The sequence below is a fragment of the Micromonospora sp. NPDC049529 genome (genome assembly GCF_055586685.1).
Genome location: NZ_JBVJHT010000014.1, coordinates 102,563 through 158,931, shown reverse-complemented (window position 1 = coordinate 158,931; position 56,369 = coordinate 102,563). Strand labels below are relative to the sequence as shown.

The following is a 56,369-nucleotide window of genomic DNA, read 5'->3' as shown; positions in this document are numbered from 1 at the left end:
CCGGTGGCGGCGGCTGTGCCCTGCACGCTCAGGCGCTGCGCGACGGGGTGCACCCGCTGGAGTACAAGCCGGACGTCTGCTGGCAACTGCCGGTCCGCCGGGAACAGGACTGGACCAAGCGGCCGGACGGCAGCAAGCTGCTGGTCTCGACGCTGAGCGAGTTCGACCGGCGCGGCTGGGGCGCTGGCGGCCACGATCTCGACTGGTGGTGCACCTCGTCACCGGAGGCGCACGTCGGCCAGGAGCCGATGTACCTGTCGTACGAGGCAGAGCTGACCGCGCTGATCGGCGCCGCGGCGTACGCGAAGCTGGCCGAGCTGTGCGCGGCGCGGGCGAAACGGGGTCTGGTCGCCCCGCACCCGGCGACCCCGGAACCGGCGCCGACCCGGCGGGTGACGGTCGGTCGCAAGCCGGCGACCCCGACGGTGGCCCCCTGACCTGCACGTGGTGTTGATGACACTGGTTTGCCACTGACAGACAGACCTGTCTAGTCTGGCCGAGCTAGACAAACCTGTCTGTTTGTGCGCCTGTCCACTTCCGGGAAGTCGCGCCCGTCCGCGAGAGAAGCCCGATGACCTCTGTGACCACCGCCGCGCCCGCCACCCGTACGCCGTCGGAGTCCCGCCGGCTCCCCACCCCGGTCGGCTTCTGGCTGCTCGCCTCGATCGTGGTGGCGTTCCTCGCCGGCTCCAGTGCCCCGACCCCGCTCTACGCCATCTACCAGGCCGAATGGGGCTTCTCGCCGATCACCGTGACCCTCGTCTTCGGGGTGTACGCGCTGGCCGTACTGGTCTCGCTGCTGACCGTCGGGTCGCTCTCCGACCACGTCGGGCGCCGACCCGTACTGATCGCGGCGATCCTCGTCCAGGCCGCGACCATGCTGGTGTTCGCCGCCGCCGACGGCGTACCCGAACTGATGGCCGCCCGGGTGCTCCAGGGCCTGTCCACCGGCGCCGCCGCCGGAGCCGTGGGCGCCGGAATGCTCGACCTGAACCAGGCTCGGGGCGCCATCACCAACGCGGTCGGCCCCCTGCTCGGCACGGCCACCGGCGCCCTCGGCTCCGGACTGCTGGTCCAGTACCTGCCGGCCCCGGCCCACCTGGTCTACCTGGTGCTCTTCGGGATCTTCCTGCTCCAGGGCGTCGGCGTGCTCCTGATGCGGGAATCGTCCTCCCCCCGCCCCGGCGCGCTCGCCTCGCTGCGACTCCAGTTCGCCCTGCCCCCCATCGCCCGCCGGCCGCTGCTGCTGGCCGTACCGGCCCTGGTGGCGGCCTGGTCCCTGGCCGGTTTCTACGGGTCGCTCGGCCCGAGTGTGGTCCGCCTGGTCGCCGGTTCGAACTCGTTCGTCCTCGGCGGGCTCGCCCTGTTCACCCTCGCCGCCAGCGGCGGTGTGATGGTGCTGCTCCTGCGGGCCAGCGCACCCCGTACGTTGATGTTCATCGGCACCGCCGGCCTGTTCGTCGGTGTGGGCATCACCCTGCTGGCCATCAACAGCACCTCGGAAGCCCTCTTCTTCGTCGGCACAGTGGTGGCCGGGGCGGGCTTCGGCGCCGGTTTCCAGGGCGCGATCCGGACCGTGATCCCGCTGGCCAACCCGCACGAACGAGCCGGCGTGCTCTCCGTCGTCTACGTGGTGTCGTACCTGGCCATGGGCCTGCCCGCGGTGGTCGCCGGCTTCCTGGTCGTGCACGCGGGCGGAGTGCTGACCACCGCCCGCGAGTACAGCGTCGCCGTCATGGCGCTCGCCGCACTGGCCCTGCTGGGCCTGACCCTGGCCCGCCCCGCCCGCCAACCCCGCCTGGCCGGCTAGCCCCATCAGTGGTGAAGGGCCCGTTCCTGTGGCAGTTCGCGCGGGAAGGGGCCCTTCACGCTGTCCGTTCTTGACCCGTCGATAACTGTTAGGTTTACTAACTGATCGAGCGCGGTCGCTCAAATCCGGGAGCGTTCCGCCCATCGTTCGATCGACGGAAGGCTCTGCCCGTGACAATCACCCCGGTCGGCCGTACGGCCCTCGGCGCATCCATCGCCGCCCTCGCCGCGGCCACCCTCGCCGCCACGCTCGTCTCGGCACCCAGCGCGTACGCCGCCGCCCCGGCCCTGACCGCCACCTTCACCCCGTCCTCGACCTGGAGCAGCGGTTACGCCGCCGGGTACACGATCCGCAACGGCGGGGACGCCACCGCCAACGGTTGGGTGGTCGAGTTCGACCTGCCGTCCGGTTCCACCGTCAGCACCTCCTGGGACTCCGTACGCAGCCAGTCCGGGCAGCGTTACCGCTTCGCCAACGCCGGCTGGAACGGCACCGTCGCCCCCGGCGGAGGCCAGAGCTTCGGCTTCAACGTCAGCGGCCTCGGTACGCCGACCAACTGCACCCTGAACGGCGCCCCCTGCACCGGCGGCCCACCCCCGACGACACCCCCGCCCACCACGCCCCCACCGACGACACCTCCACCCACCACGCCCCCGCCCACGACATCCCCGCCGACCACACCCCCACCGGGTGGGCCGACCGTGAACGTCAGCACCGCCGCCGAACTCAGATCCGCCCTGGCCGCCGCCCAGCCCGGCCAGACCATCCGACTGGCGGCAGGCACCTACCGGGGCTCCTTCGTCGCCCAGCGGGCCGGCACGGCGTCCGCCCGGATCACCCTGACCGGGCCGCGTACCGCCGTCCTGATCAACGACGGCCCGTCCGGCAGCGGCCCGTCCTGCCCGGCACCGACCGCCGGCTGGGACTCCGGGTACGGGATCTGGCTCTTCGACGCGCCGTACTGGAACCTGACCGGCTTCACGGTGGCGGAGTCGAAGAAGGGGATCATGCTCGACAACTCGCACCACGTCACGATCGACGGCGTGTACGTGCACCACACCGACGAGGAGGGCGTGCACTTCCGGCGCTCGTCGGCGGACGGGATCCTGCGCAACTCGCAGATCGAGTACACCGGTCTGGTCCAGCCCGGTTACGGCGAGGGCGTCTACCTCGGATCGGCGCAGTCGAACTTCGCCTGCCACGGCAACTCGGGCGGGATCGACCGTTCGGACCGGGTGCAGGTGCTGGACAACCGCATCGGCCCGTACGTGACCGCCGAGCACATCGACATCAAGGAGGGGACCGAGGGCGGAATGGTGCGCGGCAACACCTTCGACGGCCGGGGGATAACGGGGCAGAACTCCGGCGACTCATGGGTGGACGCCAAGGGCAACGGTTACCTCTTCGAGCGGAACACCGGCTCGTTCAGCTCACCGGGGACCTTCGCCAACGGCTACGAGACACACAACCTGCTCACCGGCTACGGCTGCGGCAACATCTGGCGCGACAACAGCTCGAACCTGGGCGGCGTGGGCCGCTGGGCGATCAACGTCACCTCGACCTCGAAGTGCCCCAACAACCTCAACATCGTCCACACCTCGAATACCGTCACCAACGCCCAAAACGGCCTCACCAACGTCCCCACCACCCCCTGAAACCCTGGTTGATCATGAAGTTAGCGCGCCCTGGGGACCAATTTCCTGCGCTAACTTCATGATCAACGCCTGAGTAGGCGGGGCGGTTTACGGTTCGAATTTGTAGCCGAGGCCGCGGACGGTGACGATGTAGCGGGGGGTGCTGGGTTCGGGTTCGACCTTGGAGCGCAGGCGCTTGACGTGTACGTCCAGGGTCTTGGTGTCTCCGACATAGTCGGCGCCCCAGACGCGGTCGATGAGCTGGCCTCGGGTGAGCACCCGGCCGGCGTTGCGCAGCAGCAGCTCCAGCAGCTCGAACTCCTTGAGCGGAAGCTGCACGGCGCTGCCGTCGACCGTCACCACGTGCCGTTCGATGTCCATCCGCACCGGGCCGGCTGCCAGGGTCGGCGCGGCCAGGTCGACCGTCTCGCTGCTCTTGCGTCGCAGCACCGCCCGGATCCGGGCGACCAGCTCACGCGGCGAGTACGGCTTGGTGACGTAGTCGTCGGCACCGATCTCCAGGCCGACCACCTTGTCGATCTCGCTGTCCCGCGCGGTGACCATGATGATCGGCACGTGTGAACGCTGGCGCAGCTCCCGGCACACCTCGGTGCCGGACATCTCGGGCAGCATCAGGTCGAGCAGCACGATGTCCGCGCCAGTGCGGTCGAATTCGGTGAGGGCCGAGAGACCGGTCGGTGCGACCGAGACCTCGAAACCCTCTTTACGCAGCATGTAGGAGAGGGCGTCGGAGAACGACTCCTCATCCTCGACCACGAGAACGCGGGCCAACGGACTTTCCTTTCCTCTGTCCAGCCTGGGGTTACTGGGCTGGACCAGTGTCGATCTCAATTGACGGGGGTAGCGGTAGGACAGCGTCCGGCGGGCGGGCGGGCAACCGCAGGGTGAACGTCGAGCCTCCACCCAGCGTGCTTGACACCTCGACCCGTCCGCCATGGTTGGTGGCGATGTGTTTCACGATCGCCAGGCCGAGGCCGGTGCCGCCGGTCGCCCGGGAACGGGCCTGGTCGGCCCGGTAGAAGCGCTCGAAGATCCGGTCCACCTCGTTCGGCGCGATGCCGATGCCCTGGTCGGCGACCGAGATCTGGACATGGTCGTCGTCCGCGACTGTGGTGACCGTCACCTTCGTCTCCTCGGCGGAGTACGCGATCGCGTTCTCCACCAGGTTGGCGACCGCGGTGGCGACCTGGCTGTCGCTGCCGTACACGGTCAGGTCGCGCTGGCCCTCGACCACGACCTCGACCTTGCGGGCACTGGCGGTGGTACGGGTCCGGTCGATGACCTCGGCCACCACCCAGTCCAGGGCGACCGGCTCCGGCTCCGGCAGCGGCTCCGCGCCCTGCAACCGGGTGAGTTCGAGCAGTTCGTTGACCAGCCGGCCGAGCCGCGTCGACTCGTGCTGGATCCGCTCGGCGAAGCGCCGGGCCGCCACCACGTCCTCGGACGGCTCGACGCCGCCGTTGTCGCTGGGCGGCTCGGTGGCGTCGAGCAGTGCCTCGGCGAGCAGCTGCAACGCGCCGATCGGGGTCTTCAGCTCGTGGCTGACGTTGGCCACGAAGTCCCGGCGTACCCGGGCCACCCGGTGTGACTCGGTCACGTCGGCGGCCTCGACCGCGACGTACCCGTTGCCGATCCCCATCGCGCGCAGGTGCACGCCGAGCGGATCGTGGACCCCGCCGTCCCGGCCGCGCGGCAGGTCGAGTTCGACCTCGCGCCGCACCCCGGTCCGGCGCACCTGTCCGGCGAGCGTACGGATGATCGGGTGCGCGGCCACCGTGCCCGGCGTGACCCCGGCGCGGAGCAGGCCCATCGCCCGCGCGGCCGGGTTGATCAGGACCGGTACGTCCTCGGTGTCCAGGACCACCACGCCGACTCGCAGGGAGTCGATGCTCTTGCGGCCGAGCCCGGAGAGTTCGGCCTTCTGGTGCTTTGCGATCGCCGGCCTCCCGTCGGCTGGGGTGAGGTCGCCCCCGCCCGGGAGTCGCCGCACGCCGTGCTCGGGCGCTCGCCGGATGGCGCGCACCAGCATGGGACCGATGATCAGTCCGATCACCAGTCCACCGGCCACGCCGGCTACGACCCCCCATTCCACCCGGCGATCGTAGGGTCATTGTTATCCGAGCGGCCCCATACAATAGGACATATCGGGCGCGGACATGGCAAAGTTCACGCTCCGGCCTCGCGTCGTTCACCTGCGTTCACCTACGGGCCGTCCGCCCGCCCTACGGTGGGCGGGTCACCTGCCCCAACCCCGTGCGGGTCCGTCGGCGGCGGTCGCCCACCGGCGAGCCCTCCGACCACAGGACGTGATCATGCGCGACGAGTTCCGGACCGATCTGCACATCGTCAGCCAGCTACTGGTGGACATGGCGGAGGCCGTCCGCGTGGCAATGAGCAAGGCCACCAAGGCGCTGCTCACCGCCGACCGGTCAGCAGCCGAAACGGTGATCGCCCGCGACGCCGAGATCGACAGCATCTACCGGCAGGTCGAGGAGCGGGTCGCCGACCTGCTCGCCCGTCAGGCACCGGTCGCCTCCGACCTACGCGCGGTCATCACCGCACTGCACGTCGCGGCCGATCTCGAACGAATGGGCGACCTCGCCGACCACGTCGCCAAGACGGCGCTGCGCCGACACCCGTCGCCGGCCGTACCGGCGGAGCTGCGGGGTGTCTTCACCCAGATGGCGGCCGTCGCCGACCGGATCGCCCACAAGATCGGTCAGGTCCTCTCCAAGCCCGACGCCCAGCTCGCCGCCGAGTTGGAGCAGGACGACGACGCCATGGACGACCTGCACCGGGACCTGTTCGCGGTGCTGCTCAGCGACGACTGGCCGTACGGGGTGGAGACCGGCATCGACGGCGCACTGCTCGGGCGGTTCTACGAGCGGTACGCCGACCACGCGGTCAACGCCGGCGAGCGGGTCGTCTACCTGGTCACCGGGGAGTTCACCGACGACCAGCCGACCGGCGAGTAGCGAGCCGGCCGCCATGCCGCAGGCGGAAGGGGCCCTTCCCGTACCGAATTGACGGGAAGGGCCCCTTCGCGTGCCTGTCTGTCGGGTGGAGCGCCGGGCTCAGCGGCCCTGGTTCGCCACCGCCGCGGCGGCCTCCTTCGCGGCCTCCGGGTCGAGGTAGGTGCCGCCGGAGGTGACCGGACGCAGCTGCGGGTCCAGGTCGTAGCGCAGCGGGATGCCGGTCGGGATGTTCAGCTTGGCGATCGCCTCGTCGGAGACCTGGTCCAGGTGCTTGACCAGGGCCCGCAGCGAGTTGCCGTGCGCCGCCACCAGCACCGTACGGCCGGCGAGCACGTCCGGCACGATCGAGTCGTACCAGTACGGCAGCATCCGCTCGACCACGTCCTTGAGGCACTCGGTACGGGGCATCAGCTCCGGCGGCACCAGGGCGTAACGCGGGTCACCGGCCGGCGACCACTCGTCGTTGTCGTCGATCGGCGGCGGCGGGGTGTCGTACGAGCGGCGCCAGAGCATGAACTGCTCCTCGCCGTACTCCGCCAGGGTCTGCTTCTTGTCCTTGCCCTGCAAGGCGCCGTAGTGCCGCTCGTTGAGCCGCCACGACCGGCGCACCGCGATCCAGTGCCGGTCGGCGGCGTTCAGCGCCAACTCGGAGGTCCGGATCGCCCGACGCAGCACGCTGGTGTGCACCACGTCGGGGAGCAGGTCGTGCTCGCGCAGCAACTCGCCGCCGCGCCGCGCCTCGCCCTCACCCTTCGCGGTCAGGTCCACGTCGACCCAGCCGGTGAAGAGGTTCTTGGCGTTCCAATCACTCTCGCCGTGCCGCAGCAGCACGAGGGTCCCAACTGTCATGACCCACATCTTCCCGCAGTCGTGGTCCCGACGTGCCGACACCCCGTCGGTGACGACCACCACGTCGAAATCAACATGACTCCGGGTGATCAGGACGACTAGGTTGTAAGGCATCGACCGAACGTCGGTCATTACGTATCCGGGGGGCGACGTGCGGTCGGTTCGAGGCTGGGTCAGAGACACCACCGGCGGGCTGCCCGCCACGTTCTGGTACCTCTGGACCGGTACGTTGATCAACCGCCTCGGTTCATTCATCCTGATCTTTCTCGCCATCTACCTGACCACGGCGCGGGGCTTCTCCGCCGTCGAGGCCGGGCTGGTGATCGGCCTCTACGGCGCCGGTGGCACGGTCGGCACCCTGACCGGCGGCATCCTCGCCGACCGCTGGGGACGGCGGCCCACGCTGCTCACCGCCCACATCGGCGCCGCCTCGATGATGGTGGCCCTCGGCTTCGCCCGTGGACTCTGGGTGATCGCGGCCGGCGCCCTGCTGCTCGGCATGTTCGCCGAGGCGGCCCGGCCGGCATTCGCCGCGATGATGGTCGACGTGGTGCCGGAACGGGACCGGCTGCGCGCCTTCTCGCTCAACTACTGGGCGATCAACCTGGGCTTCGCCTGCGCCGCGATCCTGGCCGGATTCGCCGCCCAGGTCAGCTACGAACTGCTCTTCCTGGTCGACGCGACCACCACGCTGATCACGGCGGCGGTCATCTTCCTCAGGGTCCGCGAGCCGCGCCGGGTCGTCGTCGGTCGCGTCCCGTCGACTCCGGGTACGCGTCGCGCCACGAACGGGCTGCTCAGCGTTCTCGGCGACCGGGTCTTCCTCGGCTTCGTGGTGATCAACATCTTCACCGCGCTGGTGTTCCTCCAGCACATCTCGATGCTGCCGATCGCGATGGGAGAGGACGGCCTGGCCCCGTCGACGTACGGCACCGTGATCGCCCTGAACGGGATCCTGATCGTCGCCGGTCAGCTCTTCGTCCCCCGGCTGATCCGGGGCCGCAACCGGTCGCACGTGCTCGCCCTGGCCGCCGTCATCATGGGCGTCGGCTTCGGCCTGACCGCGTTCGCCGACGAGGCCTGGTTCTACGCGCTCACCGTGCTCACCTGGACCCTCGGCGAGATGCTCAACTCGCCGTCCAACTCCACCCTGATCGCCGAGCTCTCACTGCCCGGCATGCGCGGCCGCTACCAGGGCGTCTTCTCGCTCTCCTGGTCGGTGGCCGGGTTCACCGCCCCCATCCTCGGCGGCGTCGTACGCGAACACCTCGGCGACGGCACCCTCTGGCTCGGCTGCGCCGCGATCGGCCTCGCCCTGGCCGTCGCCCACCTCCTGTCCGGCCCCGTACGTGAACGTCGCGCGGCCGAACTCCGCCAGCCCGACCCCGTCGAGGCCCCCACCCTCACCCCCCAACCCGCCTGATCCCCTGCCCGTCTTCCCCGGCAGACCGGGGTGATCTCCGGCACGTTGGTGTTCGGGAGTGGGGTTTTTAGGATCGGGCGGGACTGGAAAGAAACTTTCGAGAAGAGGTATCCGGTGCGGCGCTGGCTGCGAGAAACCGCCGGCGGGCTACCCGCCACCTACTGGTACCTCTGGACCGGACTGCTGATCAACCGGGTCGGCGCGTTCGCGATGCTCTTCCTGTCGCTCTACCTGACCGACACCCGTGGCGCGAGCGAGGGGCTCGCCGGCCTGGTGGTCGGCGCGTACGGCGCGGGCGGAGCCGTCGGCGTACTGCTCGGCGGGGTGCTGGCCGACGGTTGGGGGCGACGGGCCACCCTGCTCTGGTCGCACCTGGCCGCCGCGCTCGGCATGATCGTCCTCGCGTTCACCACGGACCTGGTGGCGATCGCCGTACTGGCCGGGCTGATCGGGGTCGTGCACTCGATGCCGGGGCCGGCGTTCGTCGCCGCGATCATCGACGTGGTGCCCGAAGACCGTCGGTCACGCGCTTTCAACCTCCAGTTCTGGGCCTTCAACCTGGGCATGGCCGCCGCCTCGTTCCTCGCCGGCCTGCTCGCCGAGACGAGTTTCCTGGCCCTCTTCCTGGTCGACGCGGGCGCCACCCTGATCACCACCGGACTGATCGCCTGGAAGGTGCCCGAGACACTCCGCCGGGACAGCCGGGGAATGCGACGACGCCTCATCGTGCCGGGGACGTGGCGCCGCAGGGCCGTAGGGCAGGCCACGCCGCCGGGGACGGGAGCGGGGAAGGCGCGCCCGCGTCGGCAGCCGGGGCTGGTCACCGCGCTCACCGACCGTACGTTCATGGTGTTCGTGGGGTTGACCTTCGTGCTGGCCGTACTCACCACCCAGACGTCGACCATCATGCCGCTGGCGATGCGGGCCGACGGGCTGAGCCCGGCGTCGTACGGCGTGGTGGTCGCGCTCGGCGGCGCGCTGATCGTGGTCGGGCAACTGTTCGTGCCCCGCCTGATCGACGGGTACCGCAAGCACCTGGTCCTGTCCGTCTCCACCGTGCTGCTCGCCGCCGGCTTCGGGGCGCTCGCCTTCGCCGACCGGTTGCCGGTCTACCTGGTCGCGGCGGTGATCTGGACGGTCGGCTCGATGCTGGCCGCGCCACCGAACGCGGAGATCAACGCGGAGTTGGCTCCGGCACTGCTGCGGGCCCGCTACCAGTCGGTCTTCTACCTGACCTTCCCGGCGGCGGCCTTCGTCGCGCCGGCCCTGGGCGGGGTGAGCCTGCAGTACCTCGGCGACTGGCACTGGATCATCGCCGGTGGTCTGGGACTGGCGGCCGCGTTGGGACACCTGCTGGCCGGCCCGCCCCGGGAACGCCGGGTCGCCGCGATCCGCTCCGGTACGCCGACCGCGTCCCCGGCCACGCTCAGCACCGCCGGAAGCGTCGGCGTCGACTGAGGACCGGCGGGCAGCAGGGACCGGCCACGACGACAGCAAGGAGCAGGACAGCAGGACGGCAGGACGGCAATGGGGAGCAGGACGGCAGCCGGCGCGGGTCGGTCGTCACGCGCCGGCTGTTCTGGTTCGGCCCGGCGGCGGCGGGCGACACTCACCCCCGTAAGCGTCGCCCGCTCACACCGCCGGTCTCAGGTGGCGCCGTCCCCCAACGGCTTCGTGCCACCCGTCCCCCGGGCGCCAACCCACTCGGTGCTCGAATCTGATCGATTCACGGTTCCCCCGAACCGTTCCGAGCGTGTCGCCCGCGATCACGGTAGTTCGCGGCTTGTAACCGGCACAAGCTGTGCTGCTGTCTCGCCGGTCACACGGTGGCCGTTACCGCACCCGTGGTGCGTCCCGGTCCACCCGCGAACCAATCCCACTGGTTCAGCCATCCTCACGGTCCGGTGATTCCGGCTTGAAGAAGTTACTTTGCTTACCGTCCGAGCGCCGCTCCTGGTAGATGAAATTCAACCGGCGCAGGTCGAACGTCTTGAACCACTGTTCCCAGGTGATTTCCCGCAGCCGGCCACCCTCGCGCCAACCCGGAAAATTGAACGTCAGTACGCCGGCCCGACCATCCCGCTCGGTTCCGGCGATCGTCGCCGGCTTCGCCTTGCGGGCCCGCGCCCAGCGTCGGATCACCTCGTGACTGGTGGTGACCAGACTCCGCCCCGGCCGTTCCGGCTGCTGGTCCGGAGAGGAGATCGGCTGGGCGTACTTCAGTGAGCGGGACATCGTGCGGCCCAACCGGATCCCGCTCGCCGCGGCGGCCTTCGCCCGCTCGGCGGTACGGGCGGCCGTACTCGGCGCCGCCTTCGACGGCGACGACCGCCGCTGCCGGGCCGAGGCGCTCACCCCGCCGGACGTGGTCCGACCCGAGGCCGAGGTGCTCCGGCGCGCAGCGGAGGTGGTCTTACGCGCGGCCGAGGTGGCCTTGCGGGCCACGCCCGAAGCGCTCTTGCGCGCCGTCGAGGCACCGGTACGCGCCGACGCGGTGCTCTTGCGCGCGGCCGGACTGGTCTTGCGCGCCGCCGTGGCGGCCCGCTTCGCCGGACCGGTGCCCGTCCGCGCCGACCCGCCCCCGCGACGCCCCTCGGCGCTGAGCGCCCGCGACAGCGCCTGCACCAGATCGCCCTTGCGCAGGGCCGAGATGCCGGTGATGCCGCGCTTGCGCAACTGGCTGCGGATCTGGTCCGCGGTCATCTGGGCGATGTCGGCGGGACTGCTGCTCCCGGCGCTGATCGTCCGTTTCCTGGTCGCGGTCGCGTTGCCGCCGCGACTCGAACTGCTTCGCTGAGCTTGAGCCATGTGATTCTCACGCTCCCTGGACAGTCTGTCATCGGCATGCGGCGCGCGTACCCGATCGTCCGTGCGCCACCGCTGCCATACCCGTCAGGGGCGGTCCAAATCCGGCTCGGCGGATTTCGACGGCTCGAAGAGATGGGCGAACGCCGCCAGGTTCGCCACTGATTCACCCCGCTTGATCCGCCAGTCCCATTCCCGGCGGATCGCCGTACCGAAACCGATCTCCAACATGGTGTCGAAGGAATCGTCGGCGTAGCTGAGCACCGACCCGAGCAGCCGGTCCAGTTCCTCCTCGGTCACCCCTGACAGGCCGATCCGGCCGGTCAGGTAGACGTCGCCGACCGTGTCGACGGAGAACGCCACCCCGTACATCCGGGCGTTGCGCCGCAGCAACCAGGCCCACAGTTCCTCGCGCCGCTCGTCCGGCTGGCGCATCACGAACGCCTCGACCCGCAGCGCGTGCTCACCCACGATCAGGTTGCAGATCGTCTTCAGCTTGTGCGTCCCGGGCAGCGTGACCGCGTACGCGAACTCACCGGTCGGCTCGCACGGCAACTCCCGCTCGGCGCAGACCGAGGAGATCAGCGCACCGACCCGCGACCGGTCGTCCCGCCCGGTCATCCGTCACTCCGTCCGGCGAGCCGGGTCACCGGACGCCCGCCGGCAGCACCTCGGCCGCCACCCCGGTCTTGCCGCCCAACTCGGACGCCAGCCTGCTCCGGTGCTCCGCCACCGCATCACCGTAGACCGTGAGCAGGCCGGCGGCGGTCCTGGTCCAGGAGAAGTTCTGCGCGTGCCGGACCGCACCGGCGGAGAGCGCCGCCCGCCGGCCGGGTGCGGCGAGCAGGCCGCTGAGCGTACGGGCCCAGTCGACCGGGTCGTGCCCGTCGACCAGGATCCCGCTCGTCCCGTCCCTTACGGCGGTGACCAGGCCGCCCACGGCGGCGGCGACGACCGGCGTACCGCAGGCCTGCGCCTCCAGCGCCACCAGCCCGAACGACTCGGTGTACGACGGCACCGCCACCAGGTCGGCCGCCCGGTACAGGGCGGGCAGGTCCTCGCCGGTGCACGGCGGCCGGAACACGACCGAGTCGCTGATGCCGAGCGAGGTGGCCAACTCGATCAGGGCGGTGGGCCGGTCCAGCCCGCTCCCGCTCGGGCCACCGGCGATCACGACGGTCAACTGGTCGGCGATGTGCGGGTCCCGGTCCCGCAGCGCGGCGACGGCGTGCAGCAGCACGTCGGGGGCCTTCAGCGGCTGGATCCGGCCGACGAACGCGACCACGTACCCGTAGTCGGGTAGGCCGAGGCGGCGGCGGGCGGCGATCCGGCCGTCGGAGCCCGAGCCGAGCGGTGCCGGCCGGAAGCGGTCCAGGTCGACACCGGGTTCGACCACCGCGACCCGGGTCGGGTCGGCCGCGTAACGGGCGATCAGGTCGCGGGCCTCGACGGCGGTGTTCGCCACCATCCGGTCCGCCTCGGCCACCAGTTGTTCCTCGCCGATCACCCGGTACTTCGGCTCCGGCCGGTCGCCCTCGGCGAGCCGCGAGTTCTTCACCTTGGCCAGGGTGTGCGCGGTGTGCACCAGCGGCACGCCCCAGCGTTCCTTGGCCAACCAGCCGACGTGCCCGGAGAGCCAGTAGTGCGAGTGGATCAGGTCGTAGAAGCCCGGCGGGTGGGCCGCCTCGGCCCGCAGCACGCCGTTGGTGAAGGCGCAGAGCTGACCGGGCAGCTCCTCCTTGGCCAGGCCCTCGAACGGGCCGGCGGTAACGTGCCGGACGTGCACCCCGGGCGCCATCTCCACCACCGGTGGCAGGCCGCTCTCGGTGGCACGGGTGAAGATCTCGACCTCGACGCCGGCCTCGGCCAGCCGCCGGGCCACCTCGACGATGTAGACGTTCATCCCGCCCGCGTCACCGGTGCCCGGCTGGTGCAGCGGTGAGGTGTGTACGGAGATGGTGGCGATCCGGGCCGGGGTCGGCCATGGCCGGGCGCCCCGCTGCCGCCCAACCCCGGTGTGCGATTCCGCCACAACTGCTCCTTCGGTCAAGGTGACGCGCAGTCCGGCATGATCCGGGCGCCCAAGACATCAACCGTCGCGTCGGATGTCATCTTCCCGATCACGCCACAACCATTCATCCCGGTACCCGTACGGGTGACCGACCTCATCCACCGCCCCCGACCCGGGCAACCCGGTCGATGGGAAACAATGCCCGGATGACTCCTGTCGCGATCGTCACCGGTGCCTCCAGCGGAATCGGCGCGGCCACCGCCCGACGGTTGGCCACCGAGGGCTTTCACGTCCTGGCCGCTGCCCGGCGCGGGGATCGGCTGACCGACCTGGTCGAGGAGATCGAAAAGAGCGGCGGTACGGCCACCGCCGTGATCTGCGACGTGACCTCGGACGAGTCGGTGGCAGCCCTGGCGGACACCGCTGCCGGGCTGCCCGGCCCGGTGACCCTGCTGGTGAACAACGCGGGCGGGGCGCTCGGCCTCGATCCGGTGGAGTCGGGCTCGGTCGCCGACTGGCAGTGGATGTACGACGTGAACGTCCTCGGCACGCTCCGGGTGACCCGGGCGGTGCTGCCCGTACTGGAGGCCTCTGGTGCCGGCACCGTGATCGTGGTCAGCTCGACCGCCGGGCTCGACGTGTACGAGGGCGGCGGTGGTTACACCGCGGCCAAGCACGCGCAGACGGCGCTCACCCGGACGCTGCGGCTGGAGTTGGTCGGCCGGCCGATCCGGGTGGTCGAGATCGATCCGGGCATGGTCCGGACGGACGAGTTCGCGCTGCACCGGTTCGGCGGCGACGCGCAGCGGGCGGCGGCGGTCTACGCCGGGGTGGCGGAGCCGCTGGTCGCCGACGACGTCGCCGACTGCATCGCCTGGTGCGCCACCCGCCCGCAGCACGTCAACGTGGACCGCTTGGTGGTCCGCCCGATCGCCCAGGCGGCCCAGCACAAGGTGCACCGGGTGCACTGATGCCGCCGCCGCACCGACGCCACCGGGTGACCTGATGCCGCCGCCGCGCCGGCCGCTGGGGGTGGTGACCCGGGGCACGACCAATCCGAACCGGCTGCGCCGGGTGGACAACTGGATCGCGTCGCGGTGTGCCGGTCCGCTGCGTGACGCGGCGGATCCGCTGGTGGTCGACCTCGGCTACGGCGCCACCCCGGTCACGGCGGTGGAGCTGCGGGCCCGGTTGGCCGCTGCGGTCCGCCCGGACGTGCGGGTGGTCGGACTGGAGATCGATCCGGTACGGGTGGCAGCCGCCGCCGTCGCGGCCGACCCGCCCCGGCTCACCTTCGCCCGTGGCGGCTTCGAACTGGCCGGGCTCCGCCCGGTGCTGGTCCGGGTCTTCAACGTGCTGCGCCAGTACGACGAGTCCGCGGTCGGCCCGGCGTGGCGGACGATGGCCGCCGGGCTCGCCCCGGACGGGCTGATCGTCGAGGGCACCTGTGACGAGTTGGGCCGGCTGGCGACCTGGGTGCTGGTGGACGCCGCCGGGCAGCCGAGGTCGCTGACCCTGGCGCCGAGGCTCGCCACACTGGAGAGTCCGGCGGCGCTGGCCGAGCGGCTGCCGAAGGCGCTGATCCACCACAATGTGCCGGGTACCGGGGTGCACGCCCTGGTCCGGGCGCTCGACGAGGGGTGGCGGGACGCGGCGGCGTACGCGACCTTCGGTCCCCGGCAACGCTGGTTGCGTACGGTCGCGGCGGTCCGGGACGCCGGGTGGCCGGTGCTCGACCGGTCGGCCCGGTGGCGGCTCGGCGAGATCACCGTCGCCTGGTCCGCCGTCGCGCCCTGATCCCGCCGGTGTTCCGGCCGTTGACCTGGCACCTCGTGGTCGCGCCTGCCCGAACGACCCGACCGGTCGGCTGCTTGTACGATTTAATGCGATTGTTCTACCAGGACCGATTGGCGTGCCGGAATCGGCAGCGGTCAAATGGGCGCTAACGTCTGGCGCGTTGTTCACCATAGGCTGGGGGCGAGCCGGGCGGCCCATTCGGTGGCCCGGTAGCGCGGGAGGATCGTGATGAGCAGATTGCACGGCACGAAGGATTTCTGGCTCGCCGCACTGCGTGCGGACGGGCCGGCCTTCCGCACGGCGGTGGCCGAGGCGCCGCCGGACGCCGAGGTGCCGTCCTGTCCGGGGTGGACCACCACTGATCTGGTGCACCACCTCGGCTCCCGCTACCGCTGGGTCCGGGGTGTGGTGACCAGCGGACGGACGGAGGCGCCCAGCGACCGGCCGGTCGAGGACGGCCTGCCGTCCGGTCAGGCCGGTCTGGACTGGTGGCAGCACGAGTACGACCAGTTGCTCGCCGCACTCGACGGGCTCGACCCGGAGGCGTCGGCCTGGAACTGGGCGCCGCAGCCGAAGAAGGTCGGCTTCTGGGCCCGCCGGATGGCACACGAGACCACGGTGCACCGCTGGGACGCCCAGCTGGCGATCACCTCGGCCGAGCCGATCGAGGCGAAGCTCGCCGCCGACGGGGTGAGCGAGGTGCTGGACACCTGGTTGCCGGCGGGCCGGCGGCGTTTCCCCGAGCCCCGGTACGGTGTGGCGCAGCTGGTTGCCGTCGACGCCGGTCAGGAGTGGTACCTGCGGATGCGCGGCACGGGCGTGGCCCTGCTGGACACGGACACGATCCTGGACAGCGACGACCACCACGCCCGAGCCCACGTCACCGGAAACGCCAGTGACCTGCTGCTGGCCCTCTGGGGCCGGATCAACTTCGACGTGCTCGAGGTTTCCGGCGACATGACCCTGCTCCAGGGTCTGCGGGCCGGCTGAGCCGCCGCCGTACCTTTCCGCGTCCCCATGGATGGCGTCCGGCCGGCGATACTGGGCCGGGCGCCGATTGGCGGTGCCCGTCACTACGCTCGGGTATATCGATGGTGCCCATTACTACGCTCGTGTATCAGGCGGAGGCACGGTGTAACTTTGTGAGAGCGCTCTCTTGACACTCGGGTAACCCGCGTTCAGGCTCGGAAGAGAAGTCTCCCCGCGCGCCCCGTGCAACGGCCGCCGCTCGGACGGCACGCGGGCCTGCGCCGGCGCCGTGACCGCCTGAGTGCCGCTGCTCGTCGAACACGTCGTCGTCGCGGGATCCTCGGCGGCATCAGGAAAGGTGCGGTAACGGTATGACCACTCTTGACACGCAGCAAGCGGTGCTCCCGGCACCGGCGGAGGCGGCGGTGCGCTTCCCCGAGGGCTTCGTCTGGGGAGCGGCGACGGCGTCGTACCAGATCGAGGGCGCGGCCCAGGACGACGGGCGCGGCCCGTCGATCTGGGACACCTTCAGCCGTACGCCGGGCAAGGTGTACGCCGGACATACCGGTGACGTGGCCTGCGACCACTACCACCGGTATCCGCAGGACGTGGCGCTGATGGCCGACCTCGGGCTGCACGCGTACCGCTTCTCGGTCGCCTGGCCCCGAATCCAGCCGGACGGCTCCGGCCCGGTCAACCCGCGCGGACTGGACTTCTACGACCGACTGGTGGACGAGCTCATCGGGCGGGGCATCGACCCGATCATCACGCTCTACCACTGGGACCTGCCACAGACGCTGGAGGACCGGGGCGGCTGGACCAACCGGGCCACCGCCGAGTACTTCGCCGACTACGCCACCGCCGTCTACGCCCGCCTCGGCGACCGGGTCCGCACCTGGACCACGCTGAACGAACCGTGGTGCTCGGCCTACCTCGGGTACGGCAACGGCATACACGCCCCCGGGCGTCAGGATCCGGCGGCCGCCTTCCAGGCCGTACACCATCTGCTGCTGGCCCACGGCCTGGGCGGCCGGGCGCTGCGCGCGGCCGGCGCGCAGACCCTGGGGATCACCCTCAACCCGACCACCGCCCTGCCGGTCGACCCGGCCAGCGCCGCCGACCAGGCGGCGGTACGGCTGGTCGACGGCCTGGCCAACCGGATCTTCCTCGACCCGATGCTGCGCGGCGAGTACCCGGCGGACGTGCTGGAGCACGTGGCCCGGTTCACCGACCTGAGCCACCTGCGCGACGGCGACGAGAAGATCATCAACGTCCCGATCGACCTGCTCGGCATCAACTACTACCAGCCGAGCTACGTCACCGCCCGCGAGGGCGCGACCGGTGGCGGCGGCGCCTACCCGGGCACCGAGGGGATCGAGTTCGTGGCCCCGGTCGGCCCGCTCACCGACATGGGCTGGATGATCGAGCCCCGTGGCCTGACCACCCTGCTGGTACGCATCTCCGAGGACTACCCGGGCGTTCCGATGATCATCACGGAGAACGGCGCCGCCTTCCCGGACAAGTTCAACCGCGACGACCCGGACGTCGACGGCCGGGTGCCGGACGCCGACCGGGTGGACTACCTCGACGGGCACCTTCGTGCCGCACACGAGGCCATTTCGAGGGGCGTGGACCTTCGTGGGTATCTCGTATGGTCATTGCTGGACAATTTCGAATGGGCCGAGGGCTACCGTAAGCGGTTCGGGATCGTCCACGTCGACTACCTGACCCAGCGTCGGGTGCTCAAGGACAGCGCGCGGTGGTACCAGGAGGTCATCCGGCGCAACGGCCTGTAACTGAAATTGGCGCGAGCGAAGTGGGGCGGGGGCATGAGCGAGCGGAGCGAGCGAATCAGCAGACTCAGTCACACACTCGGTCATGCCACCGGTGAGCGAAGCGAGGCGGGGGCATGACCATGGCACGGGAGCGACCGACGTTGGAGGCGGTGGCGCGGCGCGCCGGTGTCTCCCGGGCAACCGTGTCACGGGTGGTCAACGGCTCCACCACCGTCGCCGAGCCGATCAGGGAAGCGGTCCGTCGGGCGGTCCAGGAGCTGGGGTACGTCCCCAACCTGGCCGCCCGCAGCCTGGTCACCCAGCGGACCGACTCGATCGCGCTGATCCTGCCCGAGGCGGCCACCCGGGTCTTCTCCGACGACCACTTCTTCCCCGGCATCATCCGTGGCGTCAGTCAGGAGCTGGAGGCCGCCGACAAGCAGCTGGTGCTGATGCTCGCCGGCTCGACCGCCAGCCACGACCGGGTGGAGAGCTACGCCATGGGTCGACACGTCGACGGGGTGCTCTTCGCCTCGCTGCACGGGGCCGACCCGCTGCCCAGCGCGCTGGCCCGGATGGGCATCCCGGTCGTCTGCGGCGGCCGGCCGCTGGGCCGGGCCACCGTGCCGGTGCCGTATGTCGACGTCGACCACATCGGCGGGGTGGCCAAGGCCGTACGTCACCTGCTCGACTCGGGGCGGCGGCGGATCGCCACCATCGCCGGCCCGCAGGACATGGTCGCCGGCATCGAACGGCTGGCCGGCTACCGGACCGAGTTGCAGGACTCCCGCCGCCGGTCGATCGTGGCGGTCGGCGACTTCACCCGCGAGTCCGGGGCACTGGCCATGCGGCAGCTGCTCGACGACGACCCGACCCTGGACGCGGTCTTCGTCGCCTCCGACCTGATGGCCCACGGCGCGCTGCGTACGCTGCGCGAAGCCGGCCGCCGGGTGCCCGACGACGTGGCCGTGATCGGCTTCGACGACATCGAGTCGGCCCGCTACACCGACCCGCCGCTGAGCACGGTGCGTCAGCCGATCCTCCAGATCGGCCGGGAGATGACCCGACAACTGCTCCGGCTCGCGGCCGGCGAGGAGGTCGAGCCGGCGGTGGTGCTGCCGACCGAACTCGTCCTGCGCGACTCCGCCTGAACCGGCGCGCGCGGACGGCAGTTCAGCCGGCGTCGCGTACCCGTTGCGCGGTGGCCAGGGTGGGGGCGTCGAAGAGCACCAGGCGGGCTTCGGTGAGGTACGCCGGTCGGGCCGCCCGCAGCACGCCCAGCGCCTGCCGGACGGCGTCCTCCACCGGCCAGCGGTAGACCCCGGACGAGATCAGCGGGAAGGCGATCGAACCGGCACCGAGTTCGTCGGCGATCCGCAGACTGTTGCGGTAGCAGTCGCGCAGCAGCTCGGACCGGTCCTCGTCGGCCGACCAGACCGGGCCGACGGTGTGCACCACCCAGCGGGCCGGCAGGTTGCCTCCGGTGGTGGCGACCGCCTGCCCGGTGGGCAGGCCGCGACCGTACCGGGATGCCCGCAGGGCCCGGCACTCGGCCAGGATCGCCGGGCCGCCGCGCCGGTGGATCGCGCCGTCGACCCCACCGCCGCCGAGCAGTGAGGAGTTGGCGGCGTTGACGACGACGTCCACCCGTACGGTGGTGATGTCGCCCTCGACCAGGGTGATGTCCACTATGCCTCCGGGCTCGGGGCCGGGTGCTCGGTCCAGCGGCCCGGCTCGTCGATCGGCTCACCGAGCGAGCGGCGGGCCAGCAGGGCGGCGCCGGCCACCGCGGCCGGCATGACCAGGATCGCGCCGAGCGGGATCAGGAAGCAGCAGAAGACGGCGACGCCGAAGCCGAGTGCCACCGGCCGTTGCGCGCCCAGCATCCGCCGCCGGTCGGGTAGCCGCAGGCCGCGCCGGTAGAACGGGGCGCCGACCAGTTCCAGGGCGAGGAACCAGCCGCCGACCGCCGCGGCGACCACCGGTACGACGAACTGCCCGACCACCGGGATGAACCCGGCGAAGAACAGCGGTACGCCGAGCAGCACCGACCGGGCCACCAGCCGCGCCGAGTCGACCATGCTCCGGCGCAGGGAATGCCACCAGGGAATGTCGATCTCGCCCATCACCCCGCCGTAGCGGGCCTCCACCCGCGCGGAGATCTCCTCGTAGAACGGGTCGCCGACGACCAGGGTGACGGCCGTAAAAGTCAGTACGCCGAGCACCGCCCCCAGGGCCAGGAACGCGAACCCGGCGAGTACCCGGATCAGGTCCCGCGCCCAGCTCGCCCAGTCGTCCGCGAACGGGGTGACCAGTGCGGCGAGGTCGTCGACGAAGTAGATCAGCGTGGCGTACCCGGCGAGGAAGAGCGCCCCGGTGATCAGCGCCGGCAGGATCCCCAGCAGCACCAGTCGGGGCGTACGCGCGTACGTGCCGAGCCCGCGCACCAGCAGCCCCACCCCGCTGAGGAACTGCCCCACCACACCGACGGCCGGAGCCGTGACCTTGGCTACGCCCACAACCGGCAAGCCTACTTCCCGCCCCGTTTGCGCTGTTGATCATGAAGTTGGCGCAGAATTTCGCCTCGGACAACGCGCTAACTTCATGGTCAACGGCGATAGTCGGCGGGTGGCCGGGTGGCCGGGTGGGGGTGGGTGGCGGGTGCGGGTGGCTCGGTTGATCTCGTTGGTGTTGTTGTTGCAGGCCAGGGAGACGATGACGGCGGCCGAGCTGGCTCGGGAGTTGGAGGTGTCCGAGCGGACGGTGTACCGGGACGTACTCGCGCTGGGGGCAGCGGGCGTGCCCGTTTACGCCGACCGGGGGCGGGCCGGCGGATACCGGCTGCTCGGCGGGTACCGCACCCGGCTGACCGGGCTGAGTCGCGCCGAGGCCGAGGCGCTGTTCCTGTCCGGGCTGCCCGGACCGGTCGACGAGATGGGGCTGGCCGAGCCGGTGGCGGCCGCGCGGCTGAAGGTGCTGGCCGCGCTCCCGGCACCACTGCGGGACGCGGCGCGACGCTCCGGTCAACGGTTCCACCTGGACGTACCCGGTTGGTTCGGGACCACCGACCCGCCGCCGCTGCTCAGCGACCTCGCCCGCGCGGTCTGGCAGGACCGGGTGATCGAGCTGCGTTACCGCCGCGACCGTGAGGTGACCCGGACCGTGCAGCCCTACGGGCTCGTGCTCAAGGGCGGGGTCTGGTACCTGGTCGGGCGAGTCGGCGACGACCATCGCACCTACCGGGTGGACCGGGTAATCGGGGTCGAGGTCTCCACCGCCGGCTTCGACCGGGACGAGAGCTTCGACCTGGCCGGCTTCTGGTCGGCCGGGGTGGTCGAGTTCGTCCGGGCCATGCTCCCGGACCGGATCAGCGTACGACTGAGCCCGGCTGGACTGCGTTCCCTGCGGTACCTGGTCGAGCCACCGGCCGCCGAGGAAGCCCTGGCGTCGGCGGGCGAGCCCGACGGGCAGGGCTGGGTGGTGACCCGCCTGCCCGTCGAGTCGCTCGACGTCGCCTATTCGATGATGCTCCGGTTCGGACCGGAGGTGGAGGTGCTCGACCCACCCTCGCTGCGCGCCCGGCTCGCCGACGCGGCGACCCGGCTCGGTGCCCTCTACCGGGACCCGGGACCCGTCCAACAGCGGTGAGCCGTGGACCCCGGCGACGGTTACCAGCCGGCAGCGGCCGGACGGGCGGGCGGACTGGCAGGCAGGCGGACGGACTGGCAGGCAGGCGGACGGGCAGGCGGACGGACGGGCGGACGGACGGGCGGACGGACTGGCAGGCGGGCGGGCGGTCAGCGGTAACCGGTGGCGTCGGCGGGGTGGCCGGGGTCCTGCACCTCGACGATGTAGCGCCAGGCGTCGGGTTGGCTGCCGTCCAGGTCGGTGAAGCCGTACACCCGGGCGAGTTGGCCGCTGGAGAGCGACTGGCCGGACCAGCGGGCCCGGTCCGGGTCGGCCGCCAGCGCCGCCACCGCCCGACCGACGTACGCCGGTGACTCCGAGATGACAAAGTGCGGCTGCTTCTCGGTCGCGTCCCGCCAGTTCTCCTCGGTGACGCCGAACAGGTCGAGCATCGTCTCCGAGCGCAGCCAGCCCGGCGTGAGCGAGACCGCCGTGGCGCCGTACTGGCGCAGTTCGTGGGCCTGGCTGAAGGCCAGCCGGTTGACCGAGACCTTGGCCAGGTCGTAGAAGGCGTTGAGCCGGTAGGTGCTGTCGTTGTACTCGCGGGTGCCGTCGCCCATCTCCACCACCAGCCCACCCGGCGAGCGGATCAGCAGCGGCAACGCGTAGTGGCTGGTGATCAGGTGGGTGTCGATCGACAGCCGGAGCGTCCGCAGCCCGTCGGCCAGCGAGTGCCGCCAGACCGGCTGGTCCCAGCCGATCATCGAGTCGGCCCCCCAGATGTCGTTGACCAGCACGTCCAGCCGCCCGTGCTCCCGGTCGATCCGGTCCACCAGTGCGCTTACCCGCTCCGGCTCCAGGTGGTCGACCGGCACCGCGACACCGACCCCGCCCGCCCGGTTGACGAGTTCGGCGGTCTCCTCGATGGTCTCCGGCCGGTTCATCTCCGACCGTTGGGCACGGGTGCTGCGCCCGGTCGCGTAGACGGTGGCGCCGGCGGCACCGAGTTGCACCGCTATCTGCCGGCCGGCGCCCCGGGTGGCACCGGCGACAAGCGCGATCTTTCCGCTGAGTGGTTGGCTCGATTCGGTCATGCTGATCAGGTAACCAGCAATACCTGACAGCCGATGGCCGGATTTACCGACAAACTCGGTTCACCCGCCCGGCCCCGTACGCGATCATGTCCGGCATGCGCCTGCTGCTCGCCGGGATCGTCGGCTCGACCGCGTACGGGCTGGCCGGTCCAGGTTCGGACACCGACCGGCTCGGCCTGTTCGCCGCGCCCACGGTCGCCTTCCACGGCCTGCGCCCGCCCCGCGAGTCGATCGTGACCACCGCACCCGACGCCACCCTGCACGAGGCGGGCAAGTGGTGCCGGCTGGCGCTGGGCGGCAACCCGACCGCCACCGAACTCGTCTGGTTGCCCGACGACCTCTACGACACCCGGACCGACCTCGGCGACCGGCTGATCGGGATCCGGACGGCGTTCCTGTCCGGTCCACGGGTCCGGTCGGCCTACCTCGGCTACGCCGGCCAGCAGTTCCGCAAGTTCGAAACACGCGGCGACGGCACGTTCTCGGCCGACACCCGGCGACGCACCGCCAAACACGCCCGGCACCTGGCCCGACTGCTGCACCAGGGACGGACGCTCTACGCCACCGGCCACCTACCGATCCGGCTCGACGACCCGCAGTCCTATCTGGACTTCGGCGAGCGGGTCGCCGCCGGCTCCGTCGACCGGGCGCGGGCCCTGCTCGTCGAGGCCGAACAGGACTTCGACACCATCCGTACGCCGCTGCCGCAGCGGCCGGACGAGGAGACGGTCGAACGTTGGCTGCTCGACGTACGCGCGGCGAACTACTCCCCGCCCGGCTGAGCGGTCAGCTGACCAGGCGTACCCGTACCCGGCGGTTGGCCTTGCCCTTGCTCTCCACCTTGACCACCTGGACCTTGCCGATCTGCGCGGTCGACGCCACGTGCGTGCCGCCGTCGGCCTGCACGTCCAGCCCGACGATGTCGACGATCCGGATCTCCTGCTCGTCGGCCGGGATCAAATTGGACTGGGTACGGATGATGTCCGGCAGGGCCAGCGCCTCCGCGCGCGGCAGCACCTTCACCGCCACCGAGCGGTCGGCCGTCACCTCGACGTTGACCAGTTCCTCCAGCCGGGCCTTGAAGTCGGCCGGCACCTCGGGCAGGTTGAAGTCCATCCGCGCCTCGCCCGGTTCCATGCTGTTGCCGGTGACCAGCGCCCCGAAGTCCCGGAACACCACACCGCAGAGCACGTGCAGACCGGAGTGCGTACGCATCAGCAGGGTGCGGCGGGTCTCCTCGACCGCACCGGTGACCGCCGTACCGACCGGCGGAACGGGATCGCCCTCGGCCGGGATCAGGTACAGGTCGTCGCCCTTGCGGGTGCCGACGATCCGGGTCTGCGTCCCCTGCCAGAGCAGTACGCCGTGATCCGGCGGCTGGCCACCGCCGCCCGGATAGAACGCCGAACGGTCCAGCACGATGCCCTGCTCCGGGTCGACGTGCACGACCGTGCAGGTCCACTCGCGCAGGGTCGGGTCGGCGAGGTCCAGCCGGAGCGTGTGGCCATGTTGCGTGACACCCATGACCGGGCAGACTACCCGCTCACCACCGGCGGAAACGGCGGACCTGCGCGGTCACACCGACGGCGACTAGCCGTTGTCACACCGACGGCGACTAGCCGTTCAGGAACTCGGAGATGCGTGCACGCAGGTCGGCGCGGTGCGTCCAGAGCACGCCGGGCCGGTCGTACACGTGCAGGGTGGCGTTCGGCAGCGCGGCGGCGAGTTGCTCCGCGACCGCCGCCGGGTGCAGTTCGTCACCGGCACAGCCGATCACCAACGACTCGGCGGTGACCGAGGCGAGCTTCGACGCGTCCCGTACCGGGACCTGGTCCGGCAGGCCGGCGAGCCCGTCGGCCAACCCGTCGCGCATCAACTGGTCGATCCGCTGCCGCAGGTACGCCCAACCCGCCGGGGTGTTCCGGACGGCCGCCGGCAGTTCGGCCGACGCCGCCTCCGCGACCGTGGCGGGGTCACCGCTGCGTACCGCTTCCAGCAGCAGGGCCAGCCGTTCGCGGGCCGCCACCGGACGCGGTTCGTCCAGCACCGCAGGCAGGAAGAAGACGGCCCGGTCGAACCGTTCCGGGCTTTCCAGCAGCAGCCGGGTCAGCGCACCGGCGCCGAGGCTGACGCCGACCGCCCGGCTGGCCCGGCTCAGGTCGGCGACGGCCCGCAGGTCGCGGGCCAGGTCCAGGTAGGTCCACGGGCCGTCCGGCGCGTCCGACCGGCCGTGCCCCCGGAACTGGAAGAAGACCCGTCGGCCGGTGACCGCGCTGCCCAGCGGTCGGGTGGTGGCGATGCCGCTGCCGAGGCCGTGCGCGAACACGGTCACCGGATCGCCGACGCCGGTGACCAGCCGCTCCAGCCGTACCCCGTGCGGGGTGGTGACCAGTTCGGTCTCCGGTTCGGGCAGCGCGGGGCGACCGGTCCGGGGCGCGCTGGGACCGGGTCCGTACGTCCGTGGCCCGCCATCGGGAGGCGGGGGCCAGCGGAAATCCCTCACCAGAAGCCCTTGCCGTCGGTCAGGTCCTTCAGTCCGGGTCGGACGTCGAGCAGGTAGATCAGACCGGCGGCGATGCCGATCAGGCCGAAGATGCTGAGGACGCCGAAACCGAGCAGGGTCAGCGCCAGGCAGACACCGAGGATGGCGATCCAGCCGCCCTTGGGCAGGGTGCCGATCGCCGGAAAGGCGTCCGAGCGTTGGGTGATGGCGTGCACCAGCGCCACGCCCTCGATGACGAGGGAGAAGACGAGGAGCACCAGCTCGATGACGTCCCGGACGTCGGAGTAGAAGATCGGCGCGGCAGTAACCATGCCGTGAAGCTTATGTCGGTTACCCCGGGTCCGGGCTACATGCCGTACCCGGGGTCTCACCGACCGGGCCTACTTCTCGTCGTCGATCGCGGTCTTCTTCGCCGCCTTGGTCGCCTTGGTCGCCTTGGTCGCGGTGGCCTTCGTGGCCGGCGCCTTGGCGGCGGTGGCCTTCGTGGCCGGCGCCTTCGGGGTGCCGGCGGCCTGGCTGCGGGTGGCCTTGGTGGCGGCGACCTTGGCCGCCGTCTCCTTGGTCGCGAGGACCTCCGGGGTGGCGGTCAGTTCGGCGGGCACCTCGGGCGCGTCCATGTCGGCCGGAGCCGGCGCCGGGGCGGAAGCCGGGGTGCTGACGACCCGCTCGCCCCGGGCCACCAGGGCCTCGTACGCGGCGGCGGCCCGCTCGGAGGCGGAGTACGCGCCGGAGACGATGACGGCGGCGTTGCGGATCGCCGCCGTGCGCAGCCGACGTACGTCCAGTTCGGCGCCGAGGTTGCGGCCGCGCAGTTCGGCGGCGGTGGTGTTCGCGGTACGCAGGACGTCGGTGGCCCGCTCGCGCAGCTCCGCCGTGCCGGTGACCGCCCGCTCGCGCAGCTCGGCGGCGCGGGTGGCGGCCGTGTCGCGCAGTTCGGCGGTGGTGATGCCGGCCGCCCGTTCGCGCAGCTCGGTGGTACCGCTGACGGCCCGCTCACGCAGCTCGCCGGTGCCGGCGACGGCCCGTTCGCGCAGTTCGGCGGTGCTGGTGGCGGCTTTCTCGCCCAGCTCGGTGACGACCGCGGGCAGCTTGCGGAGCTGCTGCAGGGCGAGGTCGCCGACACCGGCGACGGCGTAGAGGGGGGCGGGGATGCGGTTGCTGCTCCTGGGGTGGGTCATGACTGCTGCTCCTCCTCGACCGCGGGAGCGGTCTTCCGGACCGCCTTGCGGGCGGTTCGCTTGGCTGGTGCGGGGGCGTTCGGTGCCGGCGCGGTGCCCGACTCGGTCCGGGCCACCGATTCGAGTACGTCGTCCACCGCCGTGCCGCCGTCACCGGCCGGCGCGGCGGCACTGGCTGCACTGGTGGCGCTGTCGGTGCTGGTGGCGCTGTCGGTGCTGGTGGTGGCCGGTGCGGTGGGCTCGGCCTGGCGGGCGTTCTCCCGCCGGAAGGTCTCGTAGATCTGGCTCAGGGACTGCTTCTGCGGCATCGTCAGGTCGGGGTCGGCGGCGATCGAGGCAAGCACGCCATGCCCCTCCTTGTCGTCGAGCAGGCCGGCCCGCAGGTACATCACCGGGGTCGACACCCGCAGCGCGCTGGCGAGTTGTTGCAGCACCTCCGCGCTCGGCTTGCGCAGTCCACGCTCGATCTGGCTCAGGTAGGGGTTGCTCACCCCGGCCTGGTCGGCGAGCTGGCGCAACGAGATCTTCGCGTTGCGTCGCAGGTCACGGATGAACCCACCGACGTCGCGGGGCAGGTCCTTGGGGTTCGCCATGCGCTCGACGGTAGTTCGCTGCCGCTAGCTATTGCAAGCAAAGCGCTAGCAAGAGTTAGCGAAGTCTCAGCCGGATCAGCCGAACGTCACAGGTCGGGCAATCACGTTGCATATCGACCACCCGACTGCGTAGCTTCGCCTGATGTCGATGATCGAATTGGACGGGGCCACGCTGGCCTACGACGACCTGGGCGACGGGACCCCGGTCGTCCTGCTGCACGCCGGCATCGCCGACCGCCGGATGTGGCGTGGCCAGGTCGACGTGCTCTCCCGTACGCACCGGGTGCTCAACCTCGACCTGCGCGGGTACGGCGAATCCGACCTGCCGGAGCAGCCCTTCGCCCACCACGACGACGTGGTCAACTTCCTCGACGCGCTCGGCGTCGAACGGGCCGCCCTCGTCGGTTGCTCGTTCGGCGGTGCGGTGGCGATCGACACCGCCCTCGCCCACCCGGACCGGGTCGCCGCGCTCGCCCTGTTCGGCTCGGCGGTCTCCGGCTACGAATGGTCCGACGAGACCAACGACCTCTGGGACAGCCTGATCGGCGAGGTCGACGACGAGGACCTCGACGCCACCGCCGAGGCCGAGGTGCGGTTCTGGGTGGTCGGGCCGGGTCGCCAGCCGTCCGAGCCCGACCCGGCGTTGCTGGACTTCGCCCGCGAGATGGACCGGCGGGCACTGGCCGCCGAGGCGGCACTCGGCAATGTCGAGGTCCACGAACTCGACCCGCCGGCCATCAACCGGCTCGCCGAGATCCGGGTACCGGTGCTGGTCGGCGTCGGTGCTGCGGACGTACCGGATATCTCGGTGCTGGCCGACCTGATCGCCGCTCAGGTGCCCGGATCGACCCGGCTGCCGGACGTCCCCGACGCCGCCCACCTGCTCCCGCTGGAACGCCCCACCCCCGTCAACGAAGCCCTCCTCACCTTCCTCGCTCCCCACCCGCCCACGGGACGCTAATACAGAGAAAGAGTGGCTATCCGGCGCCGGATAGCCACTCTTTCTCTGTATTAGCGCGATCTTGGGGGAGGGAGAGGCGGGTTAGAAGGCGGGGAGGGGGTGGATTCCGCCTACTGGGAGGCCGGCGCCGAAGAGGGGGACGTCGGCCAGTTCGGCCAGGACCGGGGCGGTCACGCCCAGCCGGCGCAGGGCGGCTACTAGCACCGGCATCCGGGGTCGGGCGGCACCGTCATCGATCTTGAGGGCGACCGCGCCGACCCCCGGCACCGCGCTCACCACGACCCCCTCCGCACCCACCTTCGACAGCAGACCGGGAACCCCGCCCATCAGCCGGGTGTCCTCGGCACCGGTGCCGGCGACCAGCTCCGGGTGCGTACGCATGGCATCCGCGACCGTCCGCTCCACCGAGCCCGGCGCACCCGACACCAGCCGCAGGAACGCGCCGGCCATCCCGGTCAGCGAGACCGCGAGCACCGGCGCACCGCAACCGTCGACCCCGACCGCCGCGACCGACTCGCCGGTGAACTCCTCGACCGAGGCCCGCAGCCGCTGCTGCAACGGGTGCTCCGGCCGCCAGTACCCCTGGACCGGCCAGCCCGCTGCCAGGCAGGTCAGCAGCATGCCGGCGTGCTTACCGGAACAGTTCATCCGGATCCGGGCCGGTCCACCACCGGCCGCCAGGACCGCGGCCCGTGCCGCCTCACCGATCGGCAGGTCGGGCGGGCACCGCAGGTCCGACTCGGTCAGACCGGCGCTGCGCAGCAGCGCGCCGACCCGGGCCACGTGGAAATCCTCGCCGTAGTGGCTGCCACAGACCAGGGCCAGATCGGCCGAGTCGACCAGCCGCAGGCCGGAGCGGAGCATCCCGATCGCCTGCATCGGCTTGCTGGACGACCTCGGGAAGATCGGCGACAGCACGTCACCGGCCGACGCGACGACGGTCCCGGTCGCGTCGAGAACCACCACCGAACCCCGGTGCGACCCCTCGACGAACCCGGACCGGACCACCTCGGCGAGCGGCTCGCCGCCCGTGTAGCTCTGTGCCATGGCGCAGACGGTAGCGAGTCGCCGGACCGCCACCTTAGGGAGCCCTCAGTTTCGAGGCGGAAGTCCCAGCAGCTCACGGGCGTGCGTAGTGGTCAACGGGGGGCGCTGGGCGAGTTGGGCGAAGCCGACGGCGCGGGCCACCAACTGCATGTTCGACTCCACCGGCCGCCCCTTCGCGTACGTGATGGTGTCCTCCATGCCCACCCGCAGGTGACCACCGGTCGACAGCGACGCGAGCAGCACGTCGATCGTGCTGCGGCCGATCCCGGTGGCGGAGAACGTGCTCCCCTCGGGCAGGTCCCGCAGCGCCTGCCGGCAGGCCACCAGCGCCTCGGTGGTGCCCGGCATACCCCCCGGGACCCCCATCACGAAGTCGACGTGCACGTGCCCACCGGCCGGCAGGCCGTGCCTGTCGAGCAGGCGGCGCAGGGTGGTGAGCTGCCCTAGGTCGAAGATCTCGTACTCGGGCACTATGCCGCGCTCCTGCATCCGGGTGTGCAGCTCGACGATGAACTCCCACCGGTTGAGGAACACGTCCTCGCCGAAGTTGACCGTACCCATCGTGCAGGAGGCCATTTCCGGGCCGGCGTCGAGCACGGCGAGCCGCTCGACCTCCGGATCGGTCACCGCACCACCGGTGGAGAGCTGCACGATCAGACCGGTGGCATCCCGCAGCGCGGCGACCGTGTCCCGCAGCCGCGCCGGGTCGAGCGTCGGCCGGGCCCGCCCGTCCCGGATGTGTACGTGGATCACGGCCGCGCCGAGCGCTTCGCACTCCTTCGCGGTCAACACCAGCTCGTCCAGGGTCACCGGCAGCGCCGGCACCTCGGCCTTGGTCGACTCCGCCCCGGTCGGGGCAACCGTGATCAACGTCCCTGTTGTCATGCCGGCGATCCTAACCAGGCCGCTCCCAGACCCCCGCCACACCAGCGGTACGCCACCGCCGGTCGACGGCTCAGGACGGGTCGATCGCCGCGGCCGTACCGTCGACGAGCAGTCGCGCGTCCTCCGGCACGTTCCGCTTCAGTACGGCGAGCGCGACCGGCCCCAGCTCGAAGTGACGTACGGCGGTGCCGACGAATCCCACCGTCCGGTCACCGTCGGCCACCGCCGTGCCGACCGCCGGAAGCTGGTCCGAGCTGATCCCGTCCAGGTGCAGCAGGACCAGTCGACGGGGCGGGCGGCCCATGTTGTGCACCCGGGCCACCGTCTCCTGACCCCGGTAGCAGCCCTTGTCCAGGTGAACGGCCGGCCCGATCAGGTCCACCTCGGCCGGGATGGTGCGGTGATCGGTCTCGAAGCCCACCCGGGGCAGCCGGGCGGCGACCCGGATCGCCTCGTACGCCCAGAGCCCGGCCAGCGGCACCCCGGCCCCGGTCAGCTCGGCCACCACCCGGTCCAGCTCGGCGCGGGGCACCAGCAGGTCCACTCCGAGCTCGACCCGGCGGGCCCACCCGCCACCCGGCAACGGGCGTACGTCGTACCTCGTGCTCGGTCGGGGCGGCACGGCCCCGCCGGCGAACTTCGGACCCGGCACCGGCAGCGCGTCCGGCTCTTCGAGCCCGGTCACACCGAGCGTGCCGATGGCCTCGGTGGCGCGCGGGCCGACCAGGGACAGCACCGCCCACTCGGCGGTGGCGTCACGCGGGTCGACGCGGGTGAAGAAACGCATCTTCTCCAGGTAGGTGAGCAGGCCGGCGGTGTCCCGGGGCTCGGTGTCCAACCAGGTGGTCTCGCCGTCCTCGGCGACCATGGCGTGCTGCTCGATGTGCCCGTGCGGGGACAGGACGAGCAGTTCGCTGCCCTGCCCGGCGCGCAGGTCGGCCAGGTGCTGACTGGTGAGGGTGTGCAGCCAACTCGCCCGTTCCACACCGGGCACCGCGATCACGCCCCGGTGGGAGCGGTCGACCAGTCCCACGTCGGTGGCGAGGTGACGCTGCTCGCGCATCGGGTCGCCGTAGTGGGCGGCGACCCCGCGTACGCCGGCCGCGACGTGCTCCGGTCCCGGCTGGTCCGGCGTCTGCTCGTCCAGTACCTCGATGGCCACCGCGCCCGCGATGTCGATCATTGGTGCACCCCGCCGTCGACTAGTCCTGCTGCTCCCCACACTTCCGGCAGACGCCGAAAAGTGCCACGTGCCCGACGTCGACCTGGAACCCCCGGTCACCGGCCAACTGGTCGGCGAGCGGCCGGAGCAGGTCCGGGTCCATCTCGTCGACCTCCCCGCACGACCGGCACACCAGGTGCACGTGCTGGTCGGCACCGGCCGCGTGGTACGTCGGAGAACCGTGCGACAGGTGCGTATGGGTAACCAGCCCGAGCCGCTCCAACAATTCCAGGGTGCGGTAAATAGTGGTGATGTTCACTCCGGCGGCGATCCCCCGGACCGCCGTGTGCACCTGCTCCGGGGTCGCGTGCCCCAGTTCGAGGACGGCTTCGAGAATCAGTTGCCGCTGCGCCGTCAGGCGCAGCCCACGGGAGCGCAGCATCTCGGCCAGCGAGGATTCCGACACCGTACGAGTGTAGTTCCTCCGGCCGCTGGACCCCGATTTCCGGCACAGCGCCCTTCGATCCGGGCCTCCCCCGCCGGTCCTCCCCCGCCGGCGGGTGTGCGGGTTGCCCGGACCGGCGCTCCGGCCACCGCTACGCTCTGGAATCGTGTCCGGGCAACAGATCGTCGCCGTACTCGGCCGGGGTGTGCTGCCGGCCGAGCAGCCGGTCGTGCGCGCCGACGACCGGGGCGTGCTGCACGGCGACGGCCTGTTCGAGACCATGCACGTACGCGGCGGTCGCCCGTGGCTGCGCGACGAACACCTGGCCCGGCTGGTCCGCTCGGCCGCCTCGGTGGACCTGCTGCTGCCCGACGTCGCCGAGCTGGCCGAGTTGCTGGATTCCGCCTGCGCCGCCTGGCCGGCGCAGACCGAGGGGGCGCTCCGCCTGGTCTGCACCCGTGGCCCGGAGTACGGCGGCCCGGCGACCGTCTTCGCCACCGTGTCGCCGGTCGCTCCCGCGCTGCGGCTGGCCCGGACCAACGGTGTGAACGTCGCCACGCTGCCGCTGGGGGTGCCGGCCGGGGCCCGCGCCGGGCTGCCCTGGCTGCTCGCCGGGGTCAAATCCACGTCGTACGGGACCAGCCTGGCGGCTCACCGCTGGGCGGCGGCGAATGGGGTCGACGACGTGCTCTGGATCTCGACCGATGGTTACGCCCTGGAGGGGCCGAGCGCCAACCTGGTCTGGCTGGACGGGGACACCCTCTGTACGGTGCCGGCCGCCAGCACCGGGATCCTGCCCGGAGTGACCGCCGCATGGCTGCTCGCCCACGCCGGGTCGGTCGGATTCTCCGCCGAGGAACGCCTGATCACCCCGGCCGAACTGCGCGAGGGGACCTGCCTCGGCGCCTGGTTCACCTCGTCCGTACGCGGCCTGGCCGAGATCCGCACCCTAGACGGCATGCCCCTCCCCCCGTCCCCGTACACCCCCGCCCTCCGCGACCTCCTAGCCTTCCCCACCGCCTGACCCCCTCCCCCCGCCCAAGATCGCCCTAATACAGAGAAAGAGTGGCTATCCGACGCGGGATAACCACTCTTTCTCTGTATTAGGGCACTTCAAGAAGCGGGAGGGCGCGGGGGTCAGCCGCCGACGCGGATGAGGCGGGCGGAGAGGTGGGGGGAGAGGGGTTGGCCCACGGCGGCAAGTTCCTGGGCATAGAGGAGGGCGCCGTCGACTATGCCGAACAGGCGGTGGCCGGCGGTGACCTCTTTCGCCGTGGCGGTCCGGACCACCGCGTCGGTGACCAGTTCGAGCTGGAGGCCGGTGAGCTTGCCGATGTGCAGCTCCATGATTCCGGGCGGGCTGCTCATCATCGCCTCGACCTCGTCGGTGGCCTTGCCGTCGACCATCACCGGCCGCCACCAGCCGACCTCGCGGTTGCCCGGACGGATCGGGCGGCTCTGCTCGTCCAGCAGCCAGGCCCGCGACTCGTAGTGCAGGAACGGCCGCCCGTCATGGCTGATCTTGATTTCCTGGCCGTAGTCGAAGTCGTCGATCGTCGGGTAGCCGCCGCGTCCGCGCCCGCGCCACAGCCCGACGTACGGCAGCAGGCCCAGCAGGGCCGGGTGCAGGTCGGGACCGGTCCGCAGGTCGTACGTCTCCTCGAAGGGGTACGGCTCGACCGGTGGCGCGTTCAGCCACGGGGGCGGTGCCATCGGATTGTCCGGGGAGGTGCTCTCCGCGCTCACCAGCGTCCTCTCGAGATTCGTACGGCAAGGTAGACCAGGCCACCGGCGAGCAGGCCCAAACCGGCCACCAGCAGGCTGACGAACCCAATCTCGGTAACCATGACAAGGTCATCCTATGCTGGTCGGTATGGCACGCACTCTCGTCGTCAAGGCCACAGCCGGCACCGATTCGCCGGAGCGGTGCGCCCAGGCGTTCACCGTGGCCGCTACCGCAGTCGCGGCAGGGGTGGACGTGTCGCTGTGGCTCACCGGTGAGTCGAGCTGGTTCGCGCTGCCCGGCCGGGCCGCCGAGTTCGAGCTGCCGCACTCGGCCCCGTTGGCCGAACTGCTACACGTCATCCTGACCGCTGGTCGGGTCACTGTCTGCTCCCAGTGTGCGGCACGGCGGGAGATCGGCGAGGGGGACGTGCTGCCGGGCGTACGGATCGCCGGGGCGGCGGCCTTCGTCGAGGAGGCGATGGCCGACGGCGCCCAGGCGCTGGTCTACTGACCGGACGGTTCCTTCGGACCGGTCAGATCACCGATCCGGCGACCTGTTCGAGGATGCGGAAGTCCTCGGTGACCGGGCGCGGGTCGTCCGGGGTGTCCGGGTTGGTGTCGAGGATGACGTACGCGCAGTCGAGCGCGGCCAGCGCGTCGAGGTCGGCCCGGACCTGGGCGAGCGTGCCGGTGCCGACCGGGCGGTCGTCGGCGGAAACATGGTGGTCGGTGAGGTGGATCTGGAACCGGGGGCAGAACTCCGGGACCGATCGACCGGCCGTCTCGGCGGCGGCTCGCAGCGCCGGCAGACCCTCGTCGCGCAGCCAGGACATGGCGGCGTTGTTCGGGTGCCAGGCGTCGCCGTACCTGGCCGCCCGGCGGATCGCGCCGGGTGAGGTGCCACCGACCCAGATCGGCGGTGTCCGGACCGGCCGGGGAGCGGTGCTGACCTCCCGGAACGACACGTGCCGGCGGTCGGCGGAGATCACGTCGTTCGCCCAGAAGGTCCTGATCACGTCGAGGTACTCGTCGGTGATCCTGCCCCGCTGCTCGAACGGCACACCGAGCGCCGCGTACTCCAGCTTCGACCAGCCGACGCCGACACCGAGGATGAACCGGCCGCCGCTGAACTGGTCGAGGTTCGCCGCCATCCGCGCGGTCAACAGCGGATTGCGGTACGGCAGCACGGTGACCGTCGTACCGAGTTCCAGGGTGCTGGTCTGCGCGGTGAGCCAGGACAGGGTGGCGAACGGGTCGTAGAACGGGGTGGGGTAGATCGCCTGCACGTCGGGGGTGGGTGCGACGTGGTCGGACATCATCGCCGCCGCGAATCCGGTCTGCTCGGCGAACCGTGCCCAGGCGCTCAGGTTGTCCGGGGTGGCGGCGGGGCCGAAGTTGCGGATGTTCAGACCGAGCTTCACGAGTGTGCCTCCATGGTGGACAGGTACCGGGTGAAGGGTTCGTCGGCGCCGTCGACCGGCAGGTGCAGCACCTGTTCCGGGGCGAGTCCGCGCAGCGCCTGCTGCATCGCGGTCAGCAGCGGGCCGTTGTCCGAGGGGGCGGGGTAGCCGAGGTCCGGCACGTACTCCTTCGGGGCGGCGTACACGATCCGGGTGATCCCGGCACCGGCGGCGACCGCGTGGCAGATCGCGCACGGCTCACAACTGGACAGCACGACGGCCCCGGTCAGGTGCAGTACGCCGAGTGCCCGGCAGGCGTTGCGGACGGCCGCGACCTCGGCGTGCGCCGTCGGGTCGTGGTCGCGCAGGGCGGTGTTGACGCCGGTGGCGACGATCTCGCCGTCGCGTACGACGAGCGCGCCGAACGGGAGTTGGCCGGCGGCGGCGTTCTCGACGGCCAGGCGTACGGCTTGGGCCAGGAACCGACGCTCGGCACTGTCACCGGTGTCGTGGCGATCGATGCTCATGATCAGATGCTAGGGGTCGGGTCGGCGTCCCGCTGACCCGTCGGGTCGGGCAGCGGGTCGGTCGGTCAGGTAGTGGTGCAGGTGGCCGGAGCCGTCGAGCATGGCGGTCGCCCGTACGGTGAGTTCCGCCTGTCGGGACGCGACTGCCGCGCGCAGGGCGTCGCTGCTCCCGGTCTCGCGCAGCCCGTCGAGTACGGGCCGGATCTGGATCAGCGGATACCGGCCCTGCCGGAGCATCTTGATCATCCGGGCGTCCCGGATCTGGGCCGGGCCGAACCGACGGGACCGGGTTCCGGGCTCCCGTTCCGGGGTGAGCAGGCCGGCGGCCTCCCAGACCCGCAGCGCCGACGTACGCACGCCGAGGTGGGCGGCGACCTCGCCGATGCGCAGGGCGGACCGGGCCGGTGCCGGGGTCGTCACTCCGGTCGGCCCGGTTGTTCCACCGGTTGTTCCACCGGTCGTTCCGAGGTCCTGCCGGGCGACCGCTTCGAGGGCAACGCCGGTGGCCCGCAACGACAGCCGCTCCTCGTGCAGGGCGGCGTGACCGGCGTCGACCAGGGCGAGCGCGGCGGCGACGTCCCCGTTGTGCACGCTCTGCATGATCGATCGGGCGGTGTCCCAGCCGTAGCCACGGGCCAGCGCCCGGTAGGTGAGCAGCGCGCGGCGGTGCCGGTCGTCGAACCTGCGGTATCCGGCCGGGGTCCGGGGCGTCGGGGGCAGGATGCCGGCGTCGACGTAGTTGCGGATCTGCTGGGTGGAGACACCGACCAGCCGGGCCAGGTCCACCGGCCGCAGGTCCCTGCCCTCCCGACCCATCCCGCCCTCTTCCTCCGTAGTTGAGGGTTTGAAGCCTACCGACCTTGCCAGATCACTGAAAGTCTCAAATGGGTTCTTCAATGAAATACTTGAAGTCATGAACTCGGGCGAATGGATTCGGGTGGTTGGCGCCCGCCTGCACAACCTTCAGAACGTCACCCTCGCGGTGCCGAAGAACAAACTCGTCGTACTGACCGGGCTGTCCGGGTCGGGCAAGTCCACGCTCGCCCTCGACCTGCTGCACCGGGAGGGTCAACGGCAGTACATGGAGTCGCTGGGTCTGGTCGGCTACGTCAGCCGGCTACCAGTCGACTCGATCACCGGCCTGTCGCCGTCGATCAGCGTCGACCAGTACCTGACCAACCACAGCCCCCGGTCGACCCTCGGCACGGTCACCGACGTGTACACGTACCTGCGGGTGCTCTGGGCGCGGCTCGGCCACCGCCCGTGCCCGGCCTGCGAGCGGGACATCCCACCCACCTACCGGCTCGGCGCCGACGAGGCATGGGACGACGAACCGGCCGGCGAACCGACGGACGCGTCCACCGGGGACGGGCCGAGGAGCCCGTGCCCGCACTGCGGCAAGCCGGTACCGGAACTGGTGATGGGAAACTTCTCCTTCAACAAACCCGCGGGCGCGTGTCCCACCTGCACCGGTCTCGGCACCACCTTCCAGGCCGACGTGGACCGCCTGGTCGACCAGGACCGCAGCGTCTCCGGCGGTGCCGTACGCGCCTGGCTGCCGGTGCTCACCGAACGCAACATCCCGATCCTTCTGGCCGCCGGCCGGCACTACGGTTTCACCTTCGACCCGGACACCCCGGTCCGCGACCTCGGTGAGATCGAACGCGCCCTGCTGCTGCACGGCGTCGACAGCCCCGAGTTCCGGGCCCACTTCCCCGACACCGCGCCTCCGACCGCCGTCTCCCGTGGACGTTTCGAGGGCGTGGTGACCAACGTGCTGCGCCGGTACGCGGATCGGATCAACGACCCGACCTACCGGGAGAAGGTCGAACAGGTGCTGGTCAACCAGACCTGCCCCGACTGCCTGGGCAGCCGACTGCGCCCGGAGAGCCGGCGGGTCACCGTCGCCGGGCTCACCATCGTCGACGCCGCCCGCATGTCACTGGACGCCCTCGCCGCCTGGACCGGGACGCTGCGCAGCCAGCTCACCGACGACGAATGGCTGGTCACCGAGCCGATCGTGGCGGATCTGGACGTACGCGTACGCCGGTTGGTCGACGTCGGGGTCGGTTACCTGACCCCGGACCGAGCCACTCCCAGCCTCTCGGCCGGCGAAACCCAACGGCTGCGGCTGGCCGCGTTGCTCGGTTCCGGCCTCACCGGGGTGCTCTACGTGCTCGACGAGCCCACCATCGGCCTGCACCCCGCCGACACCGACCGGCTGGTCGAGGTGCTGCGCCGGCTACGCGACCTCGGCAACACCGTACTCGTCATCGAGCACGACCTCGACGTGCTCCGCGCCGCCGACCACGTCATCGACGTCGGGCCGGGGGCGGGCCGCGACGGTGGGCGGATCGTGGCCGAGGGAACGCCGGCCGAGGTGGCCGCCGGCACCGGCTCGGTCACCGCCGACTATCTCGCCGGCCGCCTGGTCATGCCGGTACCCGCGACCCGCCGACCGGTCCGGACCGGTCGGGCGCTCACCATCCGTGGGGCGCGGGCCCACAACCTGAAAAATCTCACCGTACGGCTACCGCTGGGCCTGTTCGTCGCGGTCAGCGGCGCCTCCGGCTCGGGGAAATCGTCACTCCTGCTCGACATCCTCGACCGGGCGGCCCGGCAACGCTTCTACGGTGCGAGCGAGGTGCCCGGCCCGCACGACGGGATCGACGGCTGGGAACACCTCGACAAGATCGTCACGATCGACCAGCAGGCGATCAGCCGGGTGGCACGCTCGAACGCGGCGACGTACTCGGATGCGTTCACCCCGATCCGGGAGGCGTTCGCCGCGACCGCCGACGCCCGACGGGGCGGGCTCACACCGGGGCACTTCTCGTTCAACGTGGCCGGTGGACGCTGCGAACGGTGTCAGGGGGCCGGGCTGCTGACCGTACACATGCATTTTCTGCCGGAGGTGCAGGTCCGCTGCCCGGCCTGCCACGGGCGGCGGTTCACCCGCGAGGTGCTCGCCGTGCGCTACGGCGACCACGACATCGCCCAGGTGCTCGACCTGACCATCGCCGAGGCGCTCACCCTCTTCGCGGGAGTGCCGGCGGTGGCGACCCGGCTGCGGCTGATGAGCGAGGTCGGGCTCGGTTACCTGCGTCTGGGCCAGCCGGCGACCACCCTGTCCGGTGGTGAGGCGCAGCGGATCAAGCTGGCGAAGGAACTCGGCCGTCGGGCCACCGGCCGTACGTTGTACCTGCTGGACGAGCCGACGACCGGCCTGCACGCCGCCGACACCGCCCGCCTGCTCGGCGTCCTCCAGCGGCTGGTCGACGCCGGCAACACGGTGGTCACCATCGAGCACAACCTGGACGTGATCCGGGCCGCCGACTGGGTGATCGACCTCGGCCCGGCAGGCGGTGCGGCCGGTGGCGAGATCGTCGCCCAGGGCACTCCGGAACAGGTGGCCACAGTGGCCGCCTCCCCGACCGCCGCCTTCCTGTAGCGGTTCGGCGGGTGGGCGGGGCCTGTCGGTGGCGCTAGCTCGCGGGCCGGGCCTGCTGGACGAGGGCGAGCACCGCCGGCAGCAGCGCCTCGTTCGCGCCGATGGTGGCACCGGAGTCGGCGGTGTGCGGGCTCCCGTCGATGTCGGCGAGACGGGCGCCCGCCTCCCGCGCGATGATCACCCCGGCGCTGGTGTCCCACGGCTTGTTGCTCAGCATCACGAAGGCGTCGATCCGCCCGTGCGCGAGCCAGGCCAGGTCGATCGCGGCGGACCCGAACATCCGTACGCGCTGCGCCTGCTCGGCGAAGGCGGCGGTGATCGCCAGCCGGGGCACGTTCAGCGCGGCGGCCCCCGCCCCGACCGCGAAGTCCCCGACCGCCACCAGCGCTTCGGTCAGGTCGTTCGTCCCGCTGACGTGGATCCGCTCCCCGTCGGCGAAGGCGCCCTGCCCGAGCGCCGCCGAGTAGCGGTTGCCGAGGAACGGCAGGTCGATCACCCCGAGCACGGATCGCTTCCGCTCGATCAGACCGAGCGAGACCGCGCAGAGCGGTGACCCGTGCACGAAGTTGACCGTCCCGTCGACCGGATCGAGTGACCAGGTGAGTCCGTCGCCCGCCCCGCTGGTCCCCTCCTCCTCACCGAGGAAACCGATCTGCGGCGTACGTTCGGCCAGGAAGGCACGCAGTCTCCGCTCGATGGCGAAGTCCACCTCGGAGGCCATGTCCCGCTCCCCCTTGCCGGTCAGCACCCCCGGCAGCGACGTACGCATCATGTCCCGGGCCAGGTCGACGGCCTCGTGCGCCACCGGCAGCAGATCCCCGTAGTCGGTCATCCCCGCCACCTCTCCGCGCAGCCAGTGCTTCCCCTCGACGATCAAACCACGGCGTTACGCCCCGGATGGCAGGGCGCGACCCACCGGGACGCACAACACACTTTTCCCATACATCAAATTCGATGTACGCACACCTTCGATGAAGTACGCCCAAACAGCGCGACATTCTCCGCCAGGGCCGCGATCATGTGGCTTGAAGAAGATCTTTGGCATCCGCGCAGAATCGTCGTACCGCCGCGTCTCGGCGCCGATGTGCTTGAAGCGCGCTGACCAGATTCCTGACGTGCTTGACACAACGAGCCGAGGTCACCTGACCGTGGAGGGTCTGCACCGCCAGATCGCCCAGGGCCACTGCCCTGTCCAGCTCGGGCTGTGCCTGCCGGACATAGGTCGTGGCCAGCAAGGCATTCCGCAAAGCGCCCTCGCGCGTGTATTCGTTGCCTTGAAGTCGCAGGGCGGCGCGCAGGTGCTCCCGTGCGCGCGGCCAGTCTTCGAGTTTGACATAGCAGTAGCCGGCCTGCGCGTGTGCCTGGGCCGGATTGATCCAGTAGGCCCAGTCGGGGTCGCCGTGGTCGGGGCTTGCATCCGTGAACCGGTTGAACGCGGCGTCAAGAGCACGTCTGGTCTCGTTCACCGCCTGCCCGTTCGCGTGCGCCTCTGCGGCCCGCAGGTCGAGGATCGCCGCGACCTTCGGTGAGGTGGTTGGGTATCCTGCCCGCGCGGTTTCGGTCAGCGTGACGGCCTGACGAATCTGGCCGAGGTCTTTGGCCTGACAGGACATGAAGCCCAAAATGTTCGCACCCAAGCCACGGTCACCGGCAGCGTGCGCCTCGTAGAGCCCGGCGATCCAGAACCTCTGCGCCCGGGCGTGATGGCCCTCGTCAAACGACAGCCAACCAGCCAGACGCAGCAATTCCCCTGATGCGGCATGCAGACGGCGGCCCACCGAGTCGCTGTAGCGACGATGCTCCAACAATCCCACAACAGTGGACAGGTGCTGGCGAACCAGTCCGGGGGTCTGACCTCCCCCAAGGTGATCATCCATCCGCCGTAGTCCCGCGGTGACGATCTCAAGTTGATCAATAACCTCGCCCGAGAGCAGGTGACCGCTGGTAGACGCGATACTGGGAGCAGCCGGAGCGATAAGCCAGTCATGCGCCGGCTCGGACAACGCCGAGCCGAGAAGCGTAAGGAACATACGCCGGTACATGTCCCCAGCCTTCATGACGACCTGCACACAGCGCGCAAGGCACCGGCCGCCGTCCAGGGCAAGATCAGTCCCGTCGAGGCTGGCAGAGCCTCATGACCGTCATCTCGCCAGCCAAGATCCTCGGACTGACCGGCCGCTGTAACTGTTCTGACAGCAACGCCGCAGTCAGCACCGGCCATGGGTTGCGAGGCTTGTCCCCCTGCCTCCACTTGTACGGAGTCTTCAAATGCAACCGAGCAGTGCGCCCCTGCCTCTCGGCGTATTCGTTCAGTCGCCGGGCCAGTTGCTCCGGCTGCCAACCGGCCTCCGAGAGCAGTTGGTTGAACCTTTCGCCGCGCACTGTCATTCGATGTGGACCCCGGACAAGTAGAAGTCGCCGCCTGACCACACAGTAGCCGCCCGGCTGTCTCAACGGGACCCTCGAACACCGTCCGCACCAATAGGCACCTCGGGCACCGGTTTTCGCTGCCCTGACGATCAGGTCGACTAAGAACCAAGCACCAAGGCCTCCCCAAGCCCCGATCACGCCCACCGATGCCATGGAAAGACCTCCCCCTCGGCACCCAAACCTCCCTCGACCTAGGGCAAATGGTGGTGATCGGAGATCCACGGGCACGTATTTGCCCTAGATCGACGGGGCAGAGACGCGTACCCGGACCCGAGTGGAGTGCAGGATGTGTGTTGTCGTACGACCCGGGCGAGCCGCCGGCAAGTCCACCGCCCGAGTGTGTGAACCCGTTGATGTGGCTGATGGCGTACCAACTCTTTCGGGATCATCGGCCGGATCGGGACGGGTTCTGTGTGACGTGCGTACCCGGTGAGTTTCTGCCGTGCGTGGGGCGACAGCTCGCCGAGCGGGGGTTCCGGGTGGCGTGCGGCGGGTCGGACGCCTCGCCGCTGCCGGCGTGAGGACGGAACGGTGACGGTCTACCGCAGCACCATGCCAGTGGCGACGGGATCCGGGCCGTCGCGGTGGTCGCGCTGATCCGGCCGTACGTCCTCGCCCGCACCACCACGGGCCAGGCGCCACTGCGCCCGGCGACCGGTCCACACGGTCGCAATCCCGGGCTTCGGAACATGCCCGGCCCTCGGCGGTGGGATCCGACGTGACCTATCCCGGCCGGGTGCCGGAATCCGGTGAGATCGTGCTGCTCGACGCCGCCGCGAGCGTCCAGTTTGCCGGTGATCGCGCGATCCTGCTCCGGATGACCCGCCTCGACAAACAGTTCACCTACTACGGCTGGACCTGGTTGACGGGTTACCAACTCGACCGCCAGGGCAAAGCCGTCGAGAAATGCGACGTCTTCGTCAGCCTCGCCGGCATCAAGTACCGCACCCCGCCCACCCCGCCCACCCTCACCCATCGACGTTGATCATGAAGTTAGCGCGCCTTCCGGGGGCGGAAATCTGCGCTAACTTCATGATCAACGACAGGATCCCGGCCTACCCGGGGGGTGGGTTAGGGGCAGGGGGTGGTGGTGGTGATGTGGGTTTCGGTGTCGGTCAGGTGGACTGTGACGCTGAGGGTGGGGGTGCGGTAGGCGTACAGGGTGGGGGTGTCGGTGATGGTGGTGGCACTGGGGCCGGCGAAGGGGCGGAGGGTTTCGCCGAGGGGGGCGGAGATGCCGCCTCGGGCGGTTGCCCGGACCGTGTGGGCGGTGCCGCCGGTGGGGCAGGGGATGGCACCGCTGCGCTCGGTCGAGGTGGGGGCGGGTAGGCCGAGGGCGGCCAGCACCTCATTGGGTTCGGTGTCGATCGGGAGGCCGATCAGGGGGTCGGCGAACTCGGTGTCGGCGGGAACGGGTCGGCAGCCGCTCTCGGCGGTGAGTTCGATGACGCCGGGGTCGGTGACGTCGCCGTAGATGGCGACGAACTCGCCCGCGTCGGCGCGGAGCGTGTGGGTGCCGACGGTCGGGTTGTGCCGTACGCGGGGGCGGTATTCGGTGGGCAGGCGCGCGGCTATCCGGTCGAGCAGGGCCGGTGCGGCGGCTTCGGCGGTACGCAGGGTGATGGTGCCGATCAGGTCTCCGCCGTCGCGCAGCGGGGTGATCCGGCAGCCCCGTTCCAGGGTCGGGCCGCTGATCTCGATAGCCGGTTCGGGTCCCGCGCCGACCAGGAGGTGGCCGAGGGCGCGGTGCAGCACCGGCATGGCGGCGTCGACGTCGCGCTGTTCGCGGACGGTGGGGGTGTCGTGGCGGAACGAGACATAGGCGACCACCAGCAGCAGAACCGCCCAGGCGGCCACCCCGGCCAGCAGCCAGCGCCGCCGTGGTCGGGGGGATGCCGGCCCCGGCTCCGGTGGGCCGGCCGGCGGCGGGTGAACCGCCGCGTCTGTACTCACGCCCGCCATCGTGACATGTCAGCCCAGGTCAAAGTACGGCCGGCCGGCGGTCAGAGTACGGGCAGCAGTCGGTAGCCGACTCCGCGTACGGTCTGCACCTGCGGCCCGCCCTCGATGACCCGCAGTTTCCGGCGCAGTCGCTTGATCGCGGAGTGCAGGATCGCGGTGTCGCCGAGGTAGGCGCCGCCCCAGACCGAGTCGAAGAGCCGTTCGTAGGTCCAGACCATCAGCGGCGGTCCGACCAGCCGGGCGAGCAGTTCGCGCTCCAGCCGGGTCAGCGCCAGCGGTTCCCCGCGCCAGGTGACCAGGTGCGCGCCGGGGTCGATGAGGAGTTCGCCGATGCTGACCGGCAGCGCGGGCAGGGGCGGTGGTGTTCCCGTCGGGGCACCTTCCGGTGGGAAGAGCGTCGCCCGCAGTTCCGCCAGATCGGCGACGATGAGTACGCGTCCGAAGTCGTCGAGCCGGCGCAGTACCCTGGCACGAACGGCCGCGTCGGTGGATACGCATACGACGAGTGGTACCTCGGTCTCGGCCAACCGGATCCTCCCCGTGCATCGGCTCGCATCAGCCAACGCGCTCCGGCCGGTGGAGTCAACGGCCTGTGGGGACCCTCCCAATTGGTTGGGCACCCTCCCAGGGACGTCAAGATGATCGTATTCAGGCTGAATACTGCCTGAATACTGCCCACCTATGGTCTTGATCATGGTCAAAACGACCCTGAGCATGTCTCCTGAGCCGGTGCGGGCCGCTCTCCAACGTCGCAGTCGGGCCCGCGCCCGCCCCAGCCGCGCCGGACATCCCGGAGCAGCTTGACCCGGCGCTGCGAGCACATCGGAGCGTCGCGGAGGTGGAGGAGAGATGACACACCGACTGGGACGCCCAGCGGCGAGCCGGTCCAGACTCTGGCGGTCACGCGCCGGGCACGCCGGCAGCCGTCGGCGGATCGCCGCCCTGGTCTCGGCCGTCGTACTCGGCATCACGGCCCAACCGGCGATGGCCGTGGCGGCCGGTCCCGCCGCACCGGTCAGCCCGCAGGTGTTGACCGAACTGAGCACGAAGGGCAACACCAGCTTCGTCGTCTACCTGCGTGAACGCGCGCAGCTCGGCAACACGGCGAAGGTGAGGGACGCGGACGCCCGAGCCGGTCAGGTCTACCAGCAGCTCACCGGCACCGCCGCCCGTACGCAGCGCGGGCTGCTCGGTGAGCTGAACCGGCGCAAGGTCCGGCACCAGTCGTTCTGGATCGCCAACGCGGTCCAGGTCCGGGGTGACAGGGCGCTGGTCGACGCGATCGCGGCCCGGCCCGAGGTGGAGCGGATCGAACCGGATCGCACGTACCAGCTGGTCGAGCCGACGTCGACGAAGGCCGCCCCGCAGGATGTCAGCGGCATCGGCTGGGGTGTGGCCAACATCGGCGCTCCGAAGGTCTGGTCCGAGTACGCCGACCGGGGCGAGGGCCTGGTCATCGCCAACATCGACTCGGGGGTGCAGTTCGACCACCCGGCACTGGTCAACGCGTACCGGGGGAACCTCGGCAGCGGCACCTTCGACCACAACTACAACTGGTTCGACCCGGCGGGCGTCTGCCCGACCCAGGCCCCCTGCGACAACTCCGGCCACGGCAGCCACACGATGGGCACCATGGTCGGCGACGACGGCGCCGGCAACCAGATCGGTGTCGCGCCCGCGGCGAAGTGGATGGCCGCGAAGGGCTGCGAGACCAGCAGCTGCTCCAGCGAGTCGTTGATGGCCGCCGGCCAGTGGATCCTGGCCCCGACCGACCTCAACGGCGAGAACCCCCGCCCGGACCTGCGCCCCGACATCGTCAACAACTCGTGGGGCGGTGGCCAGAACGACCTCTGGTACCAGCAGACCATCGCCGCGTGGCGGGCCGCCGGCATCTTCCCCACCTTCTCCGCCGGCAACGACGGCGAGTACGGCTGCGGCACCGCGAACTCCCCCGGCGACAACCCGGAGGCGTACGCGGTCGGCGCGTACGACGTCGACAACAACATCGCCGAGTTCTCCAGCCGGGGATCGTCCCTCGTGGACGGTCAGCCGAAGCCGAACCTCGCCGCACCCGGCGTCGACATCCTCTCCAGCGTCCCCGGTAACGAGTACGGCCTCAGCAGCGGCACCTCGATGGCGGCCCCGCACCTGTCCGGCGCGGTGGCACTGATCTGGTCGGCGGCACCGCTGCTGCGCGGCGACATCGCCGGCACGGAGAAGCTGCTCGACGACACCGCGATCGACGTCGAGTCGCTCGGCTGCGGTGGCACGGTCGACGACAACAACAACTTCGGCGAGGGCCGGCTCGACGTCTACCGGGCGGTCAGCGCTGCCCCACGCGGGCCGGTCACCGTGGTCACCGGCACGGTCGCCGCGCTCGGCACCCGTGAGCCGATCGCCAACGCCACGGTTGCCCTGGGTAGCCGTACCGCCCGTACCGACCAGTTCGGTCACTACACCCTGCCGGTGGCCGGCGGCACGTACACGGCGACCGTCGAGGCGTACGGCTTCGCTGGCCAGACGGCGACGGTGGTCGCCACCGGGAGCCCGGTCACCCTGGACTTCGCGCTGGTCGCGCGGCCGATGGTGACCCTGTCCGGGAAGGTCACCGACGGTTCGGGTCAGGGTTGGCCGCTCTACGCCCGGATCGAGGTCGCCGGTCGTCCCGGCGGGCCGGTCTTCACCGACCCGACCAGTGGTCGTTACTCGATGACCGTGCCGGCCGGCGATACCTACCGGCTCACCACGAACGCCGTGCGCGCCACGGACGCCGAGAGCAGCACGAACGCCGGCTACCGGAGCGTGACCAGCGAGGTCACCGTCGCCAACCGGGCGAAGACGGCGGACATCGGGGTGCCGGCGGGGGTCGCCTGCGAACTCGACGGTTACACCGCCGGCACCGGTCGGACCCTGCTCTCGGAGAGCTTCACCGGCACCGGTACGCCGGCCGGCTGGTCGGTGGTCAACCGGGCCGACAGCGGCTGGGCGTTCGACAACCCCGGCAACCGGCAGAACCTGACCGGCGGCAGCGGCGGCTTCGCGATCGCCGACAGCGACCACTACGGCCTGGGCCAGGCGCAGGACACCGACCTGGTCAGCCCGGTCATCAACCTCAGCACCGTCGACGCGCCGGTGCTCCGCTTCGCCAGCGACCTGTACATCGGCGGCAACGGCGACGCGGCCAGCATCGACGTCTCGACCAACGGTGGCGTCGACTGGGTCGGGGTGGCGATGCAGCAGGTCTCCCGGCGCGGACCGGCCGCCGAGGAGGTGCCGCTGCCCACCCTCGCGAACCAGGCGAACGCGCAGATCCGGTTCCGCTACCGGGGCGGGTTCTCCTGGTGGTGGCAGATCGACGACGTCGAGGTCGTCGACCGGACCTGCACCCCGATTCCGGGCGGAGTGGTCGCCGGTTTCACCACCGACGCCAACACCGGCGCCGGGCTGACCGGGGTCACGGTCAGCAGCCCGGACCGGCCGGCCGAGCGGGCCGTTTCGGCGGCCACCCCGGAGGACCGCAACGCCCCGGACGGGTTCTACTCGTTCTTCTCCACGCTGGTCGACGGCAAGCACTCGTTCGTCGCGGGGCTGGCGCCGTACCAGAATCGGACGAAGTCCGCCAAGGTCTCCGACGGCGGCGCGCAGCGAATCGACTTCGACCTGAAGGTCGGGCGGCTCGCGCTGGCCACCACCGAGATCACCCCAACCCTGCCGTACGGCGACAGCCGCACCGCCGAGGTCACGGTCACCAACACCGGCAGCGCCCCGACCACGGTCGAGGTGCTGGAACGCGACGGTGGCTTCGCCACTCTCGCCACCGGCCGGGGTGCCCCGCTGGCCGAGGTCCACGTGCCGAAGGTCAGCGCCGGTCTGCTCGCCGGGGCACAGAAACCGGCCGGTCGTGCCGGGGTGGCGGCGCCGCTGGACGACTCGTGGAGCCGGATCGCGGACCTGCCGGCACCGGTGTACGACAACGCGGCGGCCCTGCTCGACGGCAAGGTCTACTCGGTCGGCGGCGGTACCTCCGACCGGGAGGAGAAGCGGGACGCGTACGTCTACGACCCGGCCACCGACGCCTGGCGGACCCTGCCGGACATGCCGCACAGCCGGTACAAGCCGGCTGCGGCGGCGGTCGGCGGCAAGCTGTACGTCTTCGGCGGCTGGACCCCGGACGGGGAGACCGAGGCGGCCGTGGACGTCTTCGACCCGGCCACCGGTGCCTGGACGACCCTGGCCGGGGTGACCAACCCGGCGGCCCGCGCGGCGGGCACCGCGTCCGTGGTCGAGGGCCGGATCTACCTGGTCGGCGGCTGTCTGAACTTCGTCTGTGACGCCAGCACCGACGTGGTGGTGTTCGATCCCGCCGCCAGCACGTTCCGGGTGCGGGCGGCGTACCCGCACGAGGTCGCGTGGCAGTCCTGCGGGGCGATCGGCGTCCGGGTCTACTGTGCCGGCGGCTTCAGCCACGAGGCGACGTACACCGACGGGTTCGCGTACGAGCCGGACGCCGACCGGTGGACCCCGATCGCTGGGATGCCGGTCGACCTCTGGGGCTCGCAGTACTCGGTCGCCGGTGGCCGGCTGGTGCTGGCCGGCGGGGTGGTCGACGAGGGTCAGACGCTCACCAACCGGACCATCGGTTACGACCCGGCGGCGAACGCCTGGTCGGACCTGCCGAACACGCTGCTCCCCCGGGTCCGGGGTGCCGGCGCGTGCGGCGGCTTCAAGATCGGTGGGGCGGAGTTCGCGCCGTTCGGGGGCGTGGAGTCGGAGCGGATGTCCGGCCTCGGGTCCTGTGTCGAGGGCACCGAGGTGTCCTGGCTGACCGCGTCGCCGAGCCGGTTCACCCTGGCCCCGGGCGCGTCGAAGGCGGTGACGTTGAGGATCGCCGCCAACGCCGGGCACGGGATCCCCGGACCGGGCAGCTACCCCGCCCAGGTGGCCCTGCGGGCGGACACCCCGTACGCGGTGCCGACGCTCGGCATCACGCTGACCGTGCAACCGAAGGGCAGCCGGGTCGACTGACCCGTTCCGCACCCGTCTGCCGGACGTGGCCGCCGTACTCCCACCGGGGTACGGCGGCCACCGTCGTTCTCTGATCGCCCGCTCAGCCGCTGACCTGCTCGCCCGCTCCGGCCGTTCAGCCGCTTCGGCCGAAGGCGAGGCGGTAACCGACGCCACGTACGGTCTGCACCTGCGGGCCGCCCTCGACCGCGCGCAGCTTGCGCCGCAGGCGTTTGACCGCGGAGTGCAGGATCGCCGTGTCGCCGAGGTACGCCCCGCCCCAGACCGAGCCGAAGAGCCGTTCGTAGGTCCAGACCCCGACCGGCGGGGTGGCCAGCCGGGCCAGCAACTCCCGTTCCAGCCGGGTCAGGGCCAGCGGCTCGCCGCGCCAGGTGACCAGGTGGCCACCGGGATCGACGCTGAGTTCTCCCAGGTTGACCGGGGCCAGTCCGACTCCCGGTTCGGCCCCCGTACCGGGAAAGAGCATCGCCCGCAGTTCCGACAGGTCCGCGCAGATCACCACCGTGCCGAAGTCGTCGAGCCGGCGGACCACCCGCTCACGTACCGCCACATCGGACGACACGCACACGACGAGCGGAACCTCATTGTTGGACACCCGCAACCTCCCCCTCTGCCGCGTGGGGACAGCCAATCCCCTTTGATCGATGGAGTCAACAACGACACCGGCCGATGCCATGATCTCCTTCCGCCCGCCCGCATCTCGACCAGTTACTGCCCGAATACTGGCCGACAACTTCCATTGATCACCACCGCTGTGCGCCACAGCATGACTCCTAGCCGACGTGGGGAATGCTCTACGTGTCCAAGGAGGCCCCCACGCGTGCTACGCGGCGCCGGACAACCCGACGCCGCGGCCGGCGCCCCGAACCGATCGGGACGCCGAAAGTGGGGAGGAACAGATGTCACACCGACCAGGGAGCCGATCAAGACTTTGGCGATCGTTCGCCATCGTCTCGGCTGTCGTCCTCGGTATCACGGCCCAACCGGCACTCGCCTTCGCGGCACCCGCAGCTACCGCGGCGGTCGACCCCCAGGTGCTCAGCGCGCTGAACACCCAGGGAAGCACCAACTTCACGATCTACCTGCGCGAGAAGGCGAACCTCAGCGCGGCGGCCACGATCGGCGACGCGGACGCGCGGGCCACCAAGGTCTACGAGACGCTCACCAGCACCGCCGACCGTACCCAGCGCGACCTGAAGGCCGCCCTGGACGACCGCAAGGCCAGCTACAAGGCGTTCTGGGTGGCCAACGCCCTCCAGGTCACCGGCGGTGACCTGGCGCTGGTCAACGCGATCGCCGCACGTCCCGAGGTCGAGCGGATCGCGCCGACCCGGACCTACGAGCTGATCAAGCCGGCTCCGGCCGAGCGGGTCGGCTCGGAAACCCAGGCCGTCGAGTGGAACATCACCAACGTCCAGGCCCCCAGGGTCTGGAACGAGCTCGGCGTACGCGGTGAGACCGTGGTGGTCGCCAACATCGACACCGGCGCCCAGTACGACCACCCGGCCCTGGTCGGGAAGTACCGGGGCAACCTCGGTGGCGGCAACTTCGACCACAACTACAACTTCTTCGACCCGGCCAACATCTGTGCCGGGGACACTCCCTGCGACAACAACGGCCACGGTACGCACACCATGGGCACCATGGTCGGCGACGACGGTGGCGCCAACCAGATCGGCGTCGCCCCCGGTGCGAAGTGGATCGCGGCCAAGGGCTGCGAGACCAACGGCTGCTCCGAGGCGTCGCTGCTCGCCACCGGCCAGTGGGTGGTCGCCCCGACCGACCTCAACGGCCAGAACCCCCGCCCCGACCTGCGCCCCGACGTGGTGAACAACTCCTGGGGCGGCGGCCGTGGCGACGAGTGGTACGAGCAGACCGTCGCCGCCTGGCGTGCGGCCGGCATCTTCCCCAGCTTCTCCGCCGGTAACAACGGCGCCGCCGGCTGCAACAGCACCGAGAACCCGGGCGACTACCCCAACGCGTACGGGGTGGGCTCCTACGACATCAACAACAACATCGCGGCCCTGTCCGGTCGGGGTACCTCCTCGATCGACGGCTCGATCAAGCCGAACATCGCGGCACCGGGCGCCAACGTCCGGTCCAGCGTTCCGGGCGGCGGCTACTCGTCGTTCAGCGGCACCTCGATGGCGGCACCGCACGTCTCCGGCACCGTCGCACTGGTCTGGTCGGCGGCACCGGCGCTGCGCAACGACATCGCCGCGACCGAGGCGCTGCTCGACGACACCGCCACCAACGTGGAGGCGCTCGCCTGTGGCGGCACCGTCGACGACAACAACGTCTTCGGCGAGGGCCGGCTCAACGCGTACGAGGCGGTTTTCAACGCCCCGCGTGGCGGCGCCGGTGAGGTCAACGGCACGGTGACCGAGGCGGACGGCGGCGAGCCGATCGTGGGCGCGACCGTCAGCGTCGGTTCCCGCACCGCCACCACCGGCACCGACGGCAAGTACGCCCTGCGGCTGCCGACCGGCGACGCCACGCTCACCGTGGCGGCGTTCGGCTTCCACACCCAGACCGCCACCGTCACCGTGCCCGACGGCTCCTCGGTGACGAAGGACTTCGCCCTGGTCGGGGCGCAGTCGGTAACGGTCTCCGGCAAGGTCACCGACGGCTCCGGCCACGGCTGGCCGCTCTACGCCAAGATCGAGGTGACCGGTCGGCCCGGTGGGCCGATCTTCACCGACCCGTTCACCGGCCGGTACTCGTTCACCGTGCCGGGCAACGCCACGTACTCCGTCACCACGACCGCCAAGGCCGCCGGCTACGCGCCGGTGACCAAGGAACTGGTGCTCGAAGGCGCGGCGAAGACCCTGGACGTCGCCGTACCGGTGGCCGCGGACTGCCTGGCGGCCGGTTACTCGGCCACCCTCGGCGCCCCGCTGCTCTCGGAGACCTTCGACGCCGAGGCGACCCCGGCCGGCTGGTCCACGGTCAACCGCACCGAGGACGGCGGCTGGGAGTTCGACGACCCGGGTAACCGGGGCAACCTGACCGGCGGGTCGGGCAACTTCGCCATCATCGACAGCGACATCCTGGGTACGGGCAACACCCAGGACGCCGACCTGGTCACCCCGACGCTCGACCTGAGCGGGGCGGCGGCGCCGGTGCTGAAGTTCAACAGCGACTGGCGGGCGGTCGGGATCTCCGACACGGCCGACATCGACGTCTCCACCAACGGCACCACCTGGACCAACATCTGGCACCAGACCGCCAGCCGGCGCGGCCCGCGCGTCGAGGAGGTCCCGCTGACCGGGCTCGGCGGGGCGGCCACCGCCCAGGTGCGGTTCCGGTTCAACGGCACCTTCGCCTGGTGGTGGGAGGTGGACAACGTCTCGATCGTCAACCGGGTCTGCACCCCGCTGCCCGGTGGCATCGTGGCCGGCTTCACCACCGACCAGAACACCGGTGCCGCGCTCAACGGAACGACCGTCACCAGCGTCGACGTACCGGCGGACAAGGGTGTCTCGGCGGCCACGCCGGACGACCCGAACATCGGCGACGGCCTCTACTCGTTCTTCTCCAGCGTGACCGGGACCCACTCGTTCACCGCGAGCAAGGCGCCGTACACCTCGGTCACCAAGGGCGTTCCGGTGGTGGCGAACGACGTCCGCCGCGCCGACTTCGCCCTGAAGGCGGGACGGCTGTCGGTCAGCCCGCCGCAGATCGAGTCGCACCAGCCGTACGGCAGCACCCGTACCGCCAAGGTGACCGTCACCAACACCGGCAACGCGCCGGCCGAGGTGGAGGTGCTGGAACGGGACGGCACGTTCGAGCTGCTCTCCCGTCAGGGTGCGGCCCTGAACGAGTACAACGTCAAGGGGCTCAGCCCGGCCCAGAACGGCGTCGCGTACGGCCCGGCCGGTAACTCGGCGGCGGCCGCTCCCGCGATCGACCCCGCCTGGACCCGGGTCGCCAACACCCCGTCGGCGGTCTTCGACAACGCCGCCGCCGTGATCGACGGGAAGATCTACTCCGTCGGTGGCGGTTCCGGTAGCGGCAACGAGCGCAAGACCTGGGTGCTGGACCCGGAGACCAACGCGTGGAGCACGCTGCCCGACATGCCGAGCGCCCGTTCCAAGGCGTCCGCGGCTGCCGTCAACGGCAAGCTCTACGTCCTCGGTGGCTGGAGTGCCGGCGGCACCCCGGTCGCCACGGTCGACGTGTTCGACCCGGCCGCGGGCTCCTGGAGTACCCTGGCCGGCGTCACCAACCCGGCGGCGCGTTCGGCCGCCGGTACGGCGGTGCTCGACGGCAAGATCTACCTCGTCGGCGGCTGCGCCGACGGCACCTGCACCAGTACGAAGAACACGGTGATCTTCGACCCGGCCAGCAACACCTTCAGCGCCGGTGCCGACTACCCGTTCGTCATCGGCTGGATGTCCTGCGGCGGTATCGGCACCAAGGTCTACTGCGGCGGTGGTACGGCCGGCTCGACGACCACCACCGACGCGTTCGAGTACGACCCGGCCGCCGACACCTGGACGGCGCTGCCGGACCTGCCGATCGACCTGTGGGGCTCGCAGTACGCCGCCGCCGGTGGCCTGCTGGTCATCGCCGGTGGGGTGACCGCGAACTCGGCCACCATCACCAACCGGACGGTGGCGTACGACCCGGCGACCGGTGCCTGGCAGAACCTGCCGAACGCGGCGTTCACCCGCTACCGGGGTGCCGGCGCGTGTGGTGCGTACAAGATCGGTGGTTCGCCGAGCTCGTTCGTCGGCTCGGTGGAGACCGAGTACCTCGGTGGTCTCGAACTCTGCGACGAGGCGGGCGGCGGTGACGTGTCGTGGCTGTCCACGGCCCCGTCCACCTTCACCCTGGCGCCGGGTGCTTCCAAGCAGGTGACGGTCACGCTGACCGCCACCGCCGACGCCGGTGTCCTCCAGCCGGGTAAGTACACCGCCGAGTTGGGCATCGGCTCGAACACCCCGTACCCGGTGGAGTCCGTGCCGGTGGAGATGAACGTGTCGCCGCCGAACGGCTGGGGCAAGGTCCAGGGCACCGTGGTCGGCGAGAGCTGCTCGGGTACGGACGTACCGGTGAAGGCGACGATCCGGGCGAACCTGAACGGCAACCCGGACACCGGTTACACCATCTCCTCCGACGCCGCCGGGGCCTACGGTCTCTGGCTGCCGAAGGGGAAGTACGACGTGATCGTCGCCAAGGACGGCTGGATTCCCGAGGTGCAGCGCATCACCATCTCGGCCGGCTTCGTCTCGACGATCAACTGGGGTCTGGCACCGGTGACCCCGTGCGACACCCGGGTGGGCGGGATCTGATCCCGACCCGTTGACCCGCTACTGATCCACGGTGGCCGCCGGACTCACCCGAGTCCGGCGGCCACCGCCAGTAGGGAAGGCCCTCAGAGGGTGTTCAGGTCGAAGGTGTTGGCGATCGCCTTCAGACCCGCGTCGTTGAGGTGCAGGTGGTCGCCGGAGTCGTACCGGGGCAGCAGTGCGTCCGGATCCGCCGGGTCGGCGACGGCACGGTCGAGGTCGGCGACGGCGTCGTACCACCCACCGGTGCGGATCCAGTGGTTGATCTCGTCCCGTACCGCCTCATGCTGTTCGGTGTGGTAGCCCGAACCCTTGAACGGGGTGATGGTGGCACCGATGACGGTGACACCACGGGCGTGCGCGGCGCGGATCAGCGCCTGGTACCCGCCGATCAGCGCTGCCGCCGTCGCCACCGGCGGTTGCGCGCAGCCGACATCCATCCCGCCGATGCCGATGTCGTTGACACCTTCGAGAACGATCGCGGTACGTACGCCGGGCTGATCGAGCACGTCCCGGGTGAATCGGCGAACACCCGCGTCCCCGGCGTAGCACGGATGGTCGGTGAGCAGCAGGTTCCCGCCGATGCCGGCGTTGAGCACGGCCAACGGCCGACCCGCGGCGGCGAGCCGTTCGGCCAACTCGTCGGGGTAGCGGTTGTCGGCGTCCTCGGTGGCCCCGTACCCGTCGGTGATCGAATCGCCGAAGGCCACCACCGCGCCGCCGGCCCGTCCGGGGCCACCGGTGACATCCACGCCGGCGAGGTAGTACCAGGACCGGGTGGTGTCACCGACGTACGCCTCACCGCCGTGGTCGAACCGGTGGTCACCGCTGGCCCGGTAGGTGGTGGTCAGCGCCTCCTCGTGGAACGTGGCAGGGCCGGTCGGCGTGGCGAGGTAGAGCGTGATCGTCACCCGGTCCAGCGGCGCGACGCGTAGCGTCACCGGGTCGGACACCGCGTCCCGGCCGACCTGGATCGTGGCGGATCGAGTCCGGTCGAACGTGAGCCGACGAATGCTCTCCGGTCGGACCGCCGCCCCGTCGCCGGCCCGTGCGACGGTCGCACCGGCGATCCGCAACGGTGTGCTTCCGTACCGGTTGGAGAGCCGGATCCGGATCCGTTCGCCGCCGGCGCTGATCCGGACCACCTGCCGGAGCGACTGGTCGGCGAAGCCCGCCAGCGACCAGTTCGGATTTTCCCAGCCGTCCCGGGGGTGCTGCTGCGACGCCACCCAGGAGCCGGTCCAGCGGTCCGGCCGCTGGCCCCCGGAGGCGGAGGCCGAGGCGGCCGGGATGGTCGCGCTGACCAGCGTGACCGCCGCGGTCACCGCGGCGGCGACGAGGGTACGAAGTCCTGCCGATATCACCAAAGTTCCTTCCGTGGCTCTCGGGTGGCCGTTCCTTACCGTCGGTCAGGCGGTGGTGGGTTCGGCGTCGACCCAGATGGGGCGCCATTCGTCCAGCTCGTGGTAGCGGCGCAGTTCGGCCATTCCGCTGAGCCAGCCGAGCCAGGCGCTGTACGGCGGGTGCTGGGTGTCGAACCCGCTCTGTACGAAGGTGAGTCGGGTCCCGCCGTCTGATTCGGCCAGTTCCCAGGTGGTGATGCCCGCCCCGGCCCAGTCGACGGACATGGTCCGGTCCGGCTCCAGATCAACGATCTTCGCGGCGTATCCGCTCTCCAGGTCGCCCATGGCGAACCGTCCGCCGACGTACGGCTCGATCGTGATCGGGTAACCGAACCAGGAGGTGATCTGCTCGGATTCGGTCAGCGACCGGTACACGGCGGCGGGTGTGACCGCGATGTGGAACTCTCCACGCAGCTCGGCGGAGGTGAAGTCGGCCTTCGTGGTGAGCTCCCGTCCGGCGAGGTAGTCGACCAGGTTCGCCAGCGACAGCGCCCAGAACGTCTGGAGTACGCCGCGCACGGTGTTGCTGCTCGTCGCCTCCGCAATCGAGAAGTGGGTCTGGGAGAGGTGGAGGATGGTCACCTCGTCGCTCTCCTCGACCAGCCGGATCTCCACGGTGGTGTCCTCGCCGTCGAGCAGCCAGGAGAACCGCAGGGTGCGCTCGTCGAGGTGCAGCAGGCGCTGGTGCGGCGCGTCACCCTCCGGCGTGTGTCGGCCCCAGAACTCGTATCGGTTCGGTGGTTCGACCTCGGCGTACTCGGCGAGCCAGGTGCGCAGCGCGTCGGCGTCGGTCAGGGCACTGTGGACGTGCTTGAGCGGCGCGGGCACCCGGACCTGCACTTGCAGTGACTCACTCAATGGTCTTCTCCCTTGGGATAGCAGGCGACGGCGAGTTTGAAGGCATCGCCTTCGGCGCCGCCGTAACGGGTGAACAGGTCCTGCAACACGGTTTGCAGGTCGGTCAGGAATTCCTGGCGACGCTCGACCGGCACCCGGATCTCGCCGGACACCCCGATGGACGGCAGTTCCGGCGCGCTCCGATCCAACGCGGCGATGTCGGCCTGGACCTCTTCCATCAGGTCGAGCAGGTAGCCCAGGCTGAGTTCGTCGCGGGTCGCGCGCAGGCCGATCCGGCCGACCAGGCCGGGCGAGAGCCAGTAGGAGCGGGCGCTGGCCTGGTAGATGCCCTCGTGGATACCGCGCACCTGGCGTTGCGCCACCTGGGTCACCAGGCCGGCGTCCACCAGCCGTTTGACGTGGTAGTAGACCCGTTGTGGGGTCTGTCCGAGCCGGCCGCCGACCTCGGTGCAGGTGCGGGGTTCGGCGAGTTGCCGCAGCACCTCGATGCGCTGCGGCTTGAACAGGGCTTCGGCCTGTTCGATCTGTTCCAGGTACAGGACGTCTCTCATGACAAAATCATTTTTTACGTAAAAGAAGAGCTTGTCAATGGGGTACGGAAAAGCGGGGCGGGGGGGGGGGGGGGGGGGGGGGGGGGGGGGGGGGGGGGGGGGGGGGGGGGGGGGGGGGGGGGGGGGGGGGGAGGGGGGTGTATGCCTGCCAGGGTGGGGGTCGGGGGGGGTATGGCCGT

Annotated in this window: 51 protein-coding genes and 1 pseudogene (1 of these 52 cut by a window edge); 20 read left to right on the top strand and 32 right to left on the bottom strand. The window is 70.8% G+C overall.

The annotated features are described in order from the left end of the window. From ACZ6QQ_RS24895 to ACZ6QQ_RS24885, 3 genes are all read left to right on the top strand, one after another. Window positions 1–437 carry the 3' portion of a DUF3109 family protein gene (locus ACZ6QQ_RS24895; protein ID WP_465879574.1) on the top strand. Its footprint begins 409 nt before the window's first position, so only the last 437 of its 846 coding nucleotides appear in the window; its start codon lies off the left edge, out of view; its stop codon occupies window positions 435–437. A gap of 134 nt (window positions 438–571) precedes the next feature. Next, window positions 572–1,810: an MFS transporter gene (locus ACZ6QQ_RS24890; RefSeq protein ID WP_465879462.1), complete on the top strand. Its 1,239-nt coding sequence runs from the start codon at window positions 572–574 to the stop codon at window positions 1,808–1,810. 170 nt (window positions 1,811–1,980) lie between these two features. After that, window positions 1,981–3,465: a cellulose binding domain-containing protein gene (locus ACZ6QQ_RS24885; protein WP_465879461.1), complete on the top strand. Its 1,485-nt coding sequence runs from the start codon at window positions 1,981–1,983 to the stop codon at window positions 3,463–3,465. Between the two features lie 87 nt (window positions 3,466–3,552). Here the strand turns inward: ACZ6QQ_RS24885 and ACZ6QQ_RS24880 are convergent, their stop codons facing one another. Together ACZ6QQ_RS24880 and ACZ6QQ_RS24875 are read right to left on the bottom strand one after the other, a co-directional pair. Continuing rightward, a complete protein-coding gene (locus ACZ6QQ_RS24880; protein WP_329104805.1) occupies window positions 3,553–4,236 on the bottom strand; it encodes a response regulator transcription factor in 684 nt (227 codons plus the stop codon). Window positions 4,237–4,267: 31 nt separating this feature from the next. After that, window positions 4,268–5,494: a sensor histidine kinase gene (locus ACZ6QQ_RS24875; RefSeq protein WP_465879572.1), complete on the bottom strand. Its 1,227-nt coding sequence runs from the start codon at window positions 5,492–5,494 to the stop codon at window positions 4,268–4,270. 283 nt (window positions 5,495–5,777) lie between these two features. Here ACZ6QQ_RS24875 and phoU point away from each other — a divergent pair, with 283 nt between their 5' ends. Beyond that, window positions 5,778–6,440, top strand: coding sequence for a phosphate signaling complex protein PhoU (gene phoU, locus ACZ6QQ_RS24870; RefSeq protein ID WP_465879460.1), 663 nt, complete (start codon window positions 5,778–5,780; stop codon window positions 6,438–6,440). A gap of 99 nt (window positions 6,441–6,539) precedes the next feature. Here the strand turns inward: phoU and ACZ6QQ_RS24865 are convergent, their stop codons facing one another. Next, on the bottom strand, window positions 6,540–7,298 hold the full coding sequence (locus ACZ6QQ_RS24865; protein ID WP_465879570.1) for a phosphoglyceromutase: 759 nt from the start codon (window positions 7,296–7,298) through the stop codon (window positions 6,540–6,542). Window positions 7,299–7,440: 142 nt separating this feature from the next. Between ACZ6QQ_RS24865 and ACZ6QQ_RS24860 the strand changes: the two genes are divergently transcribed. Continuing rightward, complete coding sequence (locus tag ACZ6QQ_RS24860; RefSeq protein WP_465879459.1) at window positions 7,441–8,712, top strand: MDR family MFS transporter; 1,272 nt, start codon at window positions 7,441–7,443, stop codon at window positions 8,710–8,712. Between the two features lie 114 nt (window positions 8,713–8,826). After that, window positions 8,827–10,170, top strand: a complete 1,344-nt coding sequence (locus ACZ6QQ_RS24855; protein WP_465879457.1) for an MFS transporter — start codon at window positions 8,827–8,829, stop codon at window positions 10,168–10,170. A gap of 426 nt (window positions 10,171–10,596) precedes the next feature. Here the strand turns inward: ACZ6QQ_RS24855 and ACZ6QQ_RS24850 are convergent, their stop codons facing one another. The 3 genes from ACZ6QQ_RS24850 to mshA all read right to left on the bottom strand — a co-directional run bounded on the left by ACZ6QQ_RS24850 (window position 10,597) and on the right by mshA (window position 13,549). Next, window positions 10,597–11,520 carry a hypothetical protein gene (locus ACZ6QQ_RS24850; RefSeq protein ID WP_465879456.1) on the bottom strand — a complete coding sequence of 308 codons (924 nt, stop codon included), beginning with the start codon at window positions 11,518–11,520 and terminating at the stop codon, window positions 10,597–10,599. A gap of 84 nt (window positions 11,521–11,604) precedes the next feature. Then, window positions 11,605–12,138 carry a type III secretion system chaperone family protein gene (locus ACZ6QQ_RS24845; RefSeq protein WP_465879455.1) on the bottom strand — a complete coding sequence of 178 codons (534 nt, stop codon included), beginning with the start codon at window positions 12,136–12,138 and terminating at the stop codon, window positions 11,605–11,607. Window positions 12,139–12,163: 25 nt separating this feature from the next. Next, window positions 12,164–13,549, bottom strand: a complete 1,386-nt coding sequence (gene mshA, locus ACZ6QQ_RS24840) for a D-inositol-3-phosphate glycosyltransferase (RefSeq protein WP_465879454.1) — start codon at window positions 13,547–13,549, stop codon at window positions 12,164–12,166. 185 nt (window positions 13,550–13,734) lie between these two features. On the opposite strand from mshA, the gene ACZ6QQ_RS24835 reads away from it, so the two are divergent. The 5 genes from ACZ6QQ_RS24835 (at window position 13,735) to ACZ6QQ_RS24815 (ending at window position 19,220) form a co-directional block, all read left to right on the top strand. Beyond that, window positions 13,735–14,499, top strand: coding sequence for an SDR family oxidoreductase (locus ACZ6QQ_RS24835; RefSeq protein WP_465879453.1), 765 nt, complete (start codon window positions 13,735–13,737; stop codon window positions 14,497–14,499). Between the two features lie 34 nt (window positions 14,500–14,533). Next, a complete protein-coding gene (locus ACZ6QQ_RS24830; RefSeq protein ID WP_465879452.1) occupies window positions 14,534–15,325 on the top strand; it encodes a class I SAM-dependent methyltransferase in 792 nt (263 codons plus the stop codon). A gap of 228 nt (window positions 15,326–15,553) precedes the next feature. After that, on the top strand, window positions 15,554–16,315 hold the full coding sequence (locus tag ACZ6QQ_RS24825) for a maleylpyruvate isomerase family mycothiol-dependent enzyme (RefSeq protein WP_465879451.1): 762 nt from the start codon (window positions 15,554–15,556) through the stop codon (window positions 16,313–16,315). A 350-nt stretch (window positions 16,316–16,665) separates the two neighbouring features. Further along, window positions 16,666–18,090, top strand: coding sequence for a GH1 family beta-glucosidase (locus tag ACZ6QQ_RS24820; RefSeq protein ID WP_465879449.1), 1,425 nt, complete (start codon window positions 16,666–16,668; stop codon window positions 18,088–18,090). A 113-nt stretch (window positions 18,091–18,203) separates the two neighbouring features. Next, window positions 18,204–19,220 (top strand): LacI family DNA-binding transcriptional regulator, encoded by a 1,017-nt coding sequence (locus tag ACZ6QQ_RS24815; protein ID WP_465879448.1) that lies wholly within the window; start codon window positions 18,204–18,206, stop codon window positions 19,218–19,220. A gap of 22 nt (window positions 19,221–19,242) precedes the next feature. Here the strand turns inward: ACZ6QQ_RS24815 and ACZ6QQ_RS24810 are convergent, their stop codons facing one another. Both ACZ6QQ_RS24810 and ACZ6QQ_RS24805 read right to left on the bottom strand, forming a co-directional pair. Then, window positions 19,243–19,758 carry an O-acetyl-ADP-ribose deacetylase gene (locus ACZ6QQ_RS24810; RefSeq protein WP_465879447.1) on the bottom strand — a complete coding sequence of 172 codons (516 nt, stop codon included), beginning with the start codon at window positions 19,756–19,758 and terminating at the stop codon, window positions 19,243–19,245. Further along, window positions 19,758–20,588, bottom strand: coding sequence for an EI24 domain-containing protein (locus ACZ6QQ_RS24805; protein WP_465879446.1), 831 nt, complete (start codon window positions 20,586–20,588; stop codon window positions 19,758–19,760). The genes ACZ6QQ_RS24810 and ACZ6QQ_RS24805 overlap by 1 nt, the downstream gene beginning before the upstream one ends. Window positions 20,589–20,736: 148 nt before the next feature. Between ACZ6QQ_RS24805 and ACZ6QQ_RS24800 the strand changes: the two genes are divergently transcribed. Further along, a complete protein-coding gene (locus ACZ6QQ_RS24800; RefSeq protein ID WP_465879445.1) occupies window positions 20,737–21,717 on the top strand; it encodes a helix-turn-helix transcriptional regulator in 981 nt (326 codons plus the stop codon). A 149-nt stretch (window positions 21,718–21,866) separates the two neighbouring features. Here the strand turns inward: ACZ6QQ_RS24800 and ACZ6QQ_RS24795 are convergent, their stop codons facing one another. Next, window positions 21,867–22,790 (bottom strand): SDR family oxidoreductase, encoded by a 924-nt coding sequence (locus tag ACZ6QQ_RS24795; RefSeq protein ID WP_465879444.1) that lies wholly within the window; start codon window positions 22,788–22,790, stop codon window positions 21,867–21,869. A 95-nt stretch (window positions 22,791–22,885) separates the two neighbouring features. On the opposite strand from ACZ6QQ_RS24795, the gene ACZ6QQ_RS24790 reads away from it, so the two are divergent. Then, window positions 22,886–23,572, top strand: a complete 687-nt coding sequence (locus ACZ6QQ_RS24790; RefSeq protein ID WP_465879442.1) for a nucleotidyltransferase domain-containing protein — start codon at window positions 22,886–22,888, stop codon at window positions 23,570–23,572. Window positions 23,573–23,576: 4 nt separating this feature from the next. On the opposite strand, the gene ACZ6QQ_RS24785 is transcribed toward ACZ6QQ_RS24790, so the two are convergent. From ACZ6QQ_RS24785 to ACZ6QQ_RS24765, 5 genes are all read right to left on the bottom strand, one after another. After that, window positions 23,577–24,314, bottom strand: coding sequence for an alanyl-tRNA editing protein (locus tag ACZ6QQ_RS24785; protein ID WP_465879440.1), 738 nt, complete (start codon window positions 24,312–24,314; stop codon window positions 23,577–23,579). A gap of 91 nt (window positions 24,315–24,405) precedes the next feature. Further along, window positions 24,406–25,293 (bottom strand): alpha/beta fold hydrolase, encoded by an 888-nt coding sequence (locus ACZ6QQ_RS24780; RefSeq protein ID WP_465879438.1) that lies wholly within the window; start codon window positions 25,291–25,293, stop codon window positions 24,406–24,408. Beyond that, window positions 25,290–25,604, bottom strand: a complete 315-nt coding sequence (locus tag ACZ6QQ_RS24775; protein WP_465879437.1) for a DUF2516 family protein — start codon at window positions 25,602–25,604, stop codon at window positions 25,290–25,292. Before ACZ6QQ_RS24775 ends, ACZ6QQ_RS24780 begins: the two co-directional genes overlap by 4 nt. Window positions 25,605–25,673: 69 nt before the next feature. Continuing rightward, complete coding sequence (locus ACZ6QQ_RS24770) at window positions 25,674–26,471, bottom strand: hypothetical protein (protein WP_465879435.1); 798 nt, start codon at window positions 26,469–26,471, stop codon at window positions 25,674–25,676. After that, window positions 26,468–27,064: a helix-turn-helix domain-containing protein gene (locus ACZ6QQ_RS24765; RefSeq protein WP_465879434.1), complete on the bottom strand. Its 597-nt coding sequence runs from the start codon at window positions 27,062–27,064 to the stop codon at window positions 26,468–26,470. The genes ACZ6QQ_RS24770 and ACZ6QQ_RS24765 overlap by 4 nt, the downstream gene beginning before the upstream one ends. A 142-nt stretch (window positions 27,065–27,206) precedes the next feature. Here ACZ6QQ_RS24765 and ACZ6QQ_RS24760 point away from each other — a divergent pair, with 142 nt between their 5' ends. Further along, entirely contained in the window at window positions 27,207–28,025 is an 819-nt protein-coding gene (locus tag ACZ6QQ_RS24760; protein WP_465879433.1) for an alpha/beta fold hydrolase, read from the top strand. 81 nt (window positions 28,026–28,106) lie between these two features. Here ACZ6QQ_RS24760 and ACZ6QQ_RS24755 read toward each other — a convergent pair whose 3' ends face one another. The 4 genes from ACZ6QQ_RS24755 to ACZ6QQ_RS24740 all read right to left on the bottom strand — a co-directional run bounded on the left by ACZ6QQ_RS24755 (window position 28,107) and on the right by ACZ6QQ_RS24740 (window position 31,585). Beyond that, on the bottom strand, window positions 28,107–29,072 hold the full coding sequence (locus tag ACZ6QQ_RS24755) for an asparaginase (protein WP_465879432.1): 966 nt from the start codon (window positions 29,070–29,072) through the stop codon (window positions 28,107–28,109). 45 nt (window positions 29,073–29,117) lie between these two features. Beyond that, a complete protein-coding gene (locus ACZ6QQ_RS24750) occupies window positions 29,118–29,957 on the bottom strand; it encodes a beta-keto acid cleavage family enzyme (protein ID WP_465879431.1) in 840 nt (279 codons plus the stop codon). 70 nt (window positions 29,958–30,027) lie between these two features. Beyond that, the gene (ygfZ, locus tag ACZ6QQ_RS24745; RefSeq protein WP_465879430.1) at window positions 30,028–31,140 is read right to left on the bottom strand and encodes a CAF17-like 4Fe-4S cluster assembly/insertion protein YgfZ; all 1,113 of its coding nucleotides are present in this window, start codon (window positions 31,138–31,140) and stop codon (window positions 30,028–30,030) included. 19 nt (window positions 31,141–31,159) lie between these two features. Next, complete coding sequence (locus ACZ6QQ_RS24740) at window positions 31,160–31,585, bottom strand: Fur family transcriptional regulator (protein WP_465879429.1); 426 nt, start codon at window positions 31,583–31,585, stop codon at window positions 31,160–31,162. 160 nt (window positions 31,586–31,745) lie between these two features. Between ACZ6QQ_RS24740 and ACZ6QQ_RS24735 the strand changes: the two are divergent. Beyond that, window positions 31,746–32,598 (top strand): annotated as a pseudogene (locus ACZ6QQ_RS24735) (aminotransferase class IV); the annotation flags it as partial. Window positions 32,599–32,701: 103 nt separating this feature from the next. Here the strand turns inward: ACZ6QQ_RS24735 and ACZ6QQ_RS24730 are convergent. Together ACZ6QQ_RS24730 and mtfM are read right to left on the bottom strand one after the other, a co-directional pair. After that, entirely contained in the window at window positions 32,702–33,277 is a 576-nt protein-coding gene (locus ACZ6QQ_RS24730; RefSeq protein ID WP_465879568.1) for a heme-binding beta-barrel domain-containing protein, read from the bottom strand. A gap of 29 nt (window positions 33,278–33,306) precedes the next feature. Then, window positions 33,307–33,411: a small membrane protein MtfM gene (gene mtfM / locus ACZ6QQ_RS24725; RefSeq protein ID WP_308714086.1), complete on the bottom strand. Its 105-nt coding sequence runs from the start codon at window positions 33,409–33,411 to the stop codon at window positions 33,307–33,309. Window positions 33,412–33,425: 14 nt separating this feature from the next. Between mtfM and ACZ6QQ_RS24720 the strand changes: the two genes are divergently transcribed. Continuing rightward, window positions 33,426–33,800, top strand: coding sequence for a DsrE family protein (locus ACZ6QQ_RS24720; RefSeq protein WP_465879428.1), 375 nt, complete (start codon window positions 33,426–33,428; stop codon window positions 33,798–33,800). A gap of 22 nt (window positions 33,801–33,822) precedes the next feature. On the opposite strand, the gene ACZ6QQ_RS24715 is transcribed toward ACZ6QQ_RS24720, so the two are convergent. Genes ACZ6QQ_RS24715 through ACZ6QQ_RS24705 form a run of 3 tightly spaced genes read right to left on the bottom strand, consistent with a single transcriptional unit; the run spans window position 33,823 to window position 36,032 of the window. After that, entirely contained in the window at window positions 33,823–34,710 is an 888-nt protein-coding gene (locus ACZ6QQ_RS24715) for a TIGR03619 family F420-dependent LLM class oxidoreductase (RefSeq protein ID WP_465879427.1), read from the bottom strand. Then, window positions 34,707–35,216 (bottom strand): nucleoside deaminase, encoded by a 510-nt coding sequence (locus ACZ6QQ_RS24710; protein ID WP_465879426.1) that lies wholly within the window; start codon window positions 35,214–35,216, stop codon window positions 34,707–34,709. Before ACZ6QQ_RS24710 ends, ACZ6QQ_RS24715 begins: the two co-directional genes overlap by 4 nt. A gap of 9 nt (window positions 35,217–35,225) precedes the next feature. Beyond that, the gene (locus tag ACZ6QQ_RS24705; RefSeq protein ID WP_465879425.1) at window positions 35,226–36,032 is read right to left on the bottom strand and encodes a MerR family transcriptional regulator; all 807 of its coding nucleotides are present in this window, start codon (window positions 36,030–36,032) and stop codon (window positions 35,226–35,228) included. Window positions 36,033–36,129: 97 nt separating this feature from the next. On the opposite strand from ACZ6QQ_RS24705, the gene uvrA reads away from it, so the two are divergent. Then, a complete protein-coding gene (gene uvrA, locus ACZ6QQ_RS24700; RefSeq protein WP_465879424.1) occupies window positions 36,130–38,667 on the top strand; it encodes an excinuclease ABC subunit UvrA in 2,538 nt (845 codons plus the stop codon). A 34-nt stretch (window positions 38,668–38,701) separates the two neighbouring features. Here uvrA and ACZ6QQ_RS24695 read toward each other — a convergent pair whose 3' ends face one another. The 3 genes from ACZ6QQ_RS24695 to ACZ6QQ_RS24685 form a co-directional block, all read right to left on the bottom strand. Continuing rightward, window positions 38,702–39,499, bottom strand: a complete 798-nt coding sequence (locus ACZ6QQ_RS24695; RefSeq protein WP_465879423.1) for an inositol monophosphatase family protein — start codon at window positions 39,497–39,499, stop codon at window positions 38,702–38,704. A 184-nt stretch (window positions 39,500–39,683) separates the two neighbouring features. Beyond that, complete coding sequence (locus ACZ6QQ_RS24690; RefSeq protein WP_465879422.1) at window positions 39,684–40,724, bottom strand: hypothetical protein; 1,041 nt, start codon at window positions 40,722–40,724, stop codon at window positions 39,684–39,686. Between the two features lie 912 nt (window positions 40,725–41,636). Beyond that, on the bottom strand, window positions 41,637–41,762 hold the full coding sequence (locus tag ACZ6QQ_RS24685) for a hypothetical protein (RefSeq protein ID WP_465879420.1): 126 nt from the start codon (window positions 41,760–41,762) through the stop codon (window positions 41,637–41,639). A gap of 53 nt (window positions 41,763–41,815) precedes the next feature. On the opposite strand from ACZ6QQ_RS24685, the gene ACZ6QQ_RS24680 reads away from it, so the two are divergent. After that, a complete protein-coding gene (locus ACZ6QQ_RS24680) occupies window positions 41,816–42,082 on the top strand; it encodes a hypothetical protein (protein ID WP_465879418.1) in 267 nt (88 codons plus the stop codon). An 86-nt stretch (window positions 42,083–42,168) separates the two neighbouring features. On the opposite strand, the gene ACZ6QQ_RS24675 is transcribed toward ACZ6QQ_RS24680, so the two are convergent. Both ACZ6QQ_RS24675 and ACZ6QQ_RS24670 read right to left on the bottom strand, forming a co-directional pair. Beyond that, on the bottom strand, window positions 42,169–43,050 hold the full coding sequence (locus ACZ6QQ_RS24675; RefSeq protein WP_465879417.1) for a hypothetical protein: 882 nt from the start codon (window positions 43,048–43,050) through the stop codon (window positions 42,169–42,171). 50 nt (window positions 43,051–43,100) lie between these two features. Beyond that, window positions 43,101–43,586 (bottom strand): winged helix-turn-helix domain-containing protein, encoded by a 486-nt coding sequence (locus ACZ6QQ_RS24670; RefSeq protein ID WP_465879415.1) that lies wholly within the window; start codon window positions 43,584–43,586, stop codon window positions 43,101–43,103. Window positions 43,587–43,908: 322 nt separating this feature from the next. Here ACZ6QQ_RS24670 and ACZ6QQ_RS24665 point away from each other — a divergent pair, with 322 nt between their 5' ends. Next, a complete protein-coding gene (locus tag ACZ6QQ_RS24665; protein ID WP_465879414.1) occupies window positions 43,909–48,084 on the top strand; it encodes a S8 family serine peptidase in 4,176 nt (1,391 codons plus the stop codon). A gap of 115 nt (window positions 48,085–48,199) precedes the next feature. Here the strand turns inward: ACZ6QQ_RS24665 and ACZ6QQ_RS24660 are convergent, their stop codons facing one another. Further along, entirely contained in the window at window positions 48,200–48,634 is a 435-nt protein-coding gene (locus ACZ6QQ_RS24660; RefSeq protein WP_465879566.1) for a winged helix-turn-helix domain-containing protein, read from the bottom strand. A gap of 349 nt (window positions 48,635–48,983) precedes the next feature. On the opposite strand from ACZ6QQ_RS24660, the gene ACZ6QQ_RS24655 reads away from it, so the two are divergent. Next, window positions 48,984–53,381, top strand: coding sequence for a S8 family serine peptidase (locus tag ACZ6QQ_RS24655; protein WP_465879413.1), 4,398 nt, complete (start codon window positions 48,984–48,986; stop codon window positions 53,379–53,381). Between the two features lie 83 nt (window positions 53,382–53,464). On the opposite strand, the gene ACZ6QQ_RS24650 is transcribed toward ACZ6QQ_RS24655, so the two are convergent. The 3 genes from ACZ6QQ_RS24650 to ACZ6QQ_RS24640 are packed head-to-tail and all read right to left on the bottom strand — an operon-like array spanning window position 53,465 to window position 56,190. Continuing rightward, window positions 53,465–54,742: an SGNH/GDSL hydrolase family protein gene (locus ACZ6QQ_RS24650; protein WP_465879412.1), complete on the bottom strand. Its 1,278-nt coding sequence runs from the start codon at window positions 54,740–54,742 to the stop codon at window positions 53,465–53,467. A 45-nt stretch (window positions 54,743–54,787) separates the two neighbouring features. Continuing rightward, a complete protein-coding gene (locus ACZ6QQ_RS24645) occupies window positions 54,788–55,639 on the bottom strand; it encodes an SRPBCC domain-containing protein (protein WP_465879411.1) in 852 nt (283 codons plus the stop codon). Then, on the bottom strand, window positions 55,636–56,190 hold the full coding sequence (locus ACZ6QQ_RS24640) for a helix-turn-helix domain-containing protein (protein ID WP_465879410.1): 555 nt from the start codon (window positions 56,188–56,190) through the stop codon (window positions 55,636–55,638). The genes ACZ6QQ_RS24645 and ACZ6QQ_RS24640 overlap by 4 nt, the downstream gene beginning before the upstream one ends. Window positions 56,191–56,369 lie beyond the last annotated feature (179 nt).

Excerpts from the sequence above, each read along its gene's own strand:
- ACZ6QQ_RS24790 (WP_465879442.1), top strand. The coding sequence starts at position 22,886 with ATGCGCCTGCTGCTCGCCGGGATCGTCGGCTCGACCGCGTACGGGCTG.
- ACZ6QQ_RS24640 (WP_465879410.1), bottom strand. The coding sequence starts at position 56,190 with ATGAGAGACGTCCTGTACCTGGAACAGATCGAACAGGCCGAAGCCCTG.
- ACZ6QQ_RS24655 (WP_465879413.1), top strand. The coding sequence starts at position 48,984 with ATGTCACACCGACCAGGGAGCCGATCAAGACTTTGGCGATCGTTCGCC.
- ACZ6QQ_RS24705 (WP_465879425.1), bottom strand. The coding sequence starts at position 36,032 with ATGGGTCGGGAGGGCAGGGACCTGCGGCCGGTGGACCTGGCCCGGCTG.
- uvrA (WP_465879424.1), top strand. The coding sequence starts at position 36,130 with ATGAACTCGGGCGAATGGATTCGGGTGGTTGGCGCCCGCCTGCACAAC.
- ACZ6QQ_RS24850 (WP_465879456.1), bottom strand. The coding sequence starts at position 11,520 with ATGGCTCAAGCTCAGCGAAGCAGTTCGAGTCGCGGCGGCAACGCGACC.
- ACZ6QQ_RS24865 (WP_465879570.1), bottom strand. The coding sequence starts at position 7,298 with ATGTGGGTCATGACAGTTGGGACCCTCGTGCTGCTGCGGCACGGCGAG.
- ACZ6QQ_RS24755 (WP_465879432.1), bottom strand. The coding sequence starts at position 29,072 with ATGGCACAGAGCTACACGGGCGGCGAGCCGCTCGCCGAGGTGGTCCGG.
- ACZ6QQ_RS24770 (WP_465879435.1), bottom strand. The coding sequence starts at position 26,471 with ATGACCCACCCCAGGAGCAGCAACCGCATCCCCGCCCCCCTCTACGCC.
- ACZ6QQ_RS24730 (WP_465879568.1), bottom strand. The coding sequence starts at position 33,277 with ATGGCACCGCCCCCGTGGCTGAACGCGCCACCGGTCGAGCCGTACCCC.
- ACZ6QQ_RS24665 (WP_465879414.1), top strand. The coding sequence starts at position 43,909 with ATGACACACCGACTGGGACGCCCAGCGGCGAGCCGGTCCAGACTCTGG.
- ACZ6QQ_RS24820 (WP_465879449.1), top strand. The coding sequence starts at position 16,666 with ATGACCACTCTTGACACGCAGCAAGCGGTGCTCCCGGCACCGGCGGAG.
- ACZ6QQ_RS24815 (WP_465879448.1), top strand. The coding sequence starts at position 18,204 with ATGACCATGGCACGGGAGCGACCGACGTTGGAGGCGGTGGCGCGGCGC.
- ACZ6QQ_RS24695 (WP_465879423.1), bottom strand. The coding sequence starts at position 39,499 with ATGACCGACTACGGGGATCTGCTGCCGGTGGCGCACGAGGCCGTCGAC.
- ACZ6QQ_RS24785 (WP_465879440.1), bottom strand. The coding sequence starts at position 24,314 with ATGGGTGTCACGCAACATGGCCACACGCTCCGGCTGGACCTCGCCGAC.
- ACZ6QQ_RS24835 (WP_465879453.1), top strand. The coding sequence starts at position 13,735 with ATGACTCCTGTCGCGATCGTCACCGGTGCCTCCAGCGGAATCGGCGCG.
- ACZ6QQ_RS24890 (WP_465879462.1), top strand. The coding sequence starts at position 572 with ATGACCTCTGTGACCACCGCCGCGCCCGCCACCCGTACGCCGTCGGAG.
- ACZ6QQ_RS24845 (WP_465879455.1), bottom strand. The coding sequence starts at position 12,138 with ATGACCGGGCGGGACGACCGGTCGCGGGTCGGTGCGCTGATCTCCTCG.
- ACZ6QQ_RS24775 (WP_465879437.1), bottom strand. The coding sequence starts at position 25,604 with ATGGTTACTGCCGCGCCGATCTTCTACTCCGACGTCCGGGACGTCATC.
- mtfM (WP_308714086.1), bottom strand. The coding sequence starts at position 33,411 with ATGGTTACCGAGATTGGGTTCGTCAGCCTGCTGGTGGCCGGTTTGGGC.
- ACZ6QQ_RS24875 (WP_465879572.1), bottom strand. The coding sequence starts at position 5,494 with ATGCTGGTGCGCGCCATCCGGCGAGCGCCCGAGCACGGCGTGCGGCGA.
- ACZ6QQ_RS24830 (WP_465879452.1), top strand. The coding sequence starts at position 14,534 with ATGCCGCCGCCGCGCCGGCCGCTGGGGGTGGTGACCCGGGGCACGACC.
- ACZ6QQ_RS24720 (WP_465879428.1), top strand. The coding sequence starts at position 33,426 with ATGCTGGTCGGTATGGCACGCACTCTCGTCGTCAAGGCCACAGCCGGC.
- ACZ6QQ_RS24765 (WP_465879434.1), bottom strand. The coding sequence starts at position 27,064 with ATGGCGAACCCCAAGGACCTGCCCCGCGACGTCGGTGGGTTCATCCGT.
- ACZ6QQ_RS24760 (WP_465879433.1), top strand. The coding sequence starts at position 27,207 with ATGTCGATGATCGAATTGGACGGGGCCACGCTGGCCTACGACGACCTG.
- ACZ6QQ_RS24825 (WP_465879451.1), top strand. The coding sequence starts at position 15,554 with ATGAGCAGATTGCACGGCACGAAGGATTTCTGGCTCGCCGCACTGCGT.
- ACZ6QQ_RS24795 (WP_465879444.1), bottom strand. The coding sequence starts at position 22,790 with ATGACCGAATCGAGCCAACCACTCAGCGGAAAGATCGCGCTTGTCGCC.
- ygfZ (WP_465879430.1), bottom strand. The coding sequence starts at position 31,140 with ATGATCGACATCGCGGGCGCGGTGGCCATCGAGGTACTGGACGAGCAG.
- ACZ6QQ_RS24690 (WP_465879422.1), bottom strand. The coding sequence starts at position 40,724 with ATGAAGGCTGGGGACATGTACCGGCGTATGTTCCTTACGCTTCTCGGC.
- phoU (WP_465879460.1), top strand. The coding sequence starts at position 5,778 with ATGCGCGACGAGTTCCGGACCGATCTGCACATCGTCAGCCAGCTACTG.
- ACZ6QQ_RS24710 (WP_465879426.1), bottom strand. The coding sequence starts at position 35,216 with ATGAGCATCGATCGCCACGACACCGGTGACAGTGCCGAGCGTCGGTTC.
- ACZ6QQ_RS24750 (WP_465879431.1), bottom strand. The coding sequence starts at position 29,957 with ATGACAACAGGGACGTTGATCACGGTTGCCCCGACCGGGGCGGAGTCG.